Origin of the sequence: Agrobacterium sp. DE0009 (assembly GCF_007680755.1) — a bacterium.
GTDB classification, from domain to species: domain Bacteria; phylum Pseudomonadota; class Alphaproteobacteria; order Rhizobiales; family Rhizobiaceae; genus Agrobacterium; species Agrobacterium tumefaciens_B.
In genome coordinates this window covers 53,874-111,544 of sequence record NZ_VEIU01000001.1, presented here as the reverse complement: position 1 = coordinate 111,544, position 57,671 = coordinate 53,874, and the positions used below count along the sequence as shown (strand labels likewise).

The 57,671-nt window shown below is 59.8% G+C and carries 53 protein-coding genes (2 of these 53 cut by a window edge); 32 read left to right on the top strand and 21 right to left on the bottom strand.

Going from position 1 to position 57,671, the window contains the following annotated elements:
* Nucleotides 1-1,156 carry the 5' portion of a cysteine desulfurase family protein gene (locus FS804_RS00595; protein WP_144573973.1) on the bottom strand. 14 nt of this gene lie to the left of the window's left edge, so only the first 1,156 of its 1,170 coding nucleotides appear in the window; the start codon lies at nucleotides 1,154-1,156; the stop codon falls past the left edge of the window.
* Between the two features lie 211 nt (nucleotides 1,157-1,367).
* On the opposite strand from FS804_RS00595, the gene FS804_RS00590 reads away from it, so the two are divergent.
* Nucleotides 1,368-2,045 carry an alpha/beta hydrolase gene (locus FS804_RS00590; protein ID WP_063948746.1) on the top strand — a complete coding sequence of 226 codons (678 nt, stop codon included), beginning with the start codon at nucleotides 1,368-1,370 and terminating at the stop codon, nucleotides 2,043-2,045.
* Nucleotides 2,046-2,111: 66 nt separating this feature from the next.
* Here FS804_RS00590 and FS804_RS00585 read toward each other — a convergent pair whose 3' ends face one another.
* A complete protein-coding gene (locus tag FS804_RS00585) occupies nucleotides 2,112-3,233 on the bottom strand; it encodes an anhydro-N-acetylmuramic acid kinase (protein ID WP_144573972.1) in 1,122 nt (373 codons plus the stop codon).
* A gap of 148 nt (nucleotides 3,234-3,381) precedes the next feature.
* On the opposite strand from FS804_RS00585, the gene tyrS reads away from it, so the two are divergent.
* The gene (gene tyrS, locus FS804_RS00580; protein WP_063948742.1) at nucleotides 3,382-4,635 is read left to right on the top strand and encodes a tyrosine--tRNA ligase; all 1,254 of its coding nucleotides are present in this window, start codon (nucleotides 3,382-3,384) and stop codon (nucleotides 4,633-4,635) included.
* A 141-nt stretch (nucleotides 4,636-4,776) separates the two neighbouring features.
* Here the strand turns inward: tyrS and FS804_RS00575 are convergent, their stop codons facing one another.
* Complete coding sequence (locus FS804_RS00575) at nucleotides 4,777-8,157, bottom strand: DUF3971 domain-containing protein (protein WP_144573971.1); 3,381 nt, start codon at nucleotides 8,155-8,157, stop codon at nucleotides 4,777-4,779.
* Nucleotides 8,158-8,391: 234 nt separating this feature from the next.
* Between FS804_RS00575 and bcp the strand changes: the two genes are divergently transcribed.
* The 14 genes from bcp to FS804_RS00505 all read left to right on the top strand — a co-directional run bounded on the left by bcp (nucleotide 8,392) and on the right by FS804_RS00505 (nucleotide 21,104).
* Nucleotides 8,392-8,859: a thioredoxin-dependent thiol peroxidase gene (gene bcp / locus FS804_RS00570; RefSeq protein WP_063948738.1), complete on the top strand. Its 468-nt coding sequence runs from the start codon at nucleotides 8,392-8,394 to the stop codon at nucleotides 8,857-8,859.
* Between the two features lie 13 nt (nucleotides 8,860-8,872).
* A complete protein-coding gene (locus tag FS804_RS00565; protein ID WP_144573970.1) occupies nucleotides 8,873-9,697 on the top strand; it encodes a ferritin-like domain-containing protein in 825 nt (274 codons plus the stop codon).
* 92 nt (nucleotides 9,698-9,789) lie between these two features.
* Nucleotides 9,790-11,082, top strand: a complete 1,293-nt coding sequence (locus tag FS804_RS00560) for a M23 family metallopeptidase (RefSeq protein ID WP_144573969.1) — start codon at nucleotides 9,790-9,792, stop codon at nucleotides 11,080-11,082.
* A 219-nt stretch (nucleotides 11,083-11,301) separates the two neighbouring features.
* Nucleotides 11,302-12,798 (top strand): DEAD/DEAH box helicase, encoded by a 1,497-nt coding sequence (locus tag FS804_RS00555; RefSeq protein WP_144573968.1) that lies wholly within the window; start codon nucleotides 11,302-11,304, stop codon nucleotides 12,796-12,798.
* Between the two features lie 7 nt (nucleotides 12,799-12,805).
* Nucleotides 12,806-13,264: an NUDIX domain-containing protein gene (locus FS804_RS00550; RefSeq protein WP_144573967.1), complete on the top strand. Its 459-nt coding sequence runs from the start codon at nucleotides 12,806-12,808 to the stop codon at nucleotides 13,262-13,264.
* A gap of 896 nt (nucleotides 13,265-14,160) precedes the next feature.
* Nucleotides 14,161-15,288 (top strand): branched-chain amino acid ABC transporter substrate-binding protein, encoded by a 1,128-nt coding sequence (locus FS804_RS00545; protein ID WP_186376720.1) that lies wholly within the window; start codon nucleotides 14,161-14,163, stop codon nucleotides 15,286-15,288.
* Between the two features lie 130 nt (nucleotides 15,289-15,418).
* Complete coding sequence (gene rpe / locus FS804_RS00540) at nucleotides 15,419-16,096, top strand: ribulose-phosphate 3-epimerase (protein ID WP_063948726.1); 678 nt, start codon at nucleotides 15,419-15,421, stop codon at nucleotides 16,094-16,096.
* A 44-nt stretch (nucleotides 16,097-16,140) separates the two neighbouring features.
* Nucleotides 16,141-16,665 (top strand): hypothetical protein, encoded by a 525-nt coding sequence (locus tag FS804_RS00535; RefSeq protein ID WP_144573966.1) that lies wholly within the window; start codon nucleotides 16,141-16,143, stop codon nucleotides 16,663-16,665.
* A gap of 60 nt (nucleotides 16,666-16,725) precedes the next feature.
* On the top strand, nucleotides 16,726-18,033 hold the full coding sequence (gene purB / locus FS804_RS00530) for an adenylosuccinate lyase (RefSeq protein ID WP_144573965.1): 1,308 nt from the start codon (nucleotides 16,726-16,728) through the stop codon (nucleotides 18,031-18,033).
* An 80-nt stretch (nucleotides 18,034-18,113) separates the two neighbouring features.
* Complete coding sequence (locus FS804_RS00525) at nucleotides 18,114-18,677, top strand: alpha/beta hydrolase (RefSeq protein WP_144573964.1); 564 nt, start codon at nucleotides 18,114-18,116, stop codon at nucleotides 18,675-18,677.
* 192 nt (nucleotides 18,678-18,869) lie between these two features.
* Nucleotides 18,870-19,634 (top strand): phosphoribosylaminoimidazolesuccinocarboxamide synthase, encoded by a 765-nt coding sequence (gene purC / locus FS804_RS00520; RefSeq protein ID WP_063948719.1) that lies wholly within the window; start codon nucleotides 18,870-18,872, stop codon nucleotides 19,632-19,634.
* A 53-nt stretch (nucleotides 19,635-19,687) separates the two neighbouring features.
* Nucleotides 19,688-19,930 carry a phosphoribosylformylglycinamidine synthase subunit PurS gene (gene purS, locus FS804_RS00515; protein ID WP_006314096.1) on the top strand — a complete coding sequence of 81 codons (243 nt, stop codon included), beginning with the start codon at nucleotides 19,688-19,690 and terminating at the stop codon, nucleotides 19,928-19,930.
* A 19-nt stretch (nucleotides 19,931-19,949) separates the two neighbouring features.
* The gene (gene purQ / locus FS804_RS00510; protein WP_144573963.1) at nucleotides 19,950-20,621 is read left to right on the top strand and encodes a phosphoribosylformylglycinamidine synthase subunit PurQ; all 672 of its coding nucleotides are present in this window, start codon (nucleotides 19,950-19,952) and stop codon (nucleotides 20,619-20,621) included.
* A gap of 78 nt (nucleotides 20,622-20,699) precedes the next feature.
* The gene (locus tag FS804_RS00505) at nucleotides 20,700-21,104 is read left to right on the top strand and encodes a hypothetical protein (protein WP_144573962.1); all 405 of its coding nucleotides are present in this window, start codon (nucleotides 20,700-20,702) and stop codon (nucleotides 21,102-21,104) included.
* A gap of 200 nt (nucleotides 21,105-21,304) precedes the next feature.
* On the opposite strand, the gene FS804_RS00500 is transcribed toward FS804_RS00505, so the two are convergent.
* Entirely contained in the window at nucleotides 21,305-21,610 is a 306-nt protein-coding gene (locus tag FS804_RS00500; protein ID WP_144573961.1) for a DUF1127 domain-containing protein, read from the bottom strand.
* A 93-nt stretch (nucleotides 21,611-21,703) separates the two neighbouring features.
* Between FS804_RS00500 and FS804_RS00495 the strand changes: the two genes are divergently transcribed.
* The 3 genes from FS804_RS00495 to FS804_RS00485 all read left to right on the top strand — a co-directional run bounded on the left by FS804_RS00495 (nucleotide 21,704) and on the right by FS804_RS00485 (nucleotide 25,761).
* A complete protein-coding gene (locus tag FS804_RS00495; RefSeq protein ID WP_144573960.1) occupies nucleotides 21,704-23,122 on the top strand; it encodes a PLP-dependent aminotransferase family protein in 1,419 nt (472 codons plus the stop codon).
* A gap of 154 nt (nucleotides 23,123-23,276) precedes the next feature.
* A complete protein-coding gene (gene purL, locus FS804_RS00490; RefSeq protein ID WP_144573959.1) occupies nucleotides 23,277-25,511 on the top strand; it encodes a phosphoribosylformylglycinamidine synthase subunit PurL in 2,235 nt (744 codons plus the stop codon).
* Between the two features lie 16 nt (nucleotides 25,512-25,527).
* A complete protein-coding gene (locus FS804_RS00485) occupies nucleotides 25,528-25,761 on the top strand; it encodes a BolA family protein (protein ID WP_003516012.1) in 234 nt (77 codons plus the stop codon).
* 328 nt (nucleotides 25,762-26,089) lie between these two features.
* Here the strand turns inward: FS804_RS00485 and FS804_RS00480 are convergent, their stop codons facing one another.
* The gene (locus tag FS804_RS00480; RefSeq protein WP_144573958.1) at nucleotides 26,090-27,238 is read right to left on the bottom strand and encodes a hypothetical protein; all 1,149 of its coding nucleotides are present in this window, start codon (nucleotides 27,236-27,238) and stop codon (nucleotides 26,090-26,092) included.
* 110 nt (nucleotides 27,239-27,348) lie between these two features.
* Here FS804_RS00480 and FS804_RS00475 point away from each other — a divergent pair, with 110 nt between their 5' ends.
* The 3 genes from FS804_RS00475 to FS804_RS00465 all read left to right on the top strand — a co-directional run bounded on the left by FS804_RS00475 (nucleotide 27,349) and on the right by FS804_RS00465 (nucleotide 29,422).
* The gene (locus FS804_RS00475) at nucleotides 27,349-27,597 is read left to right on the top strand and encodes a hypothetical protein (protein WP_063948705.1); all 249 of its coding nucleotides are present in this window, start codon (nucleotides 27,349-27,351) and stop codon (nucleotides 27,595-27,597) included.
* A 144-nt stretch (nucleotides 27,598-27,741) separates the two neighbouring features.
* Nucleotides 27,742-28,077 carry a Grx4 family monothiol glutaredoxin gene (gene grxD, locus FS804_RS00470; RefSeq protein ID WP_144573957.1) on the top strand — a complete coding sequence of 112 codons (336 nt, stop codon included), beginning with the start codon at nucleotides 27,742-27,744 and terminating at the stop codon, nucleotides 28,075-28,077.
* Between the two features lie 136 nt (nucleotides 28,078-28,213).
* A complete protein-coding gene (locus FS804_RS00465) occupies nucleotides 28,214-29,422 on the top strand; it encodes a multidrug effflux MFS transporter (protein ID WP_144576274.1) in 1,209 nt (402 codons plus the stop codon).
* Between the two features lie 206 nt (nucleotides 29,423-29,628).
* On the opposite strand, the gene FS804_RS00460 is transcribed toward FS804_RS00465, so the two are convergent.
* From FS804_RS00460 to rpsD, 5 genes are all read right to left on the bottom strand, one after another.
* Complete coding sequence (locus tag FS804_RS00460) at nucleotides 29,629-30,453, bottom strand: inositol monophosphatase family protein (RefSeq protein WP_144573956.1); 825 nt, start codon at nucleotides 30,451-30,453, stop codon at nucleotides 29,629-29,631.
* 30 nt (nucleotides 30,454-30,483) lie between these two features.
* Entirely contained in the window at nucleotides 30,484-31,311 is an 828-nt protein-coding gene (locus FS804_RS00455) for an inositol monophosphatase family protein (protein ID WP_144573955.1), read from the bottom strand.
* A 16-nt stretch (nucleotides 31,312-31,327) separates the two neighbouring features.
* Nucleotides 31,328-32,254, bottom strand: a complete 927-nt coding sequence (gene ttcA / locus FS804_RS00450; RefSeq protein ID WP_371417793.1) for a tRNA 2-thiocytidine(32) synthetase TtcA — start codon at nucleotides 32,252-32,254, stop codon at nucleotides 31,328-31,330.
* Between the two features lie 61 nt (nucleotides 32,255-32,315).
* Complete coding sequence (locus FS804_RS00445) at nucleotides 32,316-33,245, bottom strand: glutaminase (protein WP_144573954.1); 930 nt, start codon at nucleotides 33,243-33,245, stop codon at nucleotides 32,316-32,318.
* A gap of 69 nt (nucleotides 33,246-33,314) precedes the next feature.
* Entirely contained in the window at nucleotides 33,315-33,932 is a 618-nt protein-coding gene (gene rpsD, locus FS804_RS00440) for a 30S ribosomal protein S4 (protein WP_004442465.1), read from the bottom strand.
* 450 nt (nucleotides 33,933-34,382) lie between these two features.
* Between rpsD and FS804_RS00435 the strand changes: the two genes are divergently transcribed.
* Nucleotides 34,383-35,366, top strand: coding sequence for a TerC family protein (locus FS804_RS00435; RefSeq protein ID WP_144573953.1), 984 nt, complete (start codon nucleotides 34,383-34,385; stop codon nucleotides 35,364-35,366).
* 237 nt (nucleotides 35,367-35,603) lie between these two features.
* On the opposite strand, the gene FS804_RS00430 is transcribed toward FS804_RS00435, so the two are convergent.
* The 7 genes from FS804_RS00430 to FS804_RS00400 all read right to left on the bottom strand — a co-directional run bounded on the left by FS804_RS00430 (nucleotide 35,604) and on the right by FS804_RS00400 (nucleotide 42,176).
* Nucleotides 35,604-37,121 (bottom strand): ATP-binding protein, encoded by a 1,518-nt coding sequence (locus FS804_RS00430; protein ID WP_186376719.1) that lies wholly within the window; start codon nucleotides 37,119-37,121, stop codon nucleotides 35,604-35,606.
* Nucleotides 37,122-37,243: 122 nt separating this feature from the next.
* Nucleotides 37,244-38,137 carry an EamA family transporter gene (locus FS804_RS00425; RefSeq protein WP_144573951.1) on the bottom strand — a complete coding sequence of 298 codons (894 nt, stop codon included), beginning with the start codon at nucleotides 38,135-38,137 and terminating at the stop codon, nucleotides 37,244-37,246.
* A gap of 37 nt (nucleotides 38,138-38,174) precedes the next feature.
* Nucleotides 38,175-38,810 carry a LysE family translocator gene (locus tag FS804_RS00420; protein WP_144573950.1) on the bottom strand — a complete coding sequence of 212 codons (636 nt, stop codon included), beginning with the start codon at nucleotides 38,808-38,810 and terminating at the stop codon, nucleotides 38,175-38,177.
* Between the two features lie 185 nt (nucleotides 38,811-38,995).
* Nucleotides 38,996-39,235: a hypothetical protein gene (locus FS804_RS00415; RefSeq protein ID WP_063948682.1), complete on the bottom strand. Its 240-nt coding sequence runs from the start codon at nucleotides 39,233-39,235 to the stop codon at nucleotides 38,996-38,998.
* 392 nt (nucleotides 39,236-39,627) lie between these two features.
* On the bottom strand, nucleotides 39,628-40,449 hold the full coding sequence (gene murI / locus FS804_RS00410) for a glutamate racemase (RefSeq protein WP_144573949.1): 822 nt from the start codon (nucleotides 40,447-40,449) through the stop codon (nucleotides 39,628-39,630).
* Entirely contained in the window at nucleotides 40,433-41,266 is an 834-nt protein-coding gene (locus FS804_RS00405) for an RNA methyltransferase (RefSeq protein ID WP_063949091.1), read from the bottom strand. The genes murI and FS804_RS00405 overlap by 17 nt, the downstream gene beginning before the upstream one ends.
* A gap of 379 nt (nucleotides 41,267-41,645) precedes the next feature.
* Nucleotides 41,646-42,176, bottom strand: a complete 531-nt coding sequence (locus FS804_RS00400; RefSeq protein WP_186376618.1) for a hypothetical protein — start codon at nucleotides 42,174-42,176, stop codon at nucleotides 41,646-41,648.
* Nucleotides 42,177-42,390: 214 nt separating this feature from the next.
* Here FS804_RS00400 and FS804_RS00395 point away from each other — a divergent pair, with 214 nt between their 5' ends.
* Both FS804_RS00395 and FS804_RS00390 read left to right on the top strand, forming a co-directional pair.
* Nucleotides 42,391-43,605: an NADP-dependent isocitrate dehydrogenase gene (locus FS804_RS00395; protein ID WP_144573948.1), complete on the top strand. Its 1,215-nt coding sequence runs from the start codon at nucleotides 42,391-42,393 to the stop codon at nucleotides 43,603-43,605.
* Between the two features lie 442 nt (nucleotides 43,606-44,047).
* On the top strand, nucleotides 44,048-44,674 hold the full coding sequence (locus FS804_RS00390) for a glutathione S-transferase family protein (RefSeq protein ID WP_144573947.1): 627 nt from the start codon (nucleotides 44,048-44,050) through the stop codon (nucleotides 44,672-44,674).
* A gap of 74 nt (nucleotides 44,675-44,748) precedes the next feature.
* Here the strand turns inward: FS804_RS00390 and FS804_RS00385 are convergent, their stop codons facing one another.
* The 3 genes from FS804_RS00385 to recA form a co-directional block, all read right to left on the bottom strand.
* Nucleotides 44,749-45,132, bottom strand: a complete 384-nt coding sequence (locus FS804_RS00385) for a VOC family protein (RefSeq protein ID WP_144573946.1) — start codon at nucleotides 45,130-45,132, stop codon at nucleotides 44,749-44,751.
* 79 nt (nucleotides 45,133-45,211) lie between these two features.
* Complete coding sequence (alaS, locus tag FS804_RS00380; protein WP_144573945.1) at nucleotides 45,212-47,875, bottom strand: alanine--tRNA ligase; 2,664 nt, start codon at nucleotides 47,873-47,875, stop codon at nucleotides 45,212-45,214.
* Nucleotides 47,876-48,108: 233 nt separating this feature from the next.
* On the bottom strand, nucleotides 48,109-49,200 hold the full coding sequence (gene recA / locus FS804_RS00375) for a recombinase RecA (RefSeq protein WP_144573944.1): 1,092 nt from the start codon (nucleotides 49,198-49,200) through the stop codon (nucleotides 48,109-48,111).
* 246 nt (nucleotides 49,201-49,446) lie between these two features.
* Between recA and FS804_RS00370 the strand changes: the two genes are divergently transcribed.
* Together FS804_RS00370 and FS804_RS00365 are read left to right on the top strand one after the other, a co-directional pair.
* Nucleotides 49,447-50,388 carry a carbohydrate kinase family protein gene (locus tag FS804_RS00370; RefSeq protein ID WP_144573943.1) on the top strand — a complete coding sequence of 314 codons (942 nt, stop codon included), beginning with the start codon at nucleotides 49,447-49,449 and terminating at the stop codon, nucleotides 50,386-50,388.
* A gap of 29 nt (nucleotides 50,389-50,417) precedes the next feature.
* Nucleotides 50,418-51,341 carry a pseudouridine-5'-phosphate glycosidase gene (locus FS804_RS00365; RefSeq protein WP_063948667.1) on the top strand — a complete coding sequence of 308 codons (924 nt, stop codon included), beginning with the start codon at nucleotides 50,418-50,420 and terminating at the stop codon, nucleotides 51,339-51,341.
* 284 nt (nucleotides 51,342-51,625) lie between these two features.
* Here FS804_RS00365 and FS804_RS00360 read toward each other — a convergent pair whose 3' ends face one another.
* Nucleotides 51,626-53,854 carry an OmpA family protein gene (locus FS804_RS00360; protein WP_144573942.1) on the bottom strand — a complete coding sequence of 743 codons (2,229 nt, stop codon included), beginning with the start codon at nucleotides 53,852-53,854 and terminating at the stop codon, nucleotides 51,626-51,628.
* 346 nt (nucleotides 53,855-54,200) lie between these two features.
* On the opposite strand from FS804_RS00360, the gene FS804_RS00350 reads away from it, so the two are divergent.
* The 5 genes from FS804_RS00350 to FS804_RS00330 form a co-directional block, all read left to right on the top strand.
* Nucleotides 54,201-54,974 (top strand): ABC transporter substrate-binding protein, encoded by a 774-nt coding sequence (locus tag FS804_RS00350; RefSeq protein WP_144573940.1) that lies wholly within the window; start codon nucleotides 54,201-54,203, stop codon nucleotides 54,972-54,974.
* 112 nt (nucleotides 54,975-55,086) lie between these two features.
* Nucleotides 55,087-55,890 (top strand): ABC transporter permease, encoded by an 804-nt coding sequence (locus tag FS804_RS00345; protein WP_144573939.1) that lies wholly within the window; start codon nucleotides 55,087-55,089, stop codon nucleotides 55,888-55,890.
* Entirely contained in the window at nucleotides 55,887-56,717 is an 831-nt protein-coding gene (locus FS804_RS00340; RefSeq protein ID WP_144573938.1) for an ABC transporter permease, read from the top strand. The genes FS804_RS00345 and FS804_RS00340 overlap by 4 nt, the downstream gene beginning before the upstream one ends.
* A gap of 170 nt (nucleotides 56,718-56,887) precedes the next feature.
* Nucleotides 56,888-57,154 (top strand): usg protein, encoded by a 267-nt coding sequence (locus FS804_RS00335; RefSeq protein ID WP_004442513.1) that lies wholly within the window; start codon nucleotides 56,888-56,890, stop codon nucleotides 57,152-57,154.
* Between the two features lie 86 nt (nucleotides 57,155-57,240).
* Nucleotides 57,241-57,671: the 5' portion of a class I SAM-dependent methyltransferase gene (locus FS804_RS00330; protein ID WP_144573937.1), read on the top strand. The gene runs 394 nt beyond the window's last position; only the first 431 of its 825 coding nucleotides appear in the window; its start codon is at nucleotides 57,241-57,243; the stop codon falls past the right edge of the window.

Here is a 57,671-nt window from a genome sequence, read left to right as displayed (position 1 = left end):
CGGAAAGCTTGCGCCGTCCGGCAATTTTCGCAAAGGCCGCAAGCGTCCTGTCGATATCGGCCTCGTCAGTTGCGTGACCGATGGAAATCCTGAGCGCACCGAGCTTGGGATCGTGCCCCATCGCGCTCAACACGTGGCTTTCGCCCACCTTTCCGGATGAGCAGGCAGAACCGGCGGAAAGTGCGATACCTTCTATATCGAAGGCGATCTGCCCGGTCTCGGCCTTCAGGCCCGGAAGCGTGAAAAACGTGGTGTTGGCGACCCGCATGACCTCCTCACCGTGAATGATCACATCAGGCGCGTTCACCCGCATGCCATTTTCCAGCCGCGCCTGCAGCGCGGAAAGACGCGCCGCCTCGGCCTCGACATTCCGAGCAGCAACGGTAGAGGCAGCACCAAAACCGATAACGGAAAGGGTATTTTCCGTACCCGAACGATGGCCCTTTTCCTGACCACCGCCATGGATCAGCGGCTTCGGCATCATCACCTCGCCGCGCGAAATGAGAGCGCCGGCACCCTTCGGGCCACCGAGCTTGTGAGACGAAATCACAATGAAGTCGGCATCGAGCGCGTTGATATCGAGCGGAATGCGGCCCGCCGCCTGCACGGCATCAACAACCATCAGCCCGCCAGCCGCATGAACCAGCCGCGCCGCTTCAGCGACGGGCTGCAGAATGCCGGTCTCATTGTTCACCAGCATGCAGGCGACCATCGGCAGGCCGGCGGACCTGTCATGCGAAGACAGCAGCGCCTCAAGGGCGGCAACATCGAGGATACCTGCTGACGTAACGGGAACTTCCGTCACGTTACCGCTGTCAAAGCGGCCACCTTCGCGGAAGGCCGGATGTTCAATGGCCGAAATATAGAGCTGACTGACCCGGACCGGGCTGCGTCCCATTTTGAAATCCGGCGTCAGCACCAGATTGGCCGCTTCCGTCGCGCCGCTGGTGAACGTCACGTGGGCTGATTCAGCCCCGGCCAGCGCTGCAACCTCGCGGCGGGCCGTCTCGATTGCAGCCCGGGCGACCCGGCCTTCACGATGGACGGAAGACGGATTGCCGGCAAACTCGAGCGCAGACACAAGAACATCCCGCACGGCTGGCAAAAGCGGCGCCGTGGCGTTCCAGTCCATATATGTGCGCGTCAAAACCGTCATGGCGGTGAGGCTTTATCCAATCTTCCATGCGCAAAAACGCATTTTTCTTGAAATTACAGTTGCGCTTGCCTTATGACACGGTCCGAGTGCTTAAGCACACGCAAAGTTTCGAATTATTCTAAACTGCGTTCTAGAAAAGATGACACAGTTCGTCAAGTCTTCTCATCGGAAGAATGCGGTTGGAGAATGAAAAAACACGACCGGAGTACCAATGCCCGAAGTCATCTTTAACGGCCCTGCGGGTCGCCTCGAAGGCCGTTATCAACCCTCCAAGGAAAAGAGCGCGCCGATTGCGATCATCCTTCATCCGCACCCGCAGTTCGGCGGCACGATGAACAACCAGATCGTCTATCAGCTCTTTTATCTTTTCCAGAAGCGCGGTTTCACGACGCTCCGGTTCAATTTCCGCTCCATCGGCCGCAGCCAGGGCGAATTTGACCACGGTGCGGGCGAACTGTCCGACGCCGCCTCCGCGCTTGACTGGGTGCAGAGCCTACATCCGGATTCCAAGAGCTGCTGGGTCGCAGGTTATTCTTTCGGCGCCTGGATCGGCATGCAGCTTCTGATGCGCCGCCCGGAAATCGAAGGTTTCATGTCGATTGCGCCGCAGCCGAACACCTACGACTTCTCCTTCCTCGCGCCCTGCCCGTCGTCCGGCCTCATCATCAATGGCGATGCCGACAAGGTCGCGCCTGAGAAGGACGTGAACGGTCTGGTCGAAAAGTTGAAGACCCAGAAGGGCATCCTCATCACACACCGCACCGTCCCCGGCGCCAACCACTTCTTCAACGGCAAGGTGGATGAGCTGATGGGTGAATGCGAGGACTACCTCGACCGCCGCTTGAACGGTGAACTGGTGCCGGAGCCGGCGGCGAAGCGCATTCGGTGATTGGCCGGTAGCATTGCGGCAGACAATAGTGATCGGTGGTGGGTGAACCAAGCCCACCGCCATCAACTACGCCCGCACCAAAACCCCACCCGTCACCGGCTCCTTAACCCCCGTCGTACCCGGATAAGTCAGCGGCAGCCCCCTCAGCGACCGAACGGCCAGATAGGCCCAAGCCTCCGCCTCCATTGCGCCGCCATCAAAACCCGCCTCCTCCGCCGCAATCACGCGTGCGCCGACCTTTGCGGCAAGCCCTGCAAACTCTTCCATGATTACCGGGTTCAACCGCCCGCCACCACAGACCACATAGGTCTTCGCCGCTTCTGGCAGGTAACTCGCCGATTTGAGGATTGCCGCCCCTGTCAAATGCGCCAGCGTCCGCGCGCCGTCCGCAAGCGAAACCTCACCCATTTTTGGCGGCGAAAAATCGCTGCGATCCAGCGAACGGCGGATATTGGCCGAGAAGAACGGGCTTTCCAAATAGTGCGCCACCAGCGAAGGGACCACGCTGCCTCCCGCCGCCGTCCTGCCGCCCTTGTCGAAGGCCTTGCCGGTATGGGCCTCGATCCACTGGTCGATCAGCATATTGCCGGGACCGCTGTCGAAAGCGGCAAGCCGGCCACCCTCGCCGATATAAGTCAGATTGGAGATACCGCCGATATTGACGAAGACTGCAGGCGTTTCGAACCCGTCAGGCAGATTGGCAGACAGCGCCATATGATAGGCGGGAATGAGCGGCGCTCCCTGCCCGCCATGCACCATGTCGTTGGCACGCATGTCATAAACCACGTCGATACCGGTTTCCTCTGCCAGCAGCGCGCCATCACCGATCTGCACTGTCAGCGCCTCATCCGGCCGGTGCAGCACCGTCTGGCCATGAAAACCGAGGACATCGATATCACCGGCCTGAAGCCGGTGGCGGTGAAGAAAGGATTTCACCGCCGCTGCATGCGCAAGCGTCAGCTTGCGCTCGGCCTCATCAAGATCTCCGGGGCGCTCGCGACGCTCGCGAATGGATTTCGCAGTCACGAGCGCCCTTTGCCAGATGGCGCGCAGGCCCGGATCATAGGGGAAATACCCATTCGGCCCATGCCGCACCACGGTTTCGCCATCGGTGCGCAACAGCGCGATATCGATGCCGTCCATAGATGTACCGCTCATCAGCCCGATTGCCGTTTTGACCTCGCCCACCTGCTGCTCCCCTGCAAACTCGAATCATGCTCGCCTGAATCCCGACATTCATGGCCGAAACGGGTGCACATTTCAAAAAACAATGATAAAGCCGCCACGGTCATCGGTTTTCGATGGCCGCACAGATCAAACCAGAAAGTAAAAGGTTATGTCCAGGTTCAAGTCCGATTTCCTCCGCACGCTCGATGAGCGCGGCTTCATTCACCAGATCTCCGATGAGGCAGGTCTCGACGAACTGTTCGCCAAGGAAACCGTGACCGCCTATATCGGCTATGACCCGACGGCTTCCAGTCTGCATGTCGGTCACCTCACCCAGATCATGATGCTGCACTGGATGCAGAAGACCGGCCACCAGCCGATCTCGCTGATGGGCGGCGGCACCGGCATGGTGGGCGACCCTTCCTTCAAGGAAGAGGCTCGCAAGCTGATGACGATCGACATGATCGAGGACAACATCACCTCGCTCAAGCACGTCTTTGCCAACTACCTCGATTACGATCGCCCCGGCAACCCGGCGCTGATGATCAACAATGCCGACTGGTTGCGTGGTCTGAACTACCTCGAATTCCTGCGCGATGTCGGCCGCCACTTCTCGGTCAACCGCATGCTGTCCTTTGACAGCGTGAAGACCCGGCTTGATCGCGAACAGTCGCTGTCCTTCCTCGAATTCAACTACATGATCCTGCAGGCCTACGACTTCGTGGAGTTGAACCAGCGCACCGGCTGCCGACTGCAGATGGGCGGCTCTGACCAGTGGGGCAACATCATCAATGGCATCGACCTCGGTCACCGCATGGGGACACCGCAGCTTTACGCGCTGACCTCGCCGCTTCTGACCACCTCTTCCGGCGCGAAGATGGGCAAGTCGGCGTCGGGCGCCGTGTGGCTGAACAAGGACCTGCTGCCGGTCTATGATTTCTGGCAATACTGGCGCAACACGGAAGATGCCGACGTCGTACGCTTCGCCAAGCTGTTCACCACCCTGCCGATGGATGAAATCGCCCGCATTGCAGCGCTAGGCGGATCAGAAATCAACGAGGCGAAGAAAATCCTCGCAACGGAAGTGACGGCGATCCTGCATGGCCGCGCCGCTGCGGAAGAGGCTGCCGAAACGGCGCGTAAGACCTTTGAAGAAGGCGCGCTTGCCGAAAACCTGCCTTCGATTGAAGTTCCCACAGCAGAACTCGAAGCCGGCCTCGGCGTGCTTTCGCTCGTCGTCCGCGCCGGTCTCGCCGGTTCGAACGGCGAGGCCCGCCGCCACGTTCAGGGCGGTGCGGTCAAGATCAACGACAAAGCTGTGTCCGACGAGCGCCAGATCATCGGCACCGCCGATATCACCGCGGACGGCGTCATCAAGCTTTCGGTCGGCAAGAAGAAGCACGTTCTGGTTCGCCCGGCGTGACCGACAAGACGACGCGCCATCGGGGGCCGCGAAAGCGGCCCTTTTTCTTGGCGTGTTTGCCGTAAGCGCCTAGCGGTTGTACGGGCCTGCGATGGGATGAACCTGGAGCTTGGGTCCATCGCATTGATTAGGATGACTTTTCTAGAATTCGAATATCTGCCGGAAGACGCCGGGAGCGATCAGCGATAGCGGATTGATCGTCAGCTTCGGCTGATCGGTCTGACCTGAGAGCTTGAATGTGATGCCGAGCAGGCCGCGGTCACGGCCGTTGCCAAGGAAGATGCCGATGAACGGCAATTCGCCGAAGAGCCGGTTCAGTCCATAGGCCGGCATGAAGGTGCCGGTCATGTCCATGCGGCCGTTCTGGTCCTTCAAGAGCCCCTGGAACGTCGCGCCGATCTGCTCGCCGCGCACAACGCCGTTCTCGACGGCAACCGCGCCGTTGACATAAACGATGCGCGCAAAGCCCCGCTGGAATTTCTCAGAGCTGACATCGATATTGCGTCTCACGGCATTGTTGAGGCTTCTGCCATCCTCGCCGGTCGGCGTCGCCACGATGTCCTGCAACTTTGCTTCGTTGACGACGGCAAAATTGCGCAGGTCGAGCGAGCCGCTCCAGTCGCTGCCATTGGACGTCGTCAGCGCGAGATTGAGAAGCCCGCCGCGGATGCGGCTGTAGATATTGGCGAAACGGGCGAGCGAACCGGCATCGCTGCTGGTCAAGGTTACCGTGCCGCTCGCACCACGATTGGTGGTCTGGGCGACGACGGCCTGGCCATTGCCGGTGACACCGCGCACATCCACCGAGCGCACCTTGCCATCTCGCACGCTGACATCGGCGTTGACATTGCCGAGAACCTCGTCGTTGAACCCGTAGACCTTGTCGAACTGCGCCTTGACCGAAAGCGACGGCTGGGAGCGTGATACACCATCGCCGCTGCTGGAGGGGTTGCGTAGCTTCGAGATGAAGGGCCTCAAATCGGCGGATTTCCCCGATGCATTGACGATGTAACCGTTCTTTGAAGCGGCGACCGATACGGCGTAGTTATCGGACGGCGACAGTTGTACCCGATTGAGATCGGCGGAAATCAGTCCGTTCTTGGAAAAGACGATATCTCCGGCGGCACCAAATCCATCGCCGTCGAGCGAGAAGTTGCTGATCGACGTGCGTCCATCCGCCACCTGGATGGTAAAGGCGGCGCTGGCAGGAATGCCGATGCCCTTGCTCCAGCCAAGTCCCGGCAGAATGAGCGATGCTTTGGTCAGGTCCAGGCGAACATCCTGCCGTTTTGGATCAGCCCCTTCGATTTCAATCGCGGTGGTGCCGCCGAGAACCGTCGAGAGTTCCGGTGCGAGCTTGGCGATCTGCGTCTCGTTGAGGCTTGCCTTGAGTGACAGTGTCGGCGCGATATCGCTTTTCTTGCGGACCGGCTCCGTCATCACAATGTCCATCGGCACATCGTCGATGCGGCCCTTGCCCTCCAGCCTGAGCTGTCGGTCATCCAGCGTCATGAAACCATCGACAGCCGTCACCTTCCGGCCGGCAAAAGGCTTCGTCAGCGACAGGTTCTTCAGGTCGAGATCGGCCGTCCAGACCGGCGGCGGCGGGTTCTGGCTGGAAAGCAGGCCGACGGTCAGATTGGCGTGGGCTTTGACATCCCCGGCAAAATCATCCGGCTTGAATTGCGTGTCCTTGAGCGCATTGATGGGTTTCAGCGTCGCGAGCTCCGCAACGGCATCGGCAGCGCCGGAAACGTTCAGCTCCAGATTTCCCAGCAGCGGCTTGTCGTACACATCGGAAATGAGGAAGCGGCTGTTTTCCAACGCAAGCGACCGGTTGGACGGGAAATAGGTCGTTCCCTGTTTGATATCGACGGCCATCTTGCCGCCGACGAGGTCGAAATGAGCATCGACATCGCGCAGCGGCGGAATGTCACCGGTGGTATTGAGGCGCGTATCATCGATGTCGAAACGGATCTGCATCTCGCTGTCGCCGAGCACCAGCGGGCAGCCCGGCCCGCACATCCGCCCTTGCGGGATGAAGACTGCGATAGAGCCATTGGTAATCGTGCCGCCGTAGAGATTGGACACGACCCATTCGCGCGGCTTGTGCGCCATCCAGAAAGGCCACAGCTGCTTGACCGCCGTCGCCTCCATTTTCGGAATCTGCCCGGCAAAACTGATTTCCGGCGATCCCTCGCCAAATCGGAGTTTCAGGGATCCCGCCATGTCTCCCAGTGGCCCGCTGACGTAGAGCGAGGGTACCTCAAGCTGCTTTGTGGAGGCGGTGAAATGGCCTTCAGCCTTCGCACTGAAAGGCACGGGCTCCTCGCCCGAAGCCTCCGAGGAGGCGATACCATTATCGACCCGGAGCGACAGTTCGAAACCGTCGTCGGCATCGCTGATCTCTCCGGCAACAGGGATTACGGTGCGCCCGAGATCGATGCGCGAATTGTCGATGACGAGCCGGCTCTTTGCGAAATCGTAACGGGCGTTGACCGTTCCTGCGGTGAAGGTCTGGGACTCGCCGCCGATCATCAGCAGACCATTGCCGAGCCCGACAGAGACTTCGAGCCGCGGCTCCTGCCCTTCCGCCGCACGCCGGGCAAGAATATTGACGCCCGTCTTGACGTTCAAACCTTCGTGCAGATTGCCCTCGGGATCGAATTTTTCGAGAAAGGGTCCGATGTCGAAACCATCGATCCGTGCCTCAAAGCCGTCGATGCGCCCACCCGATCCGGATGTCTGCAACGAGACGCTCGCAACCTCACCGTTGAACAGCGTTTCGCCATCGAGAGAATATCCGCCCTGCTGATCCGGCGTCAGCGACAGTTCACGCACCTCAATTGTGCGCGGTTTTCCCTGCTCTCCAGGGGGAAGACGTACCGACACGCTGGAAATATCGATCTCTTCGGTGCCGCTGCTGAGGAAGGCCTGGGCGAGCTTGTCCAGCTGGCCGAACGCCTCCTGCAATTGCTGAGGCACCGCGTCGAGCTTGAGGCTCGCAAGGTCGAAACCGTTGCCTTTCGGCAGAAGCGCGGTGTCGAGCTCCATCCCGTCGGCTTCGAGGCTTTCCACCGAGACGCGGCCGGTGAGGAGCGCGAGCGGATCGAGCGCCATGCCGATCGCCCGCGCGCGGCTGAGATGCTGACCGGATTCTTTCTCGACGATGTCAACATCTTCCGCCACCAGCGCCAGCCGCAACCCGGTGGAAAACCGAATGGCAGAGGAACCGATACGCGCGCTGTAGTGCGGGCCGAGCGCCTTCTCCAGCGCCTGCTGCGCCTGGCTCGAGAGCGTCTTGTCGATTGAGCCGGTCTCGACCGACAGGATGATGCCACCGATGGACAGGAAGGCCAGAACGAACAAGGCCGCAAAAATCTTGAAAAGTGCGCGCGCCATGGAGCGCGGCGGCGGGCAATGCACGATGATCGGGTCTTCGGCCTGCGCCGACGGAAGATCGTGCAAAGCAACGATATCCCGCTTGCCGAACTTGACCTTTTCACCCCTTATTTCAGCCATACGCCCGTGCTTGCCTCTGGATCCACTGTTTCGCCGCGACACCAAAGCGGGATGGCGAAAATCGATGCGGTTTTCGTCTGGAATCACGCCCCTTATCGGTAACCCGGATCATGATCGAGTTTTCGTGTCGTTTCGACCCCAAAATCTCAAATCGCGATCTGGACGGCACGCGGTTTCGCTATATATCGAATGTGGCGACTTTCCCTCAACATCCCGGCGAAAGAAAGGTAGATTATGACAGACTTGAAGATTGGCAGCCCGGCTCCCGATTTTACTTTGCCCCGTAACGGTGAAGGGACGGTGACATTGTCGAAACTTCAAGGCAAGGCGGTCATCCTCTATTTCTACCCCAAGGACGACACGTCGGGCTGCACCGCAGAGGCAATCGACTTCAGCGCGCTCGGCGGCGAGTTCGAAGCTGCCAACGCCGTCGTGATCGGTATTTCGCCCGACAGCGTCAAAAGCCACGACAAGTTCGCGGCCAAGCATTCGCTTTCGGTCATGCTGGCCTCCGACGAGGAAAAGGCCGTTCTGGAAGCCTACGGCGTCTGGAAGGAGAAAAGCATGTATGGCAAAAAATACATGGGCGTCGAACGCACCACCTTCCTCGTGGCGCCCGACGGAAAAATCGCGGAAATCTGGAACAAGGTGAAGGTTGCGGGCCACGCGCAGGCCGTGCTCGAAGCGGCAAAGACGGTGTAGGGAACAACCCGCCGTGACGTCCCCGTTCAAGATCGCGTCGCTTCGCGGCGGCGCGACGGATGCCATCAGGAGCGCTGATCTTGACACCAAGACCGCGCTCGCGCAGGAAACAGCGAGCCGCTGGTTCGAGCGTCGACTGTCGTTGCGCTCGCCGCTCGACCCTGCCCTGCCGGAGCGGCCGGGCAGACCGGAGAAACCGGTGCTCGTACCGCCGACCGCCGTCGAGCGTCGCTCGCTTCACACCATCAAGGGCCGGATCGCGCTCTTGCACGCCATCGCCCATATCGAACTTAATGCCGTCGATCTCGCACTCGATATCGTCGCCCGTTATGCCAGCGAACCGGTGCCGCATTCCTTTTTCGATGGCTGGATGCAGGTCGCGTTCGAGGAAGCCAAACATTTTCGCATGGTCCGCGACCGGCTGAGGAGCCTCGGTGCCGATTATGGCGACTTGCCGGCCCATGACGGACTATGGCAGGCCGCCCACTCCACCCGCAACGACTTGACCGCACGGCTTGCCGTCGTGCCACTCATTCTTGAAGCGCGCGGACTGGATGTGACCCCTTCCCTGCAGGCGAAGATGCGGGAGACAGGCGACCTCGAAAGCGCTGCCGTTCTTGACGTCATCTACAATGATGAAAAGGGCCATGTCGCGATCGGGGCCAAGTGGTTCCGGTTTCTCTGCGCCCGTGAAAAGAAGGACCCCGCCGCCACCTTCAGGCAATTGGTACGCGCCAATTTCCGCGGCCCTCTAAAGCCGCCGTTCAACGATCTCGCCCGTGCCGAAGCCGGCCTCACGCCCTCGTTTTATCGCTCGCTGACCTCCGTCAGCCAATAGCAAACGAGGTGGAAACGCCTGCCCGGCAAAACTTCGTTAACCTTAACGAATTATGTTTTCCCTTGAGAAATCGGCCAGTCCGGAGAGAGATTGTGACTGATACGGGGCAAAACAGGGTGTTCGGCAAGAAGCGTGAGCCACACGTGCTCATCCTTGCGCGCGGTGAAAGCGTGCGCCATATGACCATCCGGCCGTGGATGGCGGCGCTTGCCGGCTGCACGATCGGCCTTTTCTCGCTCGGTTATCTCGGCGCCACAAGCTATCTCATCCTGCGTGACGACCTCATCGGCGCGACGATGGCGCGCCAGACGCGCATGCAAAACGACTATGAAGACCGCATCGCAGCACTGAGAGCGCAGGTGGACCGCGTGACATCGCGACAATTGCTCGATCAGCAGGTTGTTGAAAAGAAAGTGGAAAAGCTGCTCGAGCAGCAGGCGGCACTGACCTCGCGCCACGGGCGCATGAGCGAATTGCTCGAGCGCGCCGAAAGTTCCGGCATCGCCGCCGACCCGGCCGCACCGCCCTCCCTCTCGAACGCTCTGGCGCCGGAAAAACGTGCCGATCTTTCCGGTGGCCTTTCCGCAATCGAAAAGCTGATGACGCCTCGCCATCCGGAAAGGCCTGCCGCACCAGACCGGCGCGCCGCTTATCTGCCCGAAAGCGGAGAGACCCCGTCTGATCGGGCCGACCGGGTGTTTTCCAAGGTGACGTTGTCGCTGAAGGATATCGAGCGCCAGCAGATATCGCGCATCGCGCGACTCACGAGCGATGCGGAGGATAAGGCCAACGCGATGCAGGACATCATCCGGCAGACGGGCCTGAAGATCGAAGAGGACGGGGCGACCGACATTGGAGGGCCCTATGCTGAACCTCAACGCGGCGAAACTGACCCGTTCAACCTCTCGCTTACCAACCTCGACAATGCGCTGAACAGGCTCGACATCGTCAAGGAAACCGCAACCACCCTGCCCTTCGGCAACCCGGCTCCTGGCCGATCGATCACCAGCCGGTTCGGCAACCGCATGGATCCGTTTCTCGGCCGGCCAGCGCTACATACCGGTATTGATTTTCGTGCTGAAACGGGAGCGGACGTCAAATCGACGGGCGCGGGCCGGGTGACAGTGGCGGCATATTCAGGCGGTTACGGCAATATGGTCGAGATCGATCACGGCCAGGGTGTTTCAACGCGATTCGGCCATCTCTCGGCTATTGTGGTGAAGGCGGGCCAGAAGGTCGAAGCCGGCGACGTCATTGGCCGGGCTGGCAGCACGGGCCGCTCCACAGGCCCGCATGTGCATTATGAGGTGCGCCGCAACGACACGCCTGTTGACCCGATGCGATTCCTCATCGCCGGAACGGAACTTAAAACCTATCTGAAATAGCGCACCGAAATTAACGCTTCCTTTGCTATTTTAACGATAAATCGGCGAAATATGCGCCACGGGCCAAAAAGCCCCGCCTTCGGCATCACGTTTCCAGCGCTTTTCCCGTTGTTTCCTTGACTTTCCGGCAATTTGGGCCTATCCCCGCGCCAAGTCTATGCAAGTGCCACAGCGCACGCAGGTATTTCATACCGAACCAGAACGGAAAAAGTTCTTCCTTTGACAACATTCTCTGATCTTGGCCTGAGCCAAAAAGTTCTTTCCGCTATTGCAGATGCCGGCTACACGACGCCGACACCCATTCAGGCTGGCGCCATTCCGCCGGCGCTGGAAAAGCGTGATATCTGCGGTATCGCACAGACCGGCACGGGCAAAACCGCGTCCTTCGTCCTGCCGATGCTGACCCTGCTCGAGAAAGGCCGCGCGCGTGCCAGAATGCCGCGCACGCTAATCCTTGAGCCGACCCGCGAACTGGCCGCACAGGTCGCCGAGAATTTCGAGAAGTACGGCAAGAATCACAAGCTGAACGTCGCGCTTCTCATTGGCGGCGTTTCCTTTGAAGACCAGGACCGCAAGCTTGAGCGCGGCGCCGACGTGCTGATCTGCACCCCAGGCCGCCTTCTCGACCATTGCGAGCGCGGCAAGCTCCTGATGACCGGCGTGGAAATCCTCGTGATCGACGAAGCCGACCGTATGCTGGATATGGGCTTCATCCCCGATATCGAGCGTATCGCCAAGATGATCCCCTTCACGCGCCAGACACTCTTCTTCTCGGCCACCATGCCGCCGGAAATCCAGAAGCTGGCCGACCGCTTCCTGCAGAACCCTGTCCGTGTCGAGGTCGCGAAGCCCTCCTCCACCGCCAAGACCGTTGCGCAGCGTATCGTCGCCGCTCACAACAAGGACTATGAGAAGCGCGCCGTGCTGCGCGATCTGGTCCGCGCCGAAGAGGCTGAGCTAAAGAACGCGATCATCTTCTGCAACCGCAAGAAGGACGTCGCCGATCTGTTCCGCTCGCTCGATCGTCACGGTTTCTCCGTTGGCGCGCTGCATGGCGACATGGACCAGCGTTCGCGCACGACGATGCTGCAGAATTTCAAGGACGGCAATCTGAAGCTGCTCGTCGCATCCGACGTTGCCGCCCGCGGCCTCGATATCCCTGACGTCAGCCACGTCTTCAACTTCGATATTCCCATTCACTCGGAAGACTATGTCCACCGCATCGGCCGTACGGGTCGTGCCGGGCGCTCGGGCAAGGCCTTCACCATCGTCACCAAAAGCGACACGAAATATCTGGACGCCATCGAGAAACTGATCGGCGAGAAGATCGAGTGGCTGAACGGTGACCTCTCCACCCTTCCCGCGCCCATGGAAAGCTTCGAAAGCAATTCGGGCCGCCGGGGCAAGGAACGAGGCGGCCGAGGCCGCGAGCGCAACCGCCGCGATGCCGCGCCGGTTGAAAACATCAATCAGGGTGTACAATCCGCTGCGGACACTGACGTCGCGGCTCATGGAGACGACAAGGTGAAAGCAGAACGCAGGCAGGAAAAGACCCCGCGCAATTCCGACCGGAACATTCGCAACCCGCTGCATGCCAATGACGACAACCGTGATCGCCGCCGTCACTATCGCGACCACGACGATGGCCCGACACCGGTTGGTTTCGGTGACGATATCCCTGCTTTCATGCTGATCGTGGCAAACGCCAAGGCCTGACCAATCGATGGACAGCATGACGCCGACCGCCAAGCCAGGCCTTGATTTTCCGGGTGTTGGTGTTGGCCTTGCTATTGTCAGGGACGGCCGCGTGCTGCTTTGCCGGCGCTTGAAGGCGCCGGAAGCCGGATACTGGAGTATTCCGGGCGGCAAGGTCGATCATCTTGAAACCTGCCTCGCCGCAGCCCGCCGAGAAGCCGAAGAGGAAACCGGCCTCACGATCGGCGAGATCGATTTTCTCTGCCACAGCGAATATATCAATGAGGAAGAGCGTCACCATTGGGTGTCGCTGATGTTTGTTGCACGTGATGCGCAGGGCGAGCCTGCCTTGACCGAGCCGGACAAGCTTTCCGCCATTGAATGGTTCGATATGGATGAGCTCCCTGAACCGCTCTCCGCCTTTGCGAGGGACGCTATCGCAACGCTGAAACGCACCGGTGCGACACCGTACAAAGCCACCCTCTGAACGCGGGGCGAAAGCCGGAAATTCCGTTGGATGGTCGGTCTCGGGGAAGGTGGACAGCCATTTCCCAGGACAAATCTCTCCTACGGAAAGCAGGCGAGCAAGAACGGCTTTTTCACAAGGCCGGCCCAACTCAATTTTAAATTGATTGAATTAGCCAAACGTAAAAAGCCGCTTCAGTTTCCCGAAGCGGCTCATACGTGATGAAAAACATAGAATATAAACGCAATATAGTCTGGCAGTGCTTATAACCGGAACACTTCCGAGGCCGTTAAAGCCAATTTCAGTCGTCCCCTGAAACGCCTTCATCTAAACGAATGATCTACTTTCCGTCAAGCTAATCTGCTTGCAAAAGCGAAAAAATTGCGGCCAGATAAACCTTCCGGCAGTGTCAAACTTTACGTATTTGGAATATATATCAGCGGGTTGCCTAAGTGGTTATTAATTATCATATTTATAATCTGCACTTAGCGGGCGCGAAGCCCTTTAATATGTTTTCCAAATTGATACTCTATTCCACGAAGGTATTATTTTTCTAAAACAATATAAGTACTTGCGTTAACCTGATGAAGGGGCCCAACGACGACGTGTACAATGTTGGGCGGGCAAACACATCAAAGGCAATTGAAGGCTTGATTTGCAGGCGAGTAAAACAACTTCAAATTGCCGATCCTATCAGTTGTCGATTTACCTGCTGGAGCCGTACTGAGACACTAAGTAGTCCGGGACGAGACAGTTTTTGATACACCCATAAGCGCACATCTCGTGGCGCTGAAGGGCGGAAGCCGAAAACGAGAAGCGGCGTACGGTCGCGCACCGGTTCCCGCCAGGAACGTTGTCGACAAGGTGCTTCGGGCGAATGTCTGGGATATCGGCGTATTTTTTCTTTGGAAAACCTGCTGTTGCCGATAAACATCAAGCCGGGACAACAGGATTTCGATCACGTCATGCTTTCACTTCGCCTGCTAACGATTATCGCCGGTTTTGCCTTTACGGGCGCAGCGAGCGCGGCATCGATTGGCATCGTCGCCCCGCAGAATGGTCCTTACGAGCTTCTCGGCCAGCAGGTGCGGCAGGGCGCAAAGGCGGCGGCGGCAAAGCTCGGGCTTGATATCGTTGAAATTCACGAAAGCTGCGAAGACGGTAGCGGCGGTGCGATTGCAGATGGTCTGGTCGCCGCCAAAGTCACTGCTGCGATCGGTTTTTTATGCACCGAGACGCTTCAGGGTGTCCTGCCGCCCTTAAAGGCAGCGGGCATACCCGCGATCACCCTTTCCAGCCGGGCACCGATCCTGATGGAAGACGCACTGAAATACGGCTGGCCGCTGTTCCGGCTTGCCCCGTCGGACAGGGCCGAATCCGACCGGATCGCAGAAATCATGCTGCGCGACTGGAAGGGCCATTCGATAGGGCTGGTGGATGATGGCACGATCTACAGCCGCGAACTCGTTGATCGCATCCGCTCGGTATTGGAGGAAAACGGCTTGAAGCCGACGTTCAGCGATACGATGCGGCCCAATCAGGAACAGCAGGTGGCGCTGGTCCGGCGGCTGGCGCGCACCGGCGTCTCCCACGTCTTTATCGGCGCGGAGCGCAACGACGTGGCCATCATCGCAAGGGACGCCGCATCCGAAAACCTCGCCATGACCATCATGGGCGGCGACGCGATGAATGCCGCCAATAACCCCGTCCCCCTGACCGCCAGTGTACTCGCCGTCACACGCCCGGCCTATGACACATTGCCCTCCGCCCTGGCAGTCGCGGCTGAACTGCGCGGCGCAGGCATCGAGCCCGAGGGTTACGTGCTGCCTGCCTATGCCGCGGCCGAACTGAGCGCCCAGCTTGCAGAGGCCGTGCAGGCGCAGTCGAAACCTGCGCCGGAAATCCTGGCTGGCGGCACCGTCTTTAAAACCGTCATCGGCGATCTCGGCTTTACCGCATCGCACGACCTGAAGGACAATCCCTATCGCCTGCAGCGCTGGAACGGTCAGCGCTTCGAACCGGTGGACAGGGCCGAAAAACAATAGACATCGTGCCTGTCGAAAAATTCTATGAAACGCGTCTGAAAACGACGGAGAACCCCGCGGCCGGCCGTTTCAAAGCGGAATACTTGGTGTTAAAGGCAGCTTACGCAACGCGTCGAGAGGAGTTTGCCCCATGTCCCTGCCCATCCGCATAGCCCCGTCCATTCTGGCTGCGAATTTCGCCAAGCTTGGACAGGAAGTCGCCGATGTCACGGAAGCCGGCGCTGACTGGATCCATCTCGACGTCATGGACGGCCATTTCGTGCCGAACATCTCCTTCGGCCCTGATGTCATCAAGGCGCTTCGCCCGCACAGCAACGCCTTTTTCGATTGCCATCTGATGATTGCTCCCGTCGATCCCTATCTCGAGGCCTTCGCCAAGGCCGGGTGCGATAGCATCACCGTGCACGCAGAGGCCGGCCCCCATCTGCACCGCTCGCTCCAGACCATTCGCGGACTTGGCCTCAAGGCCGGTGTGACGCTCAACCCTGCAACGCCGCTTTCCGTCATCGAGAACGTGCTCGATGATGTCGATCTCGTGCTGATCATGAGCGTCAATCCCGGCTTTGGCGGTCAGAAGTTCATTCCCGCCATGCTCGACAAGATTCGCGCGGCAAAGGCGATGATCGGTCAGCGGCCAATCGAGCTGGAGGTGGATGGCGGCGTGACGGCACAGACCGCAGGTGATATCATTGCCGCCGGAGCCAATGCACTGGTCGCCGGTTCGGCGGTCTTCAAGGGCGATGGTGTGGAAGACTATCGCAAAACGGTCGCCCTGCTGCGCTCGGCAGCGGAAGCCGGACGGACCTAACCCACCCGGCTGAATGCGGCACAACAGGGCGTCGGGGGATCGCCATGGAAAGCAGCATGGATTTCCGTGACAAGTCGCTGCTGGCTCTGTTCATCCTGTTCGGCGCGTTTGCTTGGGGCGTCTGTTCAGCTGCATCCGCTGCTGCTGGGCTCTATGTCCGCAACAGGCTGGAAACCGATCACACCGCCGATATCGTCACGCTTTTTTTTGCGGGCGGTTTTTTCGGCTGGATTGTGGCGCTGACAGCGCTCCGCTTTCTCCCTGCCTTAACACCCCGGCCATTGCGTTTTGCGGCGGCCTGTCTCGTCATCCTTTTTTTCACGCTCGCCGCTGCGGCAGCGCTGTTCGCTTTCGAATACCGCGTGTTCTATGCGCAATGGCACGCACCGGCCTTGTCCCGCATCTGGTTCTTCCAGCAGCTCTTCACCTCGCTCGGCGCAGTCTATCAATTCGCAATTCTCGGCCTCGGCCTTTATTTTCCGTTTGCTGTTGTTCCGGTCCTGGCCGCCGGCGCAATCCTCTGCCGGCCTGCGCAACGAGCGGCAAAGCCATGCAGCTTGATAGATTGAGATTAGCGGAACACTTTGCTAAACGGGCAGCAAATTTCCTCCACTAAGAAAGTCATTGCCATGATCCCTCGTTACTCCCGACCGGAAATGGTCGCCATCTGGTCGCCGGAAACAAAGTTCCGCATCTGGTTCGAGATCGAGGCGCATGCCTGTGACGCGCTGGCCGAACTCGGCGTCATTCCGAAGTCGGCAGCCCAGACCATCTGGGAAAAGGGCGGCAGCGCCACCTTCGATGTCGCCCGCATCGACGAGATCGAAGCCGTGACCAAGCACGACGTCATCGCCTTCCTTACCCATCTCGCAGAATTTGTCGGTCCCGACAGCCGTTTCGTCCATCAGGGCATGACCTCGTCGGATGTGCTCGATACCACGCTCAACATCCAGCTCGTGCGCGCCGCCGATCTACTGCTCGCCGACATGGACCGCGTACTCGCCGCGCTGAAGACCCGCGCCTTCGAACACAAGAACACGGTGCGCATCGGCCGCAGCCACGGCATCCATGCCGAGCCGACAACCATGGGCCTGACCTTTGCCCGCTTTTATGCCGAGATGCACCGCAACCGTGAGCGCCTCGTGAATGCCCGCGCGGAAATCGCCACCGGCGCGATCTCCGGCGCCGTCGGCACCTTCGCCAATATCGACCCGCGCGTCGAGGAACATGTCTGCGCAAAGCTCGGCCTTATCCCGGAGCCGGTTTCGACGCAGGTCATCCCGCGTGACCGTCACGCCATGTTCTTCGCGACGCTTGGCGTCATCGCCTCGTCGATCGAAAACGTCGCCATCGAAATCCGCCACATGCAGCGCACCGAGGTTCTGGAAGCGGAAGAGTTCTTCTCTCCCGGCCAGAAGGGCTCGTCGGCGATGCCGCACAAGCGTAACCCGGTTCTCACTGAAAACCTCACGGGCCTTGCCCGCCTGGTGCGCATGTCGGTCGTTCCGGCCATGGAAAACGTTGCCCTCTGGCACGAGCGCGACATCAGCCACTCCTCGGTCGAGCGCGCGATCGGCCCAGACACGACTGTCACTCTGGACTTCGCATTGAACCGTCTGGCCGGCGTCATCGAAAAGCTGGTGATCTACCCGGACAACATGTTGAAGAACATGAACAAGTTCCGCGGTCTCGTCCATTCGCAGCGCGTTCTCCTGGCGCTGACGCAGGCTGGCGTATCGCGCGAAGACGCTTATCGTCTGGTCCAGCGCAACGCCATGAAGGTCTGGGAACAGGGTGCGGACTTCCTTGAGGAACTGCTGGGCGACGAGGAAGTGCGCGCTGCTCTGCCTGAAGCGGTCATCCGGGAAAAATTCGACCTTGGCTACCACACCAAGCATGTCGACACGATCTTCACCCGCGTCTTCGGCAACGCCTGAGACTTGCACCGACCTCGAGACTTGACGTTAATGCCGCCGCGGCCTTGATCGCGGCGGCATCACAACACAGATATGGGCGCATGAAAGTTTCAGAAGCAGATATCCTGATCGTCCCCGGTTACACCAATTCCGGCCCCGACCACTGGCAGAGCCGCTGGGAGCGCAAGCTCTCCACCGCCCGCCGTGTCGAGCAGGCGGAATGGTCGAAACCCGTAAAGGAAGATTGGGTCGCCCGGCTGGTCGAAGAGGTCAGTGCCTCCAGCAAGCCAGTCGTCCTCGTCGCCCATTCGCTCGGCGTTCCGACCGTGATCCATGCCCTGCCCGAAATCGGTAAGAAAGTATCGGGCGCGCTTCTCGTTGCGCCGCCTGATGTCGCCAATCCGGACATCCGGCCGAAGCACCTGATGACCTTCGGGCCTTACCCGCGCGATCCGCTGCCCTTTCCGACGATCACCATCGCCAGCCGCAACGATCCCTTCGGCTCCTACGAACACGCCGATGACATCGCAGCCGCCTGGGGCTCATTGCTCATCGATGCCGGCATGTCGGGCCATATCAATGCCGAATCCGGCCATGGGCCATGGCCGGAAGGCGGCATGGTCTTCGCCCAGTTCCTGAGCCGCCTGAAGGCGGTTGAGCCCTGAGGACAGAGGCAGGTTACCATCGGCCCTGCCCGCGCCTATTTGATGAAGCCGAAGCGGCCTCCGACGCTGATACAAGAATTGAAGGGAAATATGCCAGCCGCATTGTAGAATGCATGCTTTTCCTTTATGGGACCGCTTCAAAGACAAAACGCAACGCCACCAGAATCGGCGTCAACCAAGAGACCTGCTATCATGAACCGTCGCCGCCGTATTTACGAAGGCAAGGCCAAGATCCTTTATGAGGGTCCGGAGCCAGGCACGCTTATCCAGTTCTTCAAGGACGATGCGACCGCCTTCAACAAGAAGAAGCACGAAGTCATCGACGGCAAGGGCGTGCTGAACAATCGCATTTCCGAATATGTGTTCACGCATCTGAACAAGATTGGCATTCCCACCCACTTCATCCGCCGCCTCAACATGCGCGAGCAGTTGATCAAGGAAGTGGAGATGATCCCGCTTGAAGTCGTCGTGCGCAATGTCGCAGCCGGCTCGCTCTCCAAGCGCCTCGGCATCGAGGAAGGCGTGGTGCTGCCGCGCTCGATCATCGAGTTCTATTACAAGTCGGATGAGCTCGAAGACCCGATGGTCTCAGAAGAGCACATCACGGCGTTCGGCTGGGCCAACCCCGCCGAGCTTGACGACATCATGGCGCTTGCCATCCGCGTCAACGACTTCCTATCCGGCCTTTTCCTCGGCGTCGGCATCCAGCTCGTCGATTTCAAGATCGAGTGCGGGCGGCTGTTCGAAGGCGATATGATGCGCATCATCCTCGCCGATGAGATTTCGCCCGACAGCTGCCGTCTCTGGGACATCGAGACCCAGAAAAAGATGGACAAGGACCTCTTCCGTCGCGACATGGGCGGGCTTGTGGAAGCCTATTCCGAAGTGGCGCGCCGTCTCGGCATCATCAATGAAAACGAACCGATCCGCGGCACCGGCCCTGTTCTGGTGAAGTAATATCGGCTCGTGAAATAATATTGGTCTCGTAGGGTAAATCAGGAGAAGATCAGGTGATCAAGGCACGGGTGACTGTTACGCTGAAGAACGGCGTTCTCGATCCGCAGGGCAAGGCAATCGAAGGCGCGCTCGGCAGCCTCGGTTTTGATGGCGTCGGCCACGTCCGTCAGGGCAAGGTCTTCGATCTGGAACTGGAAGGCGCCGACAAGGCCAAGGCCGAAACCGACCTGAAGGCAATGTGCGAAAAGCTGCTGGCCAATACGGTCATCGAAAACTACGCCATCAGCATTCTCTAAGCTCCAGGAGCCGCCGTCCATGAAATCCGCTGTCGTCCAACTTCCCGGCCTCAACCGCGACCGCGACATGATCGCGGCTCTCACGAAAATCTCCGGTCAGGCGCCTGTCACCATCTGGCAGACGGAAACGGACATTCCCGATGTCGACCTGATCGTCATTCCCGGCGGCTTCTCTTACGGCGATTATCTGCGCTGCGGCGCGATCGCCGCCCGCATGCCGGTCATGCAGGCCATCCGCGAAAAGGCCGAAAAAGGCGTCAAGGTTCTCGGCGTCTGCAACGGCTTCCAGATTCTGGTCGAAGCCGGCATGCTGCCAGGTGCTTTGATGCGGAATGCCTCGCTGAAATTCGTCTGCCGTGAAGTGAAGCTCGAAGTCACCAATAACGACACCGAATTCACCCGCGCCTATGACAAGGGCCAGATTCTGCGCTGCCCCGTCGCCCATCATGACGGCAACTATTTCCTCGATACGGATGAGTTGAAGTCGGTTGAAGGCAACGGCCAGGTCGTGTTCCGTTATGCAGAGGGCACCAACCCCAACGGCTCGCTGAACGACATTGCCGGCGTCATCAACACCAAAGGCAACGTTCTTGGCATGATGCCACACCCGGAAAACCTGATCGAAGCTGCGCACGGCGGCAATGACGGCCGCGGCCTCTTTGCTTCGGCGCTTGGCGTCATCGCAGCCTGACAGACGGGCGGGCCTCAAGCCCGCCTTTTTTGATGCCGGCTGACGGCGTCGTTTTGGCCCTCTCTTCTGGATAACCTGATGTCTTATGCTCTTCGATCGAATGCCCTCAAGGCGACCGGACTGTTTCTGGCCGCAGCGACCCTGGCCGCCTGTCAGCCGAAACCACAGCCGACAAGCTCGGTCTCGCGCGCGGCCCTCCCCACCATGGAGCGGATCGCGCTCGGCGCCAATGCCTGCTGGTTCAAGTCGGGTGACCCCGCCTTCAAGGCCTATCGTCTGGCGCCTGAACTCAACTCCTTCTCCGGCCGTCCGCGCATTCTGCTCGTGCCGCGCAACAGCCCGGAATCGCGCCCCATGCTTGTGGTGCAGGCCGAGGGCAACCCGGCAAAGCTCGACGCCTTCGGTCCCGTCATGAACGAACCCATGTCCGGCCGCATCGCAACCGACGTCAAGCGCTGGGCGAACGGCGGCAAGGGCTGCTGATTTCGCATACGCCTACATCAAAGACGTCATCCTCGGTCTTGTTACACGGCTGTCCTGGGAAGGACGGGAAGCGGCTGCGGCCCTTGCCGTGTACCGTGATAGCCCATAAAAAAACCCGCCAACGCCGGTTGGGATTGGCGTGGCGGGCTGCCGAATGGCTGATGGCGCCGGGGAAAGAAGGCGCCGCACTCCGACAAAAATCAAAACGATCGTGTTGGCCAGGAAAGAAGCTTGGACTTTGCGGCCTCGCGAGACGCCTCCTCGCGTGAAATGCCGATATCTTCCAGAAGATCGTCAGACAATTCTCGCAATGCGAGCCGTCCCCGCCGTTTCTGTTGCCAGTTCAACATGCCCGCAATCATGCGACCAATGAGCGTGCGGGCGATCTTGGCCGGATACGGCGCCGGTGCGACCATGTCGCCGGCATCGCGAAACACGCGTTCCCGTTCGTAGCCATCAGGATAAAGCGTATCCGCTGTCGAAAGGTATTGATCCATCTTGCGCATATTGCACCTATTGTCTCCGTTCGTTGACCTTCAATCAATGCAGACAATAAATACAATTGACTTTGACGCAGATACAATGCATAAATTGTCACCATGACAAATTGGCTTCCCGATATCACCGAGGGCGACGGCCCGATTTATCTGCGCCTTGCCGACAGCATCGAAGGCGCGATTTCCGATGGTACGCTGCAGGCTGGCGCGAAATTGCCACCCCAGCGCAACCTCGCCTACGATCTTGGGGTGACAATCGGCACAATCAGCCGCGCTTATGCGCTGATACACGAACGCGGCCTCGTCAGCGGCGAAGTCGGTCGCGGAACCTATGTCAACGAACGCAAGACGCCGGCACCCTCGTCTTCAATGGAGCAGGTCGCCTCCGCCTTCGGCAGCACCCGTCATGCCATCGAGGCCACCGGCGAATATCGCCTGAACACGACGGCCGCGCCGGATGTCGGCCAGAGCGTGGTGATCGCCCGTCATGTTGAGGCACTGACGCGCGAACATGGTTATGACATCACCAATTACGCCCGCTCCTTCCCGGATAACTGGTGTAAGGCCGGCGCTCGCTGGCTTTCACAAAACGGATGGACGCCGAAGCCGGAAAACATCGTCTCGACGCTGGGCGCCCACGCGGCGGTCATGAGTGTGGTGACGGCCATGACCGCCCCGGGCGACCGCATCGTCTTCGAACAGGTCACCTATTCCCATATCAGCCGCAGCGCCGCCCTTGCCGGAAGGCGGATGACATTGGTCGATGCGGATGAGAACGGCATCATCCCCGAGGATTTTGAACGGGTCTGCGCGCAGCAGCATCCCAAGATGATCTTCCTGATGTCTGCGGGTCAGAACCCGACCTGCGCCACCCTGCCGGAAGACCGCCGCCGCGCAATTGCCGACATCGCCCGTCGATACGGCGTCTGGATCGTCGAGGACAATCTCTACGGTGCAATGACGCGCGAGGCGATCCCCCTGATCGCTGAGTTCGCACCCGACATCACCTTCGTGGTCGGCGGCCTGTCGAAATCCGTCGCCGCCGGCGTGCGTGGCGGCTGGGTCGCCTGCCCGGCGCAATATTCGTCGCGCATCCGCATCTCCCACTCGATGCTGACGGGCGGCCTGCCCTTCATGCTGGCGGAACTGAATGCACGCCTCGTCAATAGCGGCGACGCCCATGATATTCGCAAGGACTGTCTCGCCGAGATCAACCAGCGGGAAGCGATTGCCTGCGAGGCTTTTGCCGGGCTGGAGTTCAACTCGCTGCCGGATATCGCCTTTCTGTGGCTGAGACTGCCCGAACCCTGGCTTTCCGGTACCTTCCGCAATGCGGCGATGAAAGAAGGGGTGCTGATCGACGACGAGGATGAGTTCAAGGCCGGCCGAACGGACAAGGTTTTCCACCGCGTGCGCGTCAGCCTGTCCGGCCCCTCGAACCAGCAAGAGTTGACCCGTGCCCTTGGCATCCTGCGGCACCTGCTCGACAACGGCTCCGCCGGTTATGAGAGCGTTGCGTGACCCGGCCCGTCGCTGGCAAAAGACCGGACACGGCCGTGGAATAACGGCAAAAACCCATCTTTAGCCAGCAAACAGGCGCATTTTCCTGTCGCACCATTGAGCCTCTTGCGCTAAAGAACCGGAAACTTTCCTCGGCTCGAACCGCGTGAGACCTATGTCTATCTCAAACTCCATCAAGATCACCCCGGAACTCGTTGCATCCCACGGGCTGAAGCCCGACGAATACCAGCGTATCCTCGACCTGATCGGACGGGAGCCCAGCTTCACCGAGCTTGGCATCTTCTCGGCCATGTGGAACGAGCACTGCTCTTACAAGTCGTCCAAGAAGTGGCTGAAGACCCTGCCCACCAAGGGCCCGCGGGTCATTCAGGGCCCCGGCGAAAACGCCGGCGTTGTCGATATCGACGATGGTGACTGCGTTGTCTTCAAGATGGAGAGCCACAATCACCCGTCCTATATCGAGCCCTATCAGGGTGCGGCGACCGGCGTCGGCGGCATTCTGCGCGACGTCTTCACCATGGGTGCACGCCCGATTGCCGCCATGAACGCGCTGCGTTTCGGCGCGCCCGACCATCCGAAGACCCGCCACCTCGTGGCTGGCGTCGTTGCCGGTGTTGGCGGCTACGGCAACTCCTTCGGCGTGCCGACGGTCGGCGGCGAGGTAGAATTCGATCCGCGTTATAACGGCAATATCCTCGTCAACGCCTTCGCCGCCGGTCTTGCCAAGTCAGACGCGATCTTCCTCTCGGAAGCCAAGGGTGTGGGCCTGCCAGTGGTCTATCTTGGTGCAAAGACCGGCCGCGACGGCGTCGGCGGCGCGACCATGGCGTCGGCCGAATTTGACGAATCGATCGAAGAGAAGCGCCCGACCGTTCAGGTCGGCGACCCCTTCACCGAAAAGTGCCTGCTGGAAGCCTGCCTTGAGCTGATGAAGACCGGTGCGGTCATCGCCATTCAGGACATGGGTGCCGCCGGCCTCACCTGCTCGGCCGTGGAAATGGGCGCAAAAGGCGATCTCGGTATCGAAATTGACCTCAATGCCGTGCCAGTTCGTGAAGAGCGCATGACAGCTTACGAAATGATGCTGTCCGAAAGCCAGGAGCGCATGCTCATGGTTCTCGAGCCCTCCAAGGAAGAAGTCGCCAAGGCGATCTTCGTGAAATGGGGTCTGGACTTCGCCATCGTCGGCAAGACCACCGACGACCTGCGTTTCCGCGTCATTCACAATGGCGAGGAAGTCGCTAACCTGCCGATCAAGGAACTGGGCGATCAGGCTCCCGAATATGACCGACCGTGGACACCGGCGAAGGTGCCCGCCCCACTTGCGGAAAACGACGTCCCCGCTGCCGATATCGCCGACGCGCTGGTATCGCTCGTCGGTTCGGCCAACAATTCCTCGCGCCGCTGGGTCTACGAGCAGTATGACACGCTGATCCAGGGCAACTCCTTGCAGCTGCCGGGCGGCGACGCCGGTGTGGTCCGCGTCGAAGGCCATGACAAGAAGGCGCTCGCCTTCTCCTCCGACGTCACCCCGCGTTATGTCGAGGCTGATCCCTTCGAGGGCGGCAAGCAGGCCGTCGCCGAATGCTGGCGCAACATTACCGCAACCGGCGCCCTGCCGCTCGCGGCCACCGACAACCTCAATTTCGGCAATCCGGAAAAGCCTGAAATCATGAGCCAGCTGGTCCATGCCATCAAGGGCATCGGCGAAGCCTGCCGCGTGCTGGAATTCCCGATCGTTTCCGGCAACGTCTCGCTCTATAACGAGACCAATGGCCAGGCGATCCTGCCCACCCCCACCATCGGCGGCGTTGGCCTCCTGAAGGATTGGGGCCGTATGGCGCGCATCCGGTTTGCCGCCGCTGACGAAGCAGTGCTGCTTGTTGGTGCGCCTGCCGGCCTCGGCACCCACATCGCGCAGTCGGTGTACATGCGTGACATTCACGGCCGTACCGATGGCCCGGCGCCGCATGTCGATCTCGACGCCGAAAAGAAGAACGGCGATTTCGTGCGTGGCGTCATCACCGATGGCCTCGCCACCGCCGTTCACGATTGCTCGTCCGGTGGCCTCGCCCTCGCCGTTGCAGAGATGGCGATTGCCTCCGGCATCGGCGCGACTATCGATGCGGTCGAAGGCCACAACCCGGTCCTCACCTTCTATGGCGAAGACCAGGGCCGTTACGTCCTCACCGTCAAGAAAACTGATCTCGACAAGGTGCAGGCGGCCGCCAAGGCGGCAGGCGTTTCCTGCGCCAACATCGGCGTTACCGGCGGCTCCGCTGTAAAGCTGGGCACGGCGCGCGCCGTCGAGATTAAAGAATTGCACTCGGCCTATGAATCGTGGTTCCCTCAGTTCATGGACGGCGAAACTCTAGTCGCCGCAGAATGAATTAAGGAGAAACACCATGCCCATGAAACCCGGCGACATTGAAGACATGATTAAGGCGGGAATTCCCGGGGCAAAGGTCACGATCCGCGATCTGGCCGGTGATGGCGATCATTACGCGGCGGAAGTCGTGGCAGATGCATTCAAGGGCAAGACCCGCGTGCAACAGCACCAGATGGTCTATGACGCGCTGAAGGGCAATATGGGCGGCGTTCTGCACGCCCTCGCCCTGCAGACCTCGGCGCCGGAATGACGATGCTGTCATTCGCGGTTTTCTGTCCGATCGGCTCATAGACCTGAGGATTAAAAAGGCCCGCGTGACGCTCTCACGCGGGCCTTTTTCTGTCAGATGTCATCGTTACTTTTAGACGCTCTGCTTTTTCTGCGAGTTGCAGTCGCTGCCTCAATGGTAGTTGCATGGGCCAGCCTCTTACAACAGTCATTTCGGCCCGGAGCCGCAATTCAGCCGACGCGCGTCTGCGCGACGGGGAAACTTGTTTCCGCCAAGGGGACTTCGCACGACGGAGAGAGCAAGGGGGAACTCGAACACCGCGCTCCGCTTTCGAAAAGACCGAAACACTCTAAAGAACAGGCGGCGTCTGAGAGTCGAGGTCGGCAAAGGATGCGGCAGGCAGGGGGCCCGCCGTCAGCAGGGTAAAGTCGTAACCCGACTTTCGGTCCGGCCCCAGCACATATTGCCGATGCATGCGCAGGAAATTGCGCTTGTTCTTTTTGTACCGCTCCGGCGAAAGCGAATGCTTGAAACGGATCGGCACGATCTTCGGCTGCGGTGCGTCGCGGTGCCCCGTCAGCGCCACCGTGTTACAGCGATAAAGATGGATCGGATCGGTCAGACACTGGATATCAAACCATGTCACCTCAGGGTGACGCGCAATTGCGCCCACGCTCTCCCTTAGCCGCGTGGCGCTGGACAGGAACGCGCATTGCAAAGCCGCGCCACCCAGCGTCGCGAATGACAGCTTGCGGCCATCGAGCGCATCGGGCTTCAGTTCCAGCGCGCGGCCGATGACGGCGAGCGCCAGACTGGCCCCCATGCTGTGCGATACGACCAGAACCTCATCCGTTGGCTGCTCGAGCGCCTTCAAGACAAGCACCGCCCTCGCCTCGATCCAGTTTCGCGCAATCGGTTCATCGCGGCCGACCGCGAGCGCAAAGCGCCAGTCCGCGTAAAGATGCAGGGTGTGAAACCGCTCCGCAAATGGCAGAAAGGCTTTGACGAAAAACAGGGCAGCCGCTGGAATGCTGATTATAAAGAGCCAGAACGGCAAATCGAAAAGCCAGGGGGAAAGTGCAATGCTCACCGCAAGCGCGGCACCTGTCAGCATCAGCAGAAACGGGAAGATGAAGAACAGGCCAAACCGCCAGGCGTGGCGCAGATAGCGGCCGGCGCCGCCCTCGGCGATGATGCCTGCGCCGGCTTTGAAACCGAGCCAGATCTGCCGCCAGACGGGCGCAGCCCGCAGCTCGGATATGACGTCGTTATGGTCATAGACGAAAATATCGGACTGCGTCTGCCAGTCACCTGCCGCAGCCCCCACGGTGAACGCCTGCCCCGCAGGCCTGCTTTCAACCGGCCCCACGGTATAATTGACATCCCACGTCTTGCCGGCAAGCGTCGCAGCCCTTTGATACCTCAAATGGTGGGCCGCCGCATCGAGTGGATCGAAACCGGGGAAATAAAGTACGAGGCGTGACTTGACGCGCGGCATGCATAAACCTTCAGGCTCGAGACACCCGAAAGGATCGCTTGATACAGTGGGCGATGCACGTATAGTAAAAAACGCGACGGAAATATGGTTTATTTAATGGCGAGGGAAATTTGTCTGGCATCGTCGATCAATTGCTCAACGGCGTCGTAAAAGGCGCTCTCGCCGAAGTGCTGACCAAGACCGGCATTCGCAAGACGCGCCGCGCGCGCCGGACGAAAAGCACCGGCTCGGCGGCCGGCGGTATCCTCGGTTCCGTACTGGAAGCCGCGATCAAGGCCGCGGTTAAACCGAAGCCAGCCCGCAAACAGGTGAGCAAAAGGCGCACCGCAGCGGCCCGAAGCCGGCAGCGGTACAAATAAAAGCTGCGGGTCGGATTTAGCCTGTCTTGTCATGCGACGGAGACGTATTTTTTATGCTTTCCGGGTGGAAATCGCGCCGCGACATGTTATTTAGAGGCTAACAGAAAGCAGCGGCCTTGAACCGCATGTGAAAGGAATAGGCCTATGAGCGGCATTCACGACATGATCGACAGCGAAGTGAAGAGCAACGATATCGTTCTTTTCATGAAGGGCACCCCGCAGTTTCCGCAATGCGGTTTTTCCGGCCAGGTGGTACAGATTCTCGATTATCTCGGCGTTGAATACAAGGGTATCAACGTGCTGGCCGATGGCGACCTCCGTCAGGGCATCAAGGACTATTCCAACTGGCCAACCATCCCGCAGCTCTACGTCAAGGGTGAGTTCGTTGGTGGCTGTGACATCGTGAGAGAGATGTTCCAGTCCGGCGAATTGCAGAGCCACTTCCAAGAACAGGGTATCAGCGTCCGCGGCGCGGCCTGATTTCGGCCGGTTCATCCGGCCCACCCTGATTGTCAGAAATTATGCCAGGCGTTGCTTCATGCAACGCCTTTGCCGTTCTTTTTGGGGCAATCCTGTGACAGAACTTTCACAATCCACCACGTCGCGCGCTGGCTCGATGGGGCGCACGGAATTCATTGCGCTCGCCGCCATGCTGATGGCGCTCAATGCGCTCGCCATCGACATCATGCTCCCCGGTCTTCAGCAAATCGGCGCCTCGCTGGGCGTCGAGAACGAGAACCATCGCCAATACGTCATATCCGCCTACCTTCTTGGCTTCGGCATTGCTCAACTCCTCTATGGGCCGATTTCGGACCGTTTCGGGCGTCGCAAGCCAATGCTTTTTGGTCTTGCGATCTACATCGTTTCAGCGATCGCCGTTGTTTTCGTACCGTCCTTCTCGGGTCTGCTGTTCCTGCGCTTCATTCAGGGCATTGGCTCGGCGGCAACACGCGTCATCACCATCTCGATCGTGCGTGATATTTACGGCGGCCGGCAGATGGCGGAAGTCATGTCGCTGATCATGATGGTCTTCATGGTCGTTCCGGTCATCGCACCTGGCACCGGCCAGATCGTGCTCTTCTTCGGCAACTGGCACCTCATCTTCGCCTTCATGGCCGGCATTGCTGCCATCGTAACGACGTGGATGTATTTCCGCCTGCCGGAAACGTTGCATCCGGATGATGTCAGGCCCTTCACTGCCCGTTCGGTGCTCGCCGGCTTCAAGATCGTGCTCACCAACCGCATCGCGCTCTGTTACACGCTGTCGAGCACCTTCATCTTCGGTGCGCTGTTCGGCTTCATCAACTCGGCCGAGCAGGTCTATAAGGGCATCTATGGCCTTGGCGCGTGGTTTGCGGCGGCTTTTGCTGGCGTTGCCCTGTTCATGGCCTTCTCGTCCTTCATCAATGCGAAGCTGGTTGGCCGGATAGGCATGCGCAAGCTCTCGCACGGCTCCCTGCTCGGCTTCATCGCCATCACCTTCCTTTGGCTGGTGGTGCAGATGATCGGTCCGGAACCGATGCCGTTTGCCATCTTCATCGTGTTCTTTGCGCTTGCCATGTTTCAGTTCGGCTGGATCGGCTCGAACTTCAACTCACTCGCCATGGAACCTCTTGGCCACGTCGCCGGCACCGCCTCTTCGGTCATCGGCTTCATGGGAACCGTCGGCGGTTCGCTGATCGGCGCCGCTATCGGCCAAGCCTTCGATGGCACGGCCCTGCCGATGGTCGCGGGTTTCTTCATCGTTTCGATCATCGGCCTGATCTTCGTGCTGATCGGCGAAAAGGGTGTGCTGTTTCAGGCGCATAACAAGCCCACGCACTGATGTTACCCAGAAATGACAAAGGGCGCGGAATTCTGTTCCGCGCCCTTTTTGTCTGACGGTTCACGTCCTACGCATTCCGTCACTTCGGACCCGATACGGGCTCCAGCCAGCCCAAGTCCTTGGGCTGAAAAGAGTCTTTCCCCGTGGATGCCGATCTAGTCCGGCATGACGCGAGAAAGCCTTGCCGGCCGGCCCAATCGGCCACCTCACACCGTGAAAATCTTCTCCCGCAACAATTCCCATGTCTGCTGGTCAGGCGCAAGCAACAGCCCGCCATCCAGATGGCGCGGCAGATAGGGCGAACCGTCGAGGCGAGCGGCATAGGCGCCCGATTCCTGCGAGATCAACGTGCCGGCCAGGTGGTCCCACGGCATCAGCTTGTTATACATCAGGAAATGCATGTGGCCGCCGCAGAACAGCCGGTATTCGTGCGCCGCACAGCGATAGCTGGTGAAAAGCCGCACATCGGCGAGATTCATCAAGATCTTTCGCCGTGTCTCCACGTCGAAATAGCCGGTATTGGCGATGCCGACCATCTGCGACAATTCCGGCGCCGGCACGACCGACATTTGCGTCTGCGAACCATCGGCACTGCACAGCCATGCGCCGGAGCCCTTTTCGGCAATCGCCCAGTCATTGCCCATGGGGTCGAAGATCAGACCGGCAACGGTCTCACCCTTGGAGATGACGCTCATCATCACGCCAAAGAGCGGCAGGCCGGACGCAAAGTTGTAGGTGCCGTCGATGGGATCGACCACGACAGCCAGATCGGCATCGGCCAGCTTGCCGAGCAGTGAAGCATCCGCCGCCACAGCCTCTTCACCGACGAACAGCGCATCGGGCATGATCTCCTGCACGCGAGCCCGGATCAGCCGCTCGGCGGCCTCGTCGGCTTCTGTCACGAGATCGATCGCCTCGGACTTTATCCTGACATCGCCCTCGCCGAGATTGCGGAACCGGGGCAGGATTTCCACGGCCGCCGCCTCCTGGAGTGCATTGGCAAGAGAGGCGATGTCGAGTTCGATGGCCATGGGCGATATCCTTCCTTCTGAGCGTCAGTCTTATAAAGCGACGATTTCCCGGCGCAGCATCTTCCAGCTCTCCTTGTCGGGAGCCGACAGGATGCCGCCGGCGGTGTGGCCGGGCCGATAGGGCGTCGCGTCGAATCGCGCCGTGTAGCCGCCGGCTTCCTGGTGAATGAGAACACCGGCGAGATGATCCCATGGCATCAGCTTTTCGTGGCCGATGAAATGCAGCTTGCCAGCCGAGGCGAGCCAGTATTCATGCGCCGAGCAGTTGAGCGACAATGCCATCTTGATCTTCGCCATATTGGCGGCGATCACCGGCCGGCGATCGGGATGGCTGTGGCCCCACGAGAAAATGCCGACCATATCGGAGAGCGGGGCGGCATCGGCGACCTTCAGCTTTGCCTGCGAGCCGTCCTTTCGGTGAAGATGGGCACCCTCGCCTTTCAGTGCGACGATTGTATCGCCCATGACGGGATCGTGAATGATGCCCGCAACCGTTTCACCTTTCACGGTGACCGCAAGCAACGTGCCAAAGGCGGGAAAACCGGCAGCATAATTGAACGTGCCATCGATTGGGTCGATCACGAAGGCGAGCGGTGCATCGGCAAGGGCGGGAATGACTGATGGGTCAGCCTCATAGGTCTCCTCGCCGACAATATGCGCCTTGGGAAATCGCTGAAGCAGCGCGGCGGTAATCACCTTCTCGGCGAGAATATCGGCCTCGGTGACAAGGTCGACGGCGGATGTCTTTTCGGAGATGGCGCCAGCGCTCAGGTTCCTGAAGCGGGGCATGATCTCATCCGTACCGGCTGCGGCAACGGTGGAAATGAGGAAATCGATATCTTTATCGGAAAGGGTCATCGCGAAGGGTACTTCTTCATAAGGGAGGGTGGGCCTCCCTAGGCTCTTCAGATGACGCCCCCGTGACAGAAAGCGCCGAAAAATCAAAAAGCTTGGGATCGAGGAGATGCGAAGGGTTCACATGCGCAAGCGCCCGCAGCATCACATCCTTGCGGCCCGGCATACGCCGCTCGATGTCCGCCAGCATTTCCTTCATGGCATTGCGCTGAAGCCCGTCCTGCGAGCCGCAAAGGTCGCAGGGAATGATTGGAAACTCCATTGCGGCCGCAAATTTCGCCATGTCCTCTTCGGCGCAATAGGCAAGCGGCCGCATGACCATCAGGTCGCCCTCGTCATTCAGAAGCTTCGCCGGCATGCCCGCCAGACGGCCGCCATGGAAGAAGTTCATGAAGAAGGTTTCGAGAATATCCTCACGGTGATGGCCGAGCAGCAGTGCGTCGCAGCCCTCCTCCCGCGCAATGCGGTAGAGATTGCCGCGCCTGAGCCGCGAACAGAGCGAACAATAGGTGCCGCCGGAGGGCACCTTCTCCTTCACCACCGAATAGGTGTCGCGATACTCGATGCGATGGGCAACGCCGATCTTCGCCAGATACTCTGGCAGGACATGCTTTGGGAAGTTCGGCTGTCCCTGATCGAGATTGCAGGCAATCAGTTCAACGGGCAGCAGGCCGCGCCATTTGAGATCAAGCAGCAGCGCCAGAAGACCGTAACTGTCCTTGCCGCCGGAAAGGCCGACCAGCCAGCGCTTCTGGCCCTCCAGCATGCCGAAATCTTCAAATGCCTGGCGCACATTGCGCAGCAGCCGCTTGCGCAGCTTGTTGAACGAGACCGATCGCGGCGCGTTGTCGAACAGCGGATGCGAGTTACCGCTCTCTTCCGGCGGTTCCTGATCTGCCCCGACTTTCTCCGCGATGTCATCGATCCTGGTGAGAATGTTCATCATCCGCTCGCTCCGGCACGACTGCCGTTCTTCATGCAGGCAATGCCCCCATACGCCGGTAAGATCAAGCCCCGAATACGGACCAGCCGGTTTTCGTCGCCAGCAATTCCAGCGCCTGTGACCCGAGCGCCGAATTGCCGACCTTGTTGAGGCCCGGCGACCAGACCGCAATCGAAGCCTTGCCCGGCGCCACGGCCATGATGCCGCCGCCGACGCCGCTCTTGCCCGGCAGGCCGACATGATAGGCGAAATCACCCGATCCGTCATAGTGGCCGCAGGTCAGCATCAGCGCATTGATACGTCGCGCACGACGGTCCGAGACGACCGTGTGCCCGGTGAGCGGGTTACGGCCGCGATTGGCCAGAAACAGGCCAGCCCGGGACAACTGCGCGCAGGTCATGGATAGTGCGCACTGATGGAAATAAACGCCGAGCGTATATTCCACGGGATGATGCAGATTGCCGAAAGAACGCATGAAATTGGCGAGCGCGAAATTGCGGAAACCCGTCGCCTGCTCCGATTTCGCCACCGTATCGTCGATGCTGATCGTATCGTCATCGGCGAGATAACGGACAAAACGCAGAAGCTCGCCGATCGCCTCACGCGGCTGATGGCCGGAAAGAACGATATCCGTCACCACGATAGCACCGGCGTTCACGAAGGGATTGCGCGGGATTCCGTGCTCGTGCTCCAGTTGGACGATGGAGTTGAACGACGATCCGGACGGTTCGCGCCCCACCCGGTTCCACACCGTCTCACCGGCCTTGCCGAGCGCAAGCGTCAGCATGAAGACCTTGGAAATGCTCTGGATTGAAAACGGTGTCAGCGCATCGCCGGCCGTATAAGTCGTTCCATCGACCGTGGTGATGGCGATACCGAACTGGTTGGGATCGACTTTGGCGAGTTCGGGAATGTAATCCGCGACCTTCCCCTCGCCCAGCCTCGGCAGCATGCTGTCATGGATGGAATCGACGATACCCTGAATGTCCTGCATGCAAAGCCTTCCCCAGCAAACAAAAAAGCCGCCCCGAAGGGCGGCTTTCTCAATACTGAAACGCGTCGATTAACGCGAGTAGAATTCGACGACCAGATGCGGTTCCATGACGACCGGGTAAGGCACGTCAGAAAGCGACGGAACGCGGGCGTAGGTCGCAACCATCTTGTTGTGGTCAACTTCGATGTAGTCGGGAACGTCACGCTCAGCGAGCTGAACGGCTTCCAGAACGGTGACGAGCTGCTTGGACTTCTGACGAACTTCGATAACGTCGCCCGGCTTGCAGCGGTAGGAACCGATGTTGACGCGAACGCCGTTAACCGTGACGTGGCCATGGTTGATGAACTGACGCGAGGCGAAAACGGTCGGAACGAACTTGGCGCGGTAGACGATGGCGTCCAGACGCGACTCGAGCAGGCCGATCAGGTTTTCAGAAGTATCGCCCTTGCGACGGTTTGCTTCGTCGAAGGTAGCGCGGAACTGCTTTTCGCGCAGTTCGCCGTAGTAGCCCTTGAGCTTCTGCTTGGCGCGCAACTGCGTGCCGAAGTCGCTCATCTTGCCCTTGCGGCGCTGGCCGTGCTGGCCCGGGCCGTATTCGCGGCGGTTAACCGGGGACTTCGGACGGCCCCAGATGTTTTCGCCCATGCGGCGGTCAATTTTATACTTAGCCGATTCGCGCTTGCTCATCGTATTTCCTTCTCAAAAGGTTAAGCCGGCCTGTTGCCAGACCGGTTTAAGGAAACACGCCCTCCTCTGAAGCCCGTTTCAGGGCCTCTGACAGGCTTCTCACATGCAAATGGAGAAACCACGGGACATGTCGGTGATATTGACCGCCGAACGTCAGTTCTTAAACTGCAGGGCAGTCAACAAAACACACCGGACATCACTGCCCGGCGTTGGGGCGGCTTCTACAGAGCTTTCACGGTTTTGTCAAACAAGGCTTTTCGCTTTTTCTGAGGTCTCCTCTTGAAAAGCGAAAGTGCCCACCCATCTCTCCATCGTGATCAGAACTCGGGCCCCTCTGGCGTGTTACCGGACAACACGTGATGTCGAGTTTGTTAAGGATGGGGCCCACGTATATTTTTGACACACGTTCCCCATCCGTAAAGCCAACCTCGTCCGGCTAAAGGTTGACTGATGGACTTTTTTCTATCGGATTTTCTCGGCACACCCACCTGGATGTGGGCTGTCTTTATTTCCCTCGTTCTTGGCCTGCTCGCGCTCGATCTAGGCGTGCTGCATAAAAACTCCAAGGAAATCGGCGTTCGTGAAAGCCTGCTGATGTCAGGCTTCTATATTGTCATCGGCTTGGCCTTTGGCGGCTGGATCTGGTATCAGTCCGGCCAGCAGTCGGCGATGGAATATGTGACCGGCTTCGTGGTCGAAAAAAGCCTGGCGATGGACAATATCTTCATCATCGCCATGATCTTCTCCTACTTCGCCATTCCCCGACAATATCAGCACCGCGTGCTGCTCTGGGGCATCCTCGGCGTCATCGTCCTGCGCGGCATCATGATCGCCGGCGGCGCGGCCATTGTCGAAAACTTCCATTGGGTGCTTTATCTCTTCGCGGCCTTCCTCGTTTTCACGGGCCTCAAGATGCTGTTCTCCTCCGATCATGACGAGAACGATATCGGCAATAACCGCATCCTGAAATTCCTGCGCAGCCACCTGCCCGTGACAAACAGGCTGCATGGCGAGAAATTCTTCGTCAAGGAAACCGATGCAGCCACGGGCAAGCTGAAGACCTTCGTGACGCCGCTCTTCCTGGCGCTCATCATGGTCGAAATCGCCGACCTGATCTTCGCGGTCGATTCGATCCCGGCGATCTTCGCGATCACCACCGATCCCTTTATCGTCTACACCTCGAACATCTTCGCGATCCTCGGTCTGCGCGCCCTCTACTTCGCACTCGCAGCCCTGATCCACCGCTTCGCTTATCTGAAATATGCATTGGCTGCGGTTCTGGTCTTCGTGGGTTCGAAGATTTTCGTGGCCGACATGCTCGGCATCGCCAAGATCCCGCCGGCCATCTCGCTTGGCGTCACCGTCGCCATCCTCGCAACCGGCATCATCGGTTCGCTGATCGCGACGCGGAAAGAAGCGAAGGTCATCGAGTAAGGATGAGCAAGGAGGCGGCGATTGTGCCGCCTCAAATTGATGAAGAGCGTCCGTTAAGGACAAGTCTGGCACCAACACACAATACATATGCCGTCACCCCGGACCTGATCCGGGGTCCAGCGCGATCAAGTCCTTGATCGCGTTAGACTCTTCTCCCGGCGCAGACGCGCCGCGGCTGGATGCCGGATCAAGCCCGGCATGACGGAAAGGTTATTCCATGAAGGAACCCTATCAACTTCACTCAGCCGCCAGTCTCGCATCATCCTCAGCCGCATCCGCATCGCCGGGTGCGGTTTTTGCGTCGAGATCGGGAAATGCCACGATCCGCTTGCCGGAGAAATCGGCATGGACCACCACAAGCTCCTTCTCCTCGAAATAACCGAGCAGACGCCGCGCGCGGCGGGCGGAGTGGGTGCCATAGGCGCGGGCGATCCGGGCATCCGACGGGCAAGGCTCTTCGCCAAGCGCCGCCTTGACCAGCAACAGGAAGACACCCTGCAGGTCATCGGAAACCGAGGTCGAAAGCTCCAGTGCCTTTTGCCAGCCTTCGCTTGCCGCCATCTCCGCATCCACGCCGGAGCGAGCAATCGCCACCTGCCGGCGGAATTCCGCCAGCGTCATCGGCGTTCCGGGAATGCGGCGCATACGGGCGCGCACCAGAAAGTCCTGGTAGAGGACCGCGTCCGTGCGATAGGCCGATTGCGGGTCGTCGAGAATTTCAACGAGAACCGCCGAAATCTTTTCCTCGCGCTCCTCCGGCGTCATTTCCGGCTGGCCTGCGCGCGGCGATTGCTCAGGTGTTGGGCCGACTGCGGCGGGCGTGGAGCGGGAAAGCTCTGCCAGAATATCCGTGGTCGGACGGGGCGCGGGCGGCGTGCGGCGCACGGCAGCGCGCGTGAACTCTTCCGGGTCCGGCGTAAAAATCAGGTCTTCGACGTCCTGTGGAGCATCCGGCAGCGGCATCAGCTTCGGTGAAGAGGAGCGCGCCGAGGTTTCCACCGCACCGATGACGATGGGCAGCGGACGGCGCGATAGCGCCGGGCCGAGCGCCACGAAATTGCCGCGCTGAAGATCGCGAAACATTTCCGCCTGCCGCCGATCCATGCCGAGCAGATCAGCGGCACGCGCCATGTCGATGTCGAGAAAGGTTCGGCCCATCAGGAAGTTCGAGGCTTCCGCCGCCACGTTCTTGGCAAGCTTGGCCAATCGCTGCGTGGCGATGACGCCGGCAAGACCACGTTTACGGCCACGGCACATGAGATTGGTCATCGCGCCAAGCGAGGCCTTGCGGGCATCTTCCGTGACTTCACCAGCAACGGAGGGCGCAAACATCTGCGCTTCGTCCACCACCACAAGCACAGGATACCAGAATTCGCGATCGGCATCGAACAGGCCATTGAGGAAAGCGGCGGCCGCGCGCATCTGCTGCTCGATATCAAGCCCTTCGAGCGTCAGCACGCAGGAGACGCGGTGCTGGCGAATGCGGTTGGCAATGCCGGCGAGTTCGGCCTCCGTGCGCTCGCCATCCACCACCACATGACCAAATTTATCGGACAAAGTTACGAAATCACCTTCGGGATCGATGATGACCTGCTGCACCCATGGCGCCGATTGCTCCAACAGCCGGCGCAGAAGGTGCGACTTGCCGGAACCGGAATTGCCCTGCACCAGCAGGCGCGTCGCAAGCAATTCTTCAATATCGAGCTTGGCCTGCTGCCCGCCCGATAGAGTTCCCATGTCGATGCCGACCTGCAATGTTCCATTCCTCATGCTGGATACCGTCCGGCCGATTCCCTGAGGCTCGGCCGAAAATGCTCTTTACCAAAAAATCGGCTCTTGCGTCTCATCCGTGCCGATAATGCACAGGCAATTCACGCTCAGCCCTGCGGAGACCTGACCCAAAAGCGTGAAATGCCGATGCGACGACCGAAGACGTTGAGCGCCAGCCCAAGAATGACCAGTGCTGCGCCGATGATTTCGAAAACGGTTATGTGTTCGTCAAAGGCGAAATAGGCGCTGATGAACCCGACCACAGGCACCAGCAGCGAAAACGGCGCGACGGTTCCAGCCGGATACCGCAGCAGCAGATAACTCCAGATACCAGCGCCGACTATCGTCGCGCCATAGGCCATGTAGATCACAACAAACGCCATGGTCGGCGTGGCATTCACCACCCCTGCGGCAATCGCTTGAGGTCCCTCCACCACGAGCGACAGCAGGATCAGCGGCAAAACAGGTACAAGGCTCGTCCAGGCAACGAAGGACACAGCATTGACCTGGCCGATGCGGCGATTGACGATGTTTCCGCAGGCCCAGGCAATCGCCGAACCGACGCCCATCAGAAGCGGGACCAGCGCTGCCGCCGTCATGCGCTCCACGCCGATGACCGCCAGCCCGCCAAAAGCGATGATTGCGCCGAGGATTTGCGACGGCAATGGCCGTTCACCGAGGAACACCACAGCAAGCGCCAGCGTGAAGAAGGCCTGCGACTGCATGACGAGCGAAGCAAGCCCCGCCGGCAGGCCGAGCTTGATGGCCGGGTAAAGCAGGCCGAACTGCACGAAGCCCATGGCCATGCCGTATACGATCATGTGCCGCCACGGCACATTGGGTTTCCGCAGGAAGAACACCAGGGGCACCGCCGCAAAGAGATAACGCACACCCGTCAGAAACAAAGGCGGCATATCCATGACGCCAATCTTGATGGCGACGAAGTTGAAGCCCCACAAAAACACGGTGATCAGGGCGAGGAATATATGCGGCAATGCCATTTTGTTATGTCCGAATTTCAGGCAAGCAAGAGGTGCCTTACGATGCAACCGCCCTCTTCCAGCCGAAGGTAATGAGGCCAGCGCCAACAAGGAGACCGCCGCCCGTGCGGTTGACGATGCGCTGAACCCGCGGCTTGCGGATCGTGTTGCGGGCGACACTTGCCAGAAGTCCATAAAGGGCCGCATTGACGGTGGCAAGCACAAGGAAGGTCACTTCGAAAATCAACACCTGCGGCCAGAACGGCAGCGTCGGCACCAGAAACTGCGGCAGGAAGGCCACGAAAAACACGATGCTCTTCGGGTTCAGCGCCGTGACGATATAGGCGTGCAGGAAGATTTTCAGCGGCCGCTCGCGGCCGGTCACCTTGGAACCATCGGCCGCGTCACCGACCGGCGACCGCCACAGCTTGATGCCGAGATAGATGAGATAGGCCGCCCCGATCCATTTCAGACCGGTGAAAAGCGCCGCCGATGTGGCCAGCAACGCCCCAAGCCCGAGCATCGAGGCGGTCATGGCGGTAAAATCGCCAAGCGCCACCCCTGTCACCGTCGCAGTACTCGCCTTGCGGCCATGGCCCAGCGCATAAGAAATGACCAGCAGGATGGTCGGTCCCGGAATGGCGAGCATGATGGCAGATGCGGCCACGAAGGCCAGCCAGTTCTCCAGTGGCATGATGAGTCTCCTTTATCCAATCTGTCGAGCAAGCCACGGAAAATGTTTCGCTTCAAGCCGATTTTACAAACCGCGCAGCTCTCTTGTAACAACCCGAAAAACGTCCCTGCAGGATTTTCTTCGCCGTCGTCGGTTAGAATTCGCTACGGCCCCTCCCGCCTGTCTGCACGGGAGAGGCTACCCCGTCAAAACCGCGGCGCCCAGGGAGGGACTTCCCATTCGCGTCGCCGCTTCACCCGCGATGGTTCAAGGCCGATATCTACCAGAAGACGTTCCGGCAGATCGGCGGGATCGGTCGGCGGCGCACGGGGCACCACAGCGGCAATGAGAACCGCTTTGAGGGTTTTCCAGACGCCGAATGTAACGAAGAGGCGGTCGACGGCATCCGGCAGCGCATATGCTACCAATGGTTGATCATTTTGCATGGGAAATCCATCCCGGCGCAGCTAGGCGTCCAGGTCCTTTATCGATGAAAAACGACAGGACGAAACGACGGGCGCGACAATCACGCCACGCGAACGCGCAGGTCACATGTCAGACGAAGAGAAAATGCCAAACGGCTGGGAAATCAGGCCATAAGCCTTATCGGAGCGCGATGCGGCGCACCACATAACCGCTAAAGACCACGCCGGAAAAGCCAGACATGCCGTTAAGGCGCATATTCATGTCATTGGTCATTTCACGCCTCCATTTATAGCGGTTACAGACAATGAGCATCTTACACAGGAAATCCGATGCGACAAGAGGCCGCAATCTCGAATTGCATAAGATCAGAGAACACGATGCAAAAATGCAACAGAGACTTTGGCCTGCAAAGTCAGCGCGCGGAAACGCTGAGACCAAATCCCTGCATCAGCCGCCGCGTGGCAAAATCCGGCTTGCCTGACGTGAAGGCGGCAAAGTCGAAACCTTCTGGGTGTTCGGCATCCTGCGGCAGCGGCACCAGATGGCGCGCACGCCGCGCAATCGCCTCGGCAGGATCGAGCCAATCGACAGGCCAGGGGGCCAGGCGGCGAAAAACATTGGCCATGAAGGGATAATGGGTGCAGGCAAGCACGACGATATCCGTGCGCTTGCCATCATCCTCAATGAAACAGGGCTCTATTTCAGCAAGCACGGCGTCGTCAGCGATCGGCTCTCCCCTGATCCAGCTCTCCGCCATGCGCGCCAGATTTTCCGACCCCACGAGACGGACATGACATTGGCTGGCAAAGGATTGGATGAGATCACGGGTATAAGCGCGCTTGACGGTGCCCGGTGTTGCCAGCACGGAAACGAGACCCGAGCGGGTACGCTCCGCAGCGGGTTTGATCGCGGGCACGGTACCGACAAAGGTCATGTCCGGAAACCGGGCGCGCAAATCCGCGCCAGCCAGCGTAAAGGCGGTGTTGCAGGCGATGATGCAGACTTCCGGGCTATACTCGTCAAGCAGCCTTTCGAACAGCGAGAGAATACGCGCCCTCAGCGCTTCCTCCTCCCAGCCGCCATAGGGAAAACCGGCATCGTCGGCCACGTAGATGAAGCCGCGTTCGGGCATCAGCACCCGCGCCTCGCGCAGCACGGTCAGTCCGCCAATGCCGGAATCGAATACCAGCACCGGTTTCAGCACATCGGCCGTCGCCTCACTCGTTTTCAGCATTCTCCCCTGCTCCCTCGGCCGTCGGCCCCGCTGCCCTGCCCGTCTTTTTCGGCCATTGCCGCGGGAAACGGTCGAGCGAATTGATCACGCCGCGGAAAACGCTGATTTCCTGTTCGGAAAAGCCGCGTCTCGACAGCACGGCCCGCAGATTGTCGACCATTTTCGGCTTTTTTTCAGCGGGATGGAAATAACCGCGCGCATCCAGCGCCTCTTCAATGTGTTCGAACAGGCCGAAGACCTGCTCTTTGGTCGAAGGCCGCTGCTCGACGGACTGGAACAGCGTCTCGCCCAGATCGTCCATGCCCGACTTCATCCACTCATAGGACATCAGAAGCACAGCCTGCGCGATATTGAGCGAAGCAAAGGCGGGATTGACCGGGAAGGTCACGATCTCGTCGGCCAGCGCCACTTCCTCATTCGTCAGCCCCCAGCGCTCGCGCCCGAACAGGATTCCGGTTCTTTCTCCCGTCTTGAATTTTTGCCGCAGCGTTTCGGCGGCGGTAACAGGTGCGCGCACCGGTTTGAAACCGTAACGCTCGCGCGCGGTCGTGGCATAAACAAAATTCAGGTCTTTGATCGCCTCTTCCAGCGTTTCGAACACCTTTGTTGCGTCAATGACGTGGTCAGCCTTGGAGGCCGCGGCCCGCGCCTTCTCGCTCGGCCAGCCATCGCGTGGCTTCACCAGCCGCAATTCGGCAAGACCGAAATTCGCCATAGCCCGCGCCACCATGCCGATATTTTCGCCGAGTTGCGGTTCGACCAGAATGATCGCCGGGCCTTCCGCCACAAGTTCAAGCTCGCTGTTTGTGCCTGCCATCGTTGTTCGTCCGTTTTCTTGAAAGCGCCGCATCAACTTTCACGCCGATACTTTAAAGCGCGCTTCACTGGCACAGATCGGCGATAAAATCAAAGTCGGAACGGGCAAACGGCGACTTTCGAATGAATGAAGGGCTGCAACCTCACAGTCGACGGCATCCTCGGGCTTTTCCCGAGGGTCTGCCAACGTATTGATGTCATTCGACGCGGTGGGATCCTCGGCGCAGGGCCGAGGATGACGTCGAGTGAATGTTGACCCTTCGCCACCGGCCCCAAGGGGATCGGAGCCTGTCCGGAAATTCAAACCAGCCAGCAGTGGGACAAGCCCTAGAATAGCGGTGGAGATGTTTTCAATTGCACCAATACTCCTATCGCCGACCTCACTCCCCCTTGATGATATTCGCCATCTCCTCGCGCAGCGAATCCCGGCCTTCGTCACCCACCCGGTGGATGTCGCTGATGACAGGACGGCCATCCTCTTCGATGACGTCGAAATGCACCTCGTCCACGGTCGCCTTCATCTCAGCTTCGTCCATGCAGGCCCAGAGCTTGAATTTGGCCGTCACATCAGTCACGCCATCCTTGACCGCACCCGCCGTCACGGACACATCCTGCAGCGGGCAACCGTCCTGCGAATTGGTCACGACATCGTAACCGAAGGGATCGCCCTTCTCGCCGCTTTCGGCCTCGTATGCCGGCTTCTTGGAGGCTTCACGGTATTGCGCGACGAACTCCTTGCTGAAGAGGCTCGTCAGCATGTCCTCGTCGAATATGTATTTCCAGTTTTCCGCATCGCCGGACCAATTCTTGACGGTGATATCCATCACCTTCTGGACGGGATCGGCGGGTCCGGCTGCGAGGGCGGCGTGGGAAAAGAGGACGGCGGCAGTGAGAAGCAGAATTTTCCGCATGGTGTGATCCCGGTAGAGGCCCAGAGACGGGCGAAGCGATTCGCCTGACTGTATTCCGGCATTATGGTTTGGCAATGCGCAAAGCGTTATTGCGCTGCGCCAAAAAAGCGCCCCCCATGGCTTTGCCTCAAGCGCGTGCAATGCTATAGCCGCACCGGATATTTTTCCGACTATTGGCGTCAACAGGCGCCACAGCTTCGAAGGTGAGGAATTCATGGCAAAGATCAAGGTAGCCAATCCGGTCGTCGATCTCGACGGCGACGAAATGACCCGTATCATCTGGCAGCTCATCAAGGACAAGCTGATCCTGCCATACCTCGATCTCGACATCGAATATTACGATCTCTCGGTTGAAAACCGCGATGCCACCAACGACCAGGTCACGGTCGATGCGGCCCACGCCATCAAGAAGCACGGCGTCGGCATCAAGTGCGCCACCATCACCCCCGATGAGCAGCGCGTCGAAGAATTCGGCCTGAAGCAGATGTGGAAGAGCCCGAACGGCACCATCCGCAACATTCTGGGCGGCGTCATCTTCCGCGAGCCGATCATCTGCAAGAACGTTCCGCGCCTCGTTCCGGGCTGGACCAAGCCTATCGTTGTCGGCCGCCACGCTTTCGGTGACCAATACAAGGCAACCGACTTCAAGTTCCCCGGCAAGGGCAAGCTGACCATCAAGTTCGTCGGTGAAGACGGCCAGGTCATCGAGAAGGACGTTTTCGACGCACCGAGCGCCGGCGTGGCTCTCGCCATGTACAACCTCGACGAATCCATCCGCGAATTCGCCCGCGCATCCATGAACTATGGCCTGATGCGCAAGTGGCCGGTCTACCTCTCCACGAAGAACACCATCCTCAAGGCCTATGACGGCCGCTTCAAGGATATCTTCGAAGAAGTCTACCAGACCGAGTTCAAGGCGCAGTTCGACGAAATCGGCATCACCTATGAGCACCGCCTGATCGACGACATGGTCGCTTCCGCGCTGAAGTGGTCCGGCGGCTACATCTGGGCCTGCAAGAACTACGACGGCGACGTTCAGTCCGACACGGTTGCGCAGGGCTTCGGCTCGCTCGGCCTGATGACCTCCGTTCTTCTGTCTCCCGATGGCCGTACGGTCGAAGCCGAAGCTGCACACGGCACGGTCACGCGCCATTACCGTCAGCACCAGAAGGGTCAGGAAACCTCGACCAACTCGATCGCCTCGATCTTCGCCTGGACCCGTGGCCTCGCCCACCGCGCCAAGCTGGACGACAATGCGGAACTCGCAAAGTTCGCGACGACGCTCGAGACCGTCTGCGTCGACACCGTCGAAAGCGGCTATATGACCAAGGACCTCGCGCTCCTCATCGGACCCGACCAGCCCTGGCTCTCCACCACCGCTTTCCTCGACAAAATCGACGAAAACCTCAAGAAGGCGATGGCTGCGTAAACCGGCTTTTCAAAAACATCAAAACCCGGCCTCAGCGCCGGGTTTTTTTTATTTTGCGCGGCATAGATGAAATAACAGCTCAATAAAGACACCATAAACAACCATATAGCGAACTAATATCGCAAATGGCTGCCATGCGTTGGTATAGAAACGAGAGCAGCGCAACGTGTGATTTGTTTTTTTCCTCAGCCTGTCTTGATTAGCCTCTGTACTAGGCGCAGAATTCGATTTCGAGTGCCGGGATCAAAAGAACAACAAGACCAAGCGACACCACATCTACTTGCAATTAACTTGCCCGGCACAGTCAAATATCCATCGGAGCATCGGCGCGATCTCAGGGAACACGTAAGCGATGTTGCGACCATAACAAGGTGGAGCGCAGGGTAGAAATCCCTGCCGATTTCCATGATGCATCGACGATTTTGCTTGGGGAGGCAAAAGCATGAGTGAACTGATCTTTTACACGAACCCCATGTCGCGCGGCCGCATTGCTCGCTGGATGCTTGAAGAAGTGGGTGTACCCTACCGAACCGAGATACTTCGTTTCGAAACCTCGATGAAATCGCCCGCCTACCGGCTGATCAATCCGATGGCGAAGGTACCCGCCATCAAACATGGCGATACCATCGTCACCGAGGCCGCAGCAATCTGCGCCTATCTGGCAGATGCCTTTCCCGGCGCGAACCTTGCGCCCACGCCGAAATCGCGCGGGCTCTATTACCGCTGGATGTTCTTCGCCGCGGGCCCGCTGGAAATGGCGGCGAGCATGAAGGCGATGGGTTTCGAAGTCCCCAAGGAAAAACTGCGCATGGCCGGCTGCGGCAGCTATGCGGATGTGATGAACACGCTGGAGCGGGCCGTCAGTGAAAACCGCTTTATCGCCGGCGATCTCTTTACCGCCGCGGATGTCTATGTCGGCGCCCATGTCGGCTGGGGCCTGCAATTCGGCACGATTGAAAAACGCCCGGCGTTTCTGGATTATATGACGCACCTCACCGACCGCCCGGCCTTCAAACGAGCCACGCAGCTTGACGAGGAAGCGGCAAAGGAAATGAACACGACGGGATAAGACTGGCCAGCCTTGCGCTGCCAATAAACAATACTCCGCCCGACAATTAAATGTCTGATCGATCATTCGGCGGGTTATTCAGCGGACGGGCCGAGCGGCTCTCCGACATCTATTGCATGTCCGTCCGGATCGTAAAAACGGAAGACTTTCTGCCCCCAGGTCTGCCGCTGGAGCGGGTGGATAAGCTCCACGTGCGGCGCGATATTTTGAAAAGCCGCGTCGACATCCGCATGCTCGAAATAAAGGAGAAGATTTCGTCTGCCATAGGATTCTTCCGCGCCCGACGATGTCCCCCAGACGGTCTCGGCAAGCGACCGCCCGTCGTGGATTGCAAAGCCAGTTTCAAAGCGGACGAAGTTTCCGAAATCCTCGGCTATCTTCAGGCCGAGCCTGTCGCGATAAAACGCCTTAGACCGATCGATGTCACGCACGAAAGGGATGGGATTTACAAAACGCATCGTTTCCCTCCGTAGCTTCCTTGGTGGTCAAGGTCGAGACAAAAGGCGGGGAAAACCCCGCCTCCTCAATTCTTGTCGATCAGGCCGCCAGCGCCGCGGCCACCGCATCGATGGCCTCCTGCGCCTTGGCGCCATCTGGGCCGCCAGCCTGCGCCATATCAGGGCGGCCGCCGCCGCCCTTGCCGCCAAGGGCAGCAGACGCGGTGCGGACGATATCGACAGCGCTGAAACGGGCCGTCAGATCTTCGGTCACGGCGGCGACAGCGCTCGCCTTGCCATCTTCGGAAACGGCAATCAGCAGCACGACGCCAGAGCCGAGATTGGCCTTGGCCTCATCGGCAAGCCCCTTGAGATCCTTGGCATCGATACCAGCAAGGGATTTTGCCAGGAAGTTGACGCCGGCAACCTGCTTGACGTCGCTTGCGCCGGCATCGGCCGAACCGCCGCCCATGGCGAGCTTGCGGCGAGCATCGGCAAGCTCGCGCTCCAGCTTCTTGCGCTCGTCCAGCAGGCCTTCAACGCGCGACAGAACATCGCCCGGCTGAACCTTCAGCGACGAGGCCAGCGCCTTCACCCGCTCATCCTGCTCAGAAAGATAGGCGAGCGCGCCCTGGCCGGTTACGGCTTCGAGGCGTCGCACGCCCGCACCCACGGCGCTTTCACCGAGGATGCGGATAAGACCGATCTGGCCGGTGGCGCCGACATGCGTGCCGCCACAAAGCTCGACGGAATAAGGACGGTTTGCCTTTGCGCCATGCAGGCCGGTACCCATCGAGACGACACGAACCTCGTCACCGTATTTTTCGCCGAACAATGCCATCGCGCCCTCGGCAATGGCGTCATCGACGCTCATCAGGCGGGTGACGACAGGAGAGTTCTGCAGCACGATTTCGTTGGCCATCTCTTCGACAACCTTCAGCTCCTCGGCAGACATTGGCTTCGGGTGTGAAACGTCGAAACGCAGGCGCTCGGGCGCGACCAGCGACCCCTTCTGGGCAACGTGGGTGCCGAGCACTTCACGCAACGCCTCATGCAGCAGGTGGGTGGCGGAGTGATTGGCGCGCAGACGCGAGCGGCGGTCATGATCGACCGTCAACTGAACGGCATCGCCGACTTTCAGGCCGCCCCTGGAAACGGTGCCCATATGGACGAAGAGGCCTTCGCCCCGCTTCTGGGTGTCGGAAACGGCAAAGGCGCCGTTGTCGCCGGTGATGACGCCGGTATCGCCCATCTGGCCGCCGGATTCGCCATAAAACGGCGTCTGGTTGACGACGACCTGCACGGTCTCGCCATCCGCAGCGCTTTCGACAGCCTTGCCGTCCTTGACGATGGCCTGAATGACGCCCTCGGCAGTTTCCGTGTCGTAACCGAGGAACTCGGTGGCGCCGAGCTTTTCCTTGAGCTCGAACCAGATCGTTTCGGTCGCCTTGTCACCGGACCCGGCCCAATGCGAGCGGGCTTCCGCCTTCTGGCGCTCCATGGCATCGGTGAAGCCGGAGATGTCGACGCCGATTTCACGGGCGCGCAGCGCGTCCTGCGTCAGGTCGAGCGGGAAACCATAGGTGTCGTAAAGCTTGAAAGCGGTTTCGCCATCCAGCATGTCGCCCTTGTGCAGGGTAGAAGTTGCATCCGAAAGCAGCGATAGGCCGCGTTCCAGCGTCTTGCGGAAACGGGTTTCCTCGAGCTTCAGCGTTTCGGAGATCAGCGCTTCGGCGCGGATCAGTTCCGGATAGGCACGCCCCATCTGCTGCACCAGCGACGGCAACAGCTTGTAGATCAGCGGCTCGCGCGCGCCGAGCAGCTCGGCATGGCGCATGGCGCGGCGCATGATGCGGCGCAGAACATAACCGCGGCCTTCATTGGACGGCAGGACGCCATCGGCAATGAGGAAGGCGGACGAGCGCAGATGGTCGGCGATGACCCGGTGGCTGGCGCGTTTCTCACCTTCAGCCGGAACGCCTGTCGCTTCCACCGAAGCGGCAATCAGCGCCCGGAACAGGTCCGTATCGTAATTGTCATGTTTGCCCTGCAGCAGCGCGGAAATACGCTCCAGACCCATGCCGGTATCGATCGACGGGCGCGGCAGGTCGATACGCTCTTCCTTCGTCACCTGCTCATATTGCATGAAGACGAGGTTCCAGATTTCGATGAAGCGATCGCCATCTTCTTCCGGCGAGCCGGGCGGGCCGCCCCAGATATGATCGCCGTGGTCGTAGAAGATTTCGGAACAGGGACCGCAGGGGCCGGTATCGCCCATCGCCCAGAAATTATCGCTGGTCGGGATGCGGATGATGCGGTCATCGGAGAAACCGGCGATCTTCTTCCAGAGGTTAAAGGCCTCGTCGTCGGTGTGATAGACCGTGACCAGCAGACGATTGCGGTCGATGCCGAATTCTTTGGTGATCAGGTTCCAGGCGTGCGTGATCGCCTCTTCCTTGAAATAATCGCCAAAGGAGAAATTGCCGAGCATTTCGAAGAAGGTGTGGTGGCGGGCGGTATAACCGACATTGTCGAGGTCATTATGCTTACCGCCAGCGCGCACGCATTTCTGCGCGGTTGCGGCGGTGGAATAGGGACGGCTTTCCAGACCGGTAAAGACGTTCTTGAACTGCACCATGCCGGCATTGGTGAACATCAGCGTCGGATCGTTGCGCGGCACCAGCGGGCTGGAGGGCACAATCTCGTGTCCGTTCTTCTTGAAGTAGTCGAGAAAGGTCGACCGAATTTCATTTACACCGCTCATGCCCACACACCGCTCACAGCTGGAGTCCATCACCGCCACCTGTAACGATGGCTATATTGCAAAATCACTGGCTTTTATCGTCCGTATCCTGCCCTGTCCAGCCATGGAGACCGGTGAAGGCGCACCGACAAAGAAAAAGGACCATGCGACGGGAAATCACACGGCCCAATTCATTTCAATCAGCTCATTTCAACGAAGCGGCCAGACGGTCGATGTCCGAACCTTCTTGCATATCACCCTTCGTCACCGTCACCATCGCTGTCGCCGGCATCCGGACCACCATTCTGCAGGAACCGGTCAGCGATCAGACCGGCATTCTGGCGCAACGCCAGTTCGATCTCGTTGGCCGTATCCGGATTGTCGCGCAGGAAGGTCTTGGCATTTTCACGCCCCTGCCCGAGACGCTGGCTGTTATAGGAGAACCAGGCACCAGACTTTTCGACGATGCCGGCCTTTACGCCGAGGTCGACAAGCTCGCCGGTCTTGGAAACGCCTTCGCCATACATGATGTCGAATTCCACCTGCTTGAAGGGCGGCGCCATTTTGTTCTTGACGACCTTGACGCGCGTCTGGTTGCCGACAACCTCTTCGCGTTCCTTGACAGCGCCGATACGGCGGATGTCGAGGCGAACCGAGGCGTAGAACTTGAGAGCGTTACCGCCGGTCGTCGTTTCCGGCGAACCGAACATGACGCCAATCTTCATACGGATCTGGTTGATGAAGATGACCATGCATTTCGACTTGGAGATCGAAGCGGTCAGCTTGCGCAGCGCCTGGCTCATCAGACGCGCCTGAAGACCCGGCAGGCTATCACCCATCTCGCCTTCGATTTCCGCCCGCGGCGTCAGCGCCGCAACGGAGTCGACCACGAGCACGTCAACCGCGCCGGAGCGCACCAGCGTATCGGTGATCTCAAGCGCCTGCTCGCCCGTATCCGGCTGCGAGATCAGCAGACTCTGCAGATCAACGCCAAGCTTGCGGGCATAGACCGGATCGAGCGCATGTTCGGCATCGACGAAGGCGCAGATGCCGCCCTTCTTCTGGGCTTCCGCAATGGTCTGCAGCGCCAGCGTCGTTTTACCCGAGCTTTCCGGACCGTAAATTTCAATGATGCGCCCCTTCGGCAGACCGCCGATGCCGAGCGCGATATCCAGGCTGAGCGAGCCCGTCGAAACGGTTTCCACTTCAACCACATTTTCATTAGAACCGAGCTTCATGATCGATCCCTTGCCGAACGACCGTTCGATCTGGGAGAGCGCCGCTTCCAGTGCCTTGCTTTTATCCACCGATTTATCCTCTACGAGACGCAAAGAATTTTGTGCCATCCGAACCACCTTTAGGTTATTGAAGCCGCACAGGCAATGTAGCAGTATGGGAACGGTATGTACTCTATTTGTTCTCATTTCACAAGGCTGAGCCAGCATATTGAAAACAAATAGTGATAAGTCGTTTGTTCTGCTTTCGTTTTTCTGTGCGCGGCCGCTTGCCGTAAACCGGAGGCGAGGTCAGGAAGACGTCAGTTTAGGCCGAATCGTCCGGTCTTTCCATCCGCCAAAGAGGGAAATGCAAGCGTGAAGAAAATACTCGTTCTGGGCGGCGCGCACATCGACAGGCGCGGCATGATCGAGACTGAAACGGCGCCGGGCGCCAGCAACCCCGGCTCCTGGATGGAAGAGGCGGGCGGTGGCGGTTTCAACGCCGCGCGCAACCTTTCCCGGCTCGGCTTTCAAGTCCGTATCATCGCCCCACGCGGCGGCGACGTGACGGGCGAAGCGGTGGCGGAGGCTGCGCGACAGGCGGGAGTCGAGGACACGCCTTTCACCTTCCTCGACCGGCGCACACCGAGCTACACCGCCATTCTGGAGCGTGACGGCAATCTCGTCATCGCGCTGGCCGATATGGATCTCTACAAGCTCTTCACCCCGCGCCGCCTCAAGATACGCACTGTCCGCGAGGCGATAACGGCGAGCGATATCCTGCTTTGCGACGCCAACCTGCCTGAGGATACGCTGACGGCACTAGGCCTCGTTGCCCGCGCCTGCGAAAAGCCGCTCGCCGCCATCGCCATTTCGCCGGCAAAGGCGGTGAAGCTGAAAGCGGCGCTCGGCGATATCGACATCCTCTTCATGAATGAGGCGGAAGCCTGCGCGCTCACTGGCAAGACGGCGGCTGACGTGCGCGACTGGCCCGATATTTTACGCGAGGCCGGGCTTTCCGGCGGCGTCGTCACCCGCGGCGCAAGCGAAGTCGTGGCCTTCAACGAAACGGAAAAAGCAATCCTCCACCCGCCCCTCATCCGTGAGGTGAAGGACGTCACCGGCGCCGGGGATGCCATGGCCTCCGGTTACCTCGCTGCCATTGCGGAGGGAAAAACAATTAGGGAGGCGTTGAGACAGGGGGCCGCGGCAGCGGCGATTACCGTGCAATCGCCCTTTGCGACATCCCACGACCTATCAAAAGACAGTGTCGAAGCCATGTTGGGGCTTGTTCCCCAGGCCGAAATGCTGGCATGAACCCGCTTTTAAGAACTGGAACAGATGAAATGACCCGCCCCATCTCCCCTCTCCTGCCGATCGTCTATTCTCAGGAAGTCGCCGCCGCCAAGCAGCGCGGTGCGCCGCTCGTTGCGCTCGAATCGACCATCATCACCCATGGCATGCCCTATCCCGGCAATATCGAGATGGCGGAAAGCGTCGAGCAGATCATCCGTGATCAGGGCGCGGTTCCGGCCACCATCGCCGTCATTCACGGCACGCTGCATATCGGCCTTGAGAAGGATCAGCTTGAGGCGCTGGCCCAGACCACGGATGCGATGAAGGTCTCACGCGCCGATATCGCCTTTGCGATCGCCGAGCGCCGCACGGGCGCAACGACGGTTGCCGCCACCATGATCGCCGCCGCCCGCGCCGGCATCCGCGTTTTCGCGACCGGCGGCATTGGCGGCGTGCACAAGGGTGCGGAAGAGACCTTCGACATTTCCGCCGACCTGACCGAGCTTGCCAAAACGGGCGTCATCGTCGTCTGCGCCGGCGCGAAAGCCATTCTCGATATTCCGAAGACGCTTGAAGTCCTCGAAACCAACGGCGTACCCGTCGTCACCTTCGGCTCGGAAGAGTTCCCGGCCTTCTGGTCGCGCTCCTCCGGCCTGGCGAGCCCACTTTCGCTGAACAGCCCGGCCGCAATCGCCAACTTCCAGACGACCCGCGAACAGCTCGGCATCGATGGCGGCATGCTGGTAGCCAATCCCGTGCCGGAAGCCGACGAAATTCCGCGCGAGGAAATGGAAATCTACATCAACCGCGCCATCTCGCATGCCGAGCGGGACGAAGTGACAGGCAAGGCGGTGACGCCGTACCTGCTGGGCGACATTTTCCGCCTGACGGACGGCCGCAGCCTCGAAACCAATATCGCGCTGGTTCGCAACAATGCGCAGCTCGCGGCCGAGATTGCGGTGGCGCTAAGCTGACCGTCGGGGTTGGGATCATCCTCAAGGTTGCGGGTGACGGCAGGGTTCGAAAACCTCTCCTCCGTCATGCCGGACTAGATCCGGCATCCAGCCACGGCGCGTCTGCGCCGTGAAACAGTCTTTCGTGATCAAGGACTTGATCACGCTGGACCCCGAATCTGGTCCGGGGTGACGGGTTGCGGATGATCAAGCTTTGCCAAATGCCTCGGCGTTGGGGACATCGTAAGCAACAAAGGCCCGGAGAGCTTGCGCTTCCGGGCCTTGTTTTTTCTATTTGAACCCGATCAGTTCTGAGCGACCGGCTTCACCAGCGGCGTCACGCGGCGGATGGTGACGCGGCGGTTCTGCTGTTCCGGGCCAAGGGTCTGGACCTTCAGGTAACGCTCGCCATAACCCTGCGTCGCGAGGTTTTCCGGCGGAATGCCGTAGACATCGGTCAGCACGTTGGCGACGGAGGCGGCGCGCTCGTCGGAAAGAACCAGGTTGCTTTCATCCGAACCGACGGCGTCGGTATGGCCTTCGATCAGGAAGGTTTCCGCCGGGTTCTTTTGCAGCGCCTTGTTGATCGCGTCGGCGACCTTGCGCAAGGAGCGAGCCTGCGCCATCGGGATCTCGGCGCTGCCGGTCGCAAAGGTGATCGTATCGAGGTCGATACGGCGCACCTTGTCACGGATACGGGCCGAATAGCGCACTTCGTCCAGCGAATAGACACGTTCCACCGGCTCGACGGGCGGCTGTTCCAGGAATCGATAATAATCGCGATCCGGATCGCTCGACGTGTCGATGATGTAGTCCGTCACGGGAATGCGCAGACGCATGGGCGGCAGGTCGAGACCGGGGTCGCGATAAACATAATCGCGGTCGGGATCGTCCATCAGCTCCGGTGCGTAGAACAGCACATATTCGCGACCGCGATCGTCAATACGCGAACGCTGGATCACGTCGCCATAACGGTTACGGATCGTCACGACCTGCGTGCCATCGCGACGTTCCACGGTTTCGCGGACACGACCGCCGGGCAGACGCTCGTAATAAGGCTCGCCGCCATCGCGGATGAAGCGCTGGTTGTCGTCGCCACGCACCACGACGCGGTCACCGAACTGCAGGATGATCGGCGCATCGCCATCGCGATCACGCGGGCGACCCTCACGCGGCTGCCATTCACGTACGCCGTCCGGCCGCTCATATTGCGGGCGACGGTCGACACGCTCGCCCTGCTGGGAGGTGATCGCTTCCAGCTTGACGGGCGGCGGCGGGGCCTTGCCTTCGGCAGCACCGGCGCGCTGCGCCTCGGCGTCGGAGGTCGGAACCTTGAAGTCGCCGGCCTGTTCGCGTTCACGACGGCGTTCTTCGCGGGTCTGGCGGTTGCCGGAGCGCTCCACTTCCTTGTCGCTGTCGAGAACGGCGGCGCCCTTGTCGACCGGCAGGATAACGGTATCGGCCGTCTTGGACGGGTCCTTGGCGATGGCCTTGGCCTTGTCCAGCTGCTCCTTCGTCATCGGCGGTGCTTCGGTCTGCGGAACAGCGACCTGATTGGGCACGGCTTCGCCGGCAGGCGCCTGGCCGGTCGTCGCACCGCTCGGCGGCGGGGTTGGCGCGCCCGGCAGCGGTGCTGCGGGTTCGCCCTTCACCGGTGGCTGCTCTGAAGGCTGCTGACCGGGAGCGGGGTTGGGCTGTGTTTCGGGAGCAGGCGGGCGTGCGGGCGTGGGCGCCTCGGTGGGAACCGGTGCTTCCTTCGCTGCAGGCTCGGGCGCTGCGGGTTTTTTCTCGGGCACGGGCTTTTCGGCCGGGGCGGCCTTCTGCTCCGGTGCTTTTTCTTCTACCGGCTTTTTCTCAGGCGCGGGCTTGGCCGGCTGCTCGGCATTTTCAGGCCGCGCGGCAGGCTGCTGCTCGGCGGCCGGTTCCTTCGCTGGCTCCCGGCGCGGGCGCTCAAGTCGCTGCTCGCCATCTGCGGCCGGCTGTTCGGCGCGGGCGGGCTTGCGCGGGCGTTCCTGCGGCTGCTGTTCGGCAGGGGCTGCTTCCGGGGCTGCTTCGCGCTGGCGGGCCGGGCGCTGTTCGCCCTCACCCTGCGGCTCCTGCGCGCGCTCAGGCTTTCGGGGACGCTCCTGCGGCTGCTCGGCAGGTGCCGGTTCGGGACGCACCTCGCGCTGCTGCGGTTCTGGAGGCGCTTCGCGCTTAGGCTCGGGGCGCGGTTCGGCCGGGGCCTCGCGCTTGGGTTCAGGCTCGCGCTGCGGCTCCGGCTCGCGCTGGGGCTCCGGGGCGCGCTCTTCACGCTTCGGTTCGGCAGGTTGCGCTTCTTCGGCCTGCTGACGCTTCTTCTTGAGTTCCTCTTCCGGGTTTTCCTGGGCCGGCTCCGCCTGCGCCAGAATTATCTGGCCGGGCGCGGTTTGCGACACTGGCGCCTGGGCGCGGGCTGCACCGGCAAAGCCCGCCGCTGCTGGCTCAACCGCAATCGCGAGAGACATGAGCGGAAAAACCACCCCGGTCAGCAATGTGTTTTTCTTTTTCAGCATCAGTGCTTCCTCATCTGCCGTCATTTTGTTTGTCGCAAGATACGCGACGTCGTGGGCCCGGCTTGGCACGCAGGCGCTGTTCAACGCCCAACACACGCTCCGGTTCCCATGATGACCAGATGCTTCTGTACCGGAAATGAACAGATCAAGGCCTTTTCGTGGAAGCTCTGCGGCACAAACGCGGTCGCTAATATTGCAGTTGCATTTTTTGACCAAGCGGATGAATAATCACATCCGCGCTGAAGGCCACAGGCGGTATCCCCCGTTCTGCCGCGCCCAGCGACCATGGCGTCCGCACTGAAAACAACAACAGACCGCGGATGAACGACCAAAAGAGAGGATCGAAATGCCTATTTCCACCCGTCTGCTCGCAGCCGTATCGATTGCCGCCATCTCGCTTTTTTCCGGCGCGGCTCTCGCGCAGGACAAGATCGTCATCGGCACCGAAGGCGCCTACCCGCCCTTCAACAATCTGGAAGCCGACGGCACGCTGACCGGCTTCGACATCGACATCGCCAAGGCGCTGTGCGAACAAATGAAGGCCGAATGCACCTTCGTCACCAATGACTGGGACGGCATCATCCCCGCCCTTCAGGCCAAGAAGTTCGACGCCATCATCGCGTCCATGTCGATCACGCCGGAGCGCCTCCAGAAGGTCGACTTCTCCAAGAAATATTACAACACCCCGCCGGCAATCGCCGTGCCGAAAGATTCGCCGATCAAGTCCATCGAAGATCTCAAGGGCAAGTCTCTCGGCGCGCAGGGTTCCACCACACACTCCAACTATGCCGAAAAGCATTTCCCGGATGCGGACGTGAAGATGTATCCGACCGCCGACGAATATAAGCTCGACATCGCGAATGGCCGCATCGACGCCGTGATCGACGATATCGTCGTGCTGTCGGAGTGGCTGAAGACCGACGCCGGCAAGTGCTGCAAGATCCTGACGCCGCTCAAGGTCGATCCCGAGATCAACGGCAACGGCGCAGGCATTGCCGTGCGCAAGGGCGACACGGCGCTGGCCGACAAGTTCACGGCCGCAATCGCCGGTATCCGCGCCAGCGGCAAGTATCAGGAGATCAACAAAAAATACTTCGATTTCGACGTTTACGGCGATTAAGCCGGTTCGATCTGTTGAAACCTCGTGGCGGAAGGCTTGCCCTTCCGCCATTTTTGTTTGAAAACGTCACGATAACAATCACGGCGGCTTAAGACCGCAGGGGAAAATTGGCATGAGCGGAGCATTTTCCGCCATAGGTGCGTTCTGGGCCTATGTCTCGACACTTCTCGATCCCTTCTGCGGACCGGTCGGTCTCTTCTCGCTTTTCGGAAACGGCACCCTTGTCGCCTGCGGTGATGCGGGCTGGGGCGATGAAATCGCCTTCGGTGTCAAGGTCACGATCTCGCTTGCGCTTGCGACCCTGCCCGTCGGGCTGCTGATCGGTTTCCTCATCGCGCTCGCCGCACAGTCGGAAGAAAAATCACTGCGGCTGGCCGCCGGCATCTACACCACGATCTTCCGCGGCCTGCCGGAACTCTTGACGCTCTTCATCGTCTATTACGGCATTCAGATGCTGCTGCAATCGCTGGCAGGTTACGTCGGATTCAGCGGCCCCATCGAAATCAACGCTTTCGTTGCCGGCATGGTGGCGCTTTCGGTCGTCTTTTCGTCCTATGCTTCCGAAGTGCTGCTTTCGGCTTTCAAGGCCATACCGAAAGGCCAATACGAGGCCGGTGACGCGCTCGGTCTTTCCCGCAGCCGCACCATGGTGCTGATCATCATTCCGCAGCTGGTGCGGATCGCTCTGCCCGGCATGACCAATCTCTGGGTCATCCTGCTGAAAGACACGTCCTACGTCTCGATCATCGGCCTTGCCGATATCATCCGCCAGACCGGCATTGCCGCCCGCGTCAGCAAGGAAGCCTTCTTCTTCTATGGCATCGCCTGCCTGCTTTACCTCATCCTGGCACTCATCTCTTCCGTCGGCATCGGCTTCATCGATCGCTGGTCGCGCAAATCGGAGGCCAGACGATGAGCCATATCCAGGAACTCATTCCGCCGCGCCCGGCGCCGATCGTTGCGGACAAACCGCTGAACATTTCCCGTATCGTCGGCATCGCCGTCATCACGCTCTGGCTGCTCCTCGCCGCCGCGCTGATCTTCGCCATGATCGAAGGCTGGGATTGGGACAAGTTCCAGCGCTATGGGCCGCGCTACATTGATGGTCTCATCACCACCATCACGCTGGTCGGCAGCTCAATCATTCTTGGCGCAATCCTGTCTGTGCCGATCGCCTTTGCCCGCATGTCGGAAAACCGCGTCATCGGCGCGCTCGCCTATGCCTATGTCTATGTCTTCAGAAGCACGCCACTGCTGGCGCAGCTTTTCCTGATCTATTACGGCCTCGGCAGCTTTCGCCCGGCGCTGGAAGCCGTCGATCTCTGGTGGTTTTTCCGCGAAGCCTGGTATTGTGGGCTCCTGTCGCTGACGCTCAACACCGCCGCCTATCAGGCCGAGATCCTGCGCGGAGCGATCCAGAGTGTGCCGCGCGGCCAGCACGAGGGCGCGGCCTCGCTCGGCATCTCGAAATTCATCACCTTCCGCAAGATCATCCTGCCACAGGCGCTGATCGTCGCATTGCGCCCTTATGGCAACGAGATCATCTTGATGATCAAGGGCTCGGCGGTTGTCTCCATCGTCACCGTCTTCGACCTGATGGGCCAGACCCGTTACGCCTTTTCCCGTACCTTCGATTATCAGGCCTATCTCTGGGCTGCGATCTTTTATCTCACGATCGTTGAGACGCTTCGGCATGTTTGGGCCTGGCTGGAAGCCCGGCTGACGCGACACCTCAAGCGTTAAACGCCAGGGTTGGCAGCACTCATCATAAGAGGCTGCCAACATTTTGAACAATATAACAAATTTGTGACGCAACCCACCCTTTGGCAAGGTTGGGTTAACCCTACCATGTTCCCATATCAGATACAGCGGCAATGCTGTGATCGGTCATCATCGATATGGGAACCGCCATCATGAACAAGGACATGGAAATGATGCTGAGGGGCTACGGCCTCACCACCGCCCAGATTTTCTATCGCCTGCCGGACCATCCGCTGGTCCTCCAGACCTATGTCTGGCAAAACTACGACCTGGCCCCTGATTTCCCCGAAATGCACGGCTTCCTCAAATTCTGGCAGGAAAAGCTAGACGGCCCCCTGCACTCCGTCCGCTATGTGCACCGACAGGTTATCTCGGCACAGGAATGGCGCGCGCTGAAAGGGGAGTTCATCCTCCACTAAGAGCCGCAAGCCCACATAATCGTTGCGCCCGTTCCCGATGCGGCTTACAGCAAACGTCAAATGAAGACGCTGACGGATAAGGCACGATGACCAAGAACCAGAAGATCGACGAAGAGGCGCTCGCCGAGGCCTATAACCGCGCACTCGCGCTTGAAAAGGCCGGAGATGTAGACGCGGCGGTGAAGGCCTATGAGGAGGTTCTCGCTATCGATCCTGAGGACCATGGTGGCGCAGCCGTACGCATTGCCGCCATGGGCCGGGGCGAACAGCCGTCGAAAGCACCCGACGCCTATGTCGAAACCCTGTTCGACCAGCATGCCGAAGCCTTCGAGGACATTCTTGTCGAACAGCTCGGTTACGCCGTGCCGATGATGGTGCGCCAGCGGCTGCAGACGCTCAACCTCGGCCCCTTCAAGCGCCTGCTCGATCTCGGCTGCGGCACTGGCCTCACCGGCGAGGCGCTGCGCGATATGGCCGAAGACATCACCGGCATCGATATTTCCGAAAACATGGTCGA

Coding starts and splice junctions, on each gene's coding strand:
- FS804_RS00360 (WP_144573942.1), bottom strand. CDS start 53,854: ATGCTGAAAAAGAAAAACACATTGCTGACCGGGGTGGTTTTTCCGCTC.
- FS804_RS00425 (WP_144573951.1), bottom strand. CDS start 38,137: ATGGCATTGCCGCATATATTCCTCGCCCTGATCACCGTGTTTTTGTGG.
- FS804_RS00435 (WP_144573953.1), top strand. CDS start 34,383: ATGGACTTTTTTCTATCGGATTTTCTCGGCACACCCACCTGGATGTGG.
- FS804_RS00455 (WP_144573955.1), bottom strand. CDS start 31,311: ATGACCCTTTCCGATAAAGATATCGATTTCCTCATTTCCACCGTTGCC.
- purC (WP_063948719.1), top strand. CDS start 18,870: ATGAACCGTCGCCGCCGTATTTACGAAGGCAAGGCCAAGATCCTTTAT.
- FS804_RS00350 (WP_144573940.1), top strand. CDS start 54,201: ATGCCTATTTCCACCCGTCTGCTCGCAGCCGTATCGATTGCCGCCATC.
- grxD (WP_144573957.1), top strand. CDS start 27,742: ATGAGCGGCATTCACGACATGATCGACAGCGAAGTGAAGAGCAACGAT.
- FS804_RS00445 (WP_144573954.1), bottom strand. CDS start 33,245: ATGCAGGACATTCAGGGTATCGTCGATTCCATCCATGACAGCATGCTG.
- FS804_RS00345 (WP_144573939.1), top strand. CDS start 55,087: ATGAGCGGAGCATTTTCCGCCATAGGTGCGTTCTGGGCCTATGTCTCG.
- purB (WP_144573965.1), top strand. CDS start 16,726: ATGATCCCTCGTTACTCCCGACCGGAAATGGTCGCCATCTGGTCGCCG.
- FS804_RS00495 (WP_144573960.1), top strand. CDS start 21,704: ATGACAAATTGGCTTCCCGATATCACCGAGGGCGACGGCCCGATTTAT.
- FS804_RS00395 (WP_144573948.1), top strand. CDS start 42,391: ATGGCAAAGATCAAGGTAGCCAATCCGGTCGTCGATCTCGACGGCGAC.
- murI (WP_144573949.1), bottom strand. CDS start 40,449: ATGCTGAAAACGAGTGAGGCGACGGCCGATGTGCTGAAACCGGTGCTG.
- FS804_RS00590 (WP_063948746.1), top strand. CDS start 1,368: ATGCCCGAAGTCATCTTTAACGGCCCTGCGGGTCGCCTCGAAGGCCGT.
- FS804_RS00500 (WP_144573961.1), bottom strand. CDS start 21,610: ATGCGCAAGATGGATCAATACCTTTCGACAGCGGATACGCTTTATCCT.
- FS804_RS00340 (WP_144573938.1), top strand. CDS start 55,887: ATGAGCCATATCCAGGAACTCATTCCGCCGCGCCCGGCGCCGATCGTT.
- FS804_RS00400 (WP_186376618.1), bottom strand. CDS start 42,176: ATGCGGAAAATTCTGCTTCTCACTGCCGCCGTCCTCTTTTCCCACGCC.
- bcp (WP_063948738.1), top strand. CDS start 8,392: ATGACAGACTTGAAGATTGGCAGCCCGGCTCCCGATTTTACTTTGCCC.
- FS804_RS00365 (WP_063948667.1), top strand. CDS start 50,418: ATGACCCGCCCCATCTCCCCTCTCCTGCCGATCGTCTATTCTCAGGAA.
- FS804_RS00550 (WP_144573967.1), top strand. CDS start 12,806: ATGGACAGCATGACGCCGACCGCCAAGCCAGGCCTTGATTTTCCGGGT.
- FS804_RS00525 (WP_144573964.1), top strand. CDS start 18,114: ATGAAAGTTTCAGAAGCAGATATCCTGATCGTCCCCGGTTACACCAAT.
- purQ (WP_144573963.1), top strand. CDS start 19,950: ATGAAATCCGCTGTCGTCCAACTTCCCGGCCTCAACCGCGACCGCGAC.
- FS804_RS00575 (WP_144573971.1), bottom strand. CDS start 8,157: ATGGCTGAAATAAGGGGTGAAAAGGTCAAGTTCGGCAAGCGGGATATC.
- FS804_RS00465 (WP_144576274.1), top strand. CDS start 28,214: ATGGGGCGCACGGAATTCATTGCGCTCGCCGCCATGCTGATGGCGCTC.
- FS804_RS00485 (WP_003516012.1), top strand. CDS start 25,528: ATGCCCATGAAACCCGGCGACATTGAAGACATGATTAAGGCGGGAATT.
- ttcA (WP_371417793.1), bottom strand. CDS start 32,254: ATGATGAACATTCTCACCAGGATCGATGACATCGCGGAGAAAGTCGGG.
- recA (WP_144573944.1), bottom strand. CDS start 49,200: ATGGCACAAAATTCTTTGCGTCTCGTAGAGGATAAATCGGTGGATAAA.
- FS804_RS00420 (WP_144573950.1), bottom strand. CDS start 38,810: ATGCCACTGGAGAACTGGCTGGCCTTCGTGGCCGCATCTGCCATCATG.
- FS804_RS00385 (WP_144573946.1), bottom strand. CDS start 45,132: ATGCGTTTTGTAAATCCCATCCCTTTCGTGCGTGACATCGATCGGTCT.
- tyrS (WP_063948742.1), top strand. CDS start 3,382: ATGTCCAGGTTCAAGTCCGATTTCCTCCGCACGCTCGATGAGCGCGGC.
- FS804_RS00535 (WP_144573966.1), top strand. CDS start 16,141: ATGGAAAGCAGCATGGATTTCCGTGACAAGTCGCTGCTGGCTCTGTTC.
- FS804_RS00505 (WP_144573962.1), top strand. CDS start 20,700: ATGTCTTATGCTCTTCGATCGAATGCCCTCAAGGCGACCGGACTGTTT.
- rpsD (WP_004442465.1), bottom strand. CDS start 33,932: ATGAGCAAGCGCGAATCGGCTAAGTATAAAATTGACCGCCGCATGGGC.
- FS804_RS00460 (WP_144573956.1), bottom strand. CDS start 30,453: ATGGCCATCGAACTCGACATCGCCTCTCTTGCCAATGCACTCCAGGAG.
- FS804_RS00405 (WP_063949091.1), bottom strand. CDS start 41,266: ATGGCAGGCACAAACAGCGAGCTTGAACTTGTGGCGGAAGGCCCGGCG.
- FS804_RS00390 (WP_144573947.1), top strand. CDS start 44,048: ATGAGTGAACTGATCTTTTACACGAACCCCATGTCGCGCGGCCGCATT.
- FS804_RS00415 (WP_063948682.1), bottom strand. CDS start 39,235: ATGCAAAATGATCAACCATTGGTAGCATATGCGCTGCCGGATGCCGTC.
- FS804_RS00480 (WP_144573958.1), bottom strand. CDS start 27,238: ATGCCGCGCGTCAAGTCACGCCTCGTACTTTATTTCCCCGGTTTCGAT.
- purL (WP_144573959.1), top strand. CDS start 23,277: ATGTCTATCTCAAACTCCATCAAGATCACCCCGGAACTCGTTGCATCC.
- rpe (WP_063948726.1), top strand. CDS start 15,419: ATGTCCCTGCCCATCCGCATAGCCCCGTCCATTCTGGCTGCGAATTTC.
- FS804_RS00335 (WP_004442513.1), top strand. CDS start 56,888: ATGAACAAGGACATGGAAATGATGCTGAGGGGCTACGGCCTCACCACC.
- alaS (WP_144573945.1), bottom strand. CDS start 47,875: ATGAGCGGTGTAAATGAAATTCGGTCGACCTTTCTCGACTACTTCAAG.